52 protein-coding genes (2 of these 52 running past the window's edge) are annotated in these 57,169 nt (G+C 61.7%); 15 read left to right on the plus strand and 37 right to left on the minus strand.

The window, feature by feature from the left end:
- The 12 genes from AC1DUP_RS23270 to AC1DUP_RS23325 all read right to left on the minus strand — a co-directional run.
- Positions 1-1,038, minus strand: the 5' portion of a protein-coding gene (locus AC1DUP_RS23270) for an HlyD family secretion protein (RefSeq protein WP_477834751.1). It extends 189 nt beyond the left edge of the window; only the first 1,038 of its 1,227 coding nucleotides appear in the window; it begins with the start codon at positions 1,036-1,038; the stop codon falls past the left edge of the window.
- Positions 1,039-1,040: 2 nt separating this feature from the next.
- Positions 1,041-1,538, minus strand: coding sequence for a hypothetical protein (locus tag AC1DUP_RS23275; protein WP_113297112.1), 498 nt, complete (start codon positions 1,536-1,538; stop codon positions 1,041-1,043).
- Between the two features lie 342 nt (positions 1,539-1,880).
- Positions 1,881-3,995 (minus strand): catalase, encoded by a 2,115-nt coding sequence (gene katE / locus AC1DUP_RS23280; RefSeq protein WP_477834753.1) that lies wholly within the window; start codon positions 3,993-3,995, stop codon positions 1,881-1,883.
- Between the two features lie 229 nt (positions 3,996-4,224).
- Positions 4,225-5,163 (minus strand): AraC family transcriptional regulator, encoded by a 939-nt coding sequence (locus AC1DUP_RS23285; protein WP_477834853.1) that lies wholly within the window; start codon positions 5,161-5,163, stop codon positions 4,225-4,227.
- A gap of 86 nt (positions 5,164-5,249) precedes the next feature.
- A complete protein-coding gene (locus AC1DUP_RS23290; protein WP_477834755.1) occupies positions 5,250-6,077 on the minus strand; it encodes an oxidoreductase in 828 nt (275 codons plus the stop codon).
- Positions 6,078-6,229: 152 nt separating this feature from the next.
- A complete protein-coding gene (locus tag AC1DUP_RS23295) occupies positions 6,230-7,264 on the minus strand; it encodes an aliphatic sulfonate ABC transporter substrate-binding protein (RefSeq protein WP_477834757.1) in 1,035 nt (344 codons plus the stop codon).
- A gap of 30 nt (positions 7,265-7,294) precedes the next feature.
- Entirely contained in the window at positions 7,295-8,146 is an 852-nt protein-coding gene (locus AC1DUP_RS23300) for an ABC transporter permease (RefSeq protein WP_477834759.1), read from the minus strand.
- 14 nt (positions 8,147-8,160) lie between these two features.
- Positions 8,161-8,997 carry an ABC transporter ATP-binding protein gene (locus tag AC1DUP_RS23305; RefSeq protein ID WP_113015263.1) on the minus strand — a complete coding sequence of 279 codons (837 nt, stop codon included), beginning with the start codon at positions 8,995-8,997 and terminating at the stop codon, positions 8,161-8,163.
- A gap of 13 nt (positions 8,998-9,010) precedes the next feature.
- On the minus strand, positions 9,011-9,337 hold the full coding sequence (locus AC1DUP_RS23310) for a 4Fe-4S dicluster domain-containing protein (RefSeq protein ID WP_037107632.1): 327 nt from the start codon (positions 9,335-9,337) through the stop codon (positions 9,011-9,013).
- Positions 9,334-10,965, minus strand: coding sequence for an FAD-dependent oxidoreductase (locus AC1DUP_RS23315; protein WP_477834761.1), 1,632 nt, complete (start codon positions 10,963-10,965; stop codon positions 9,334-9,336). The genes AC1DUP_RS23310 and AC1DUP_RS23315 overlap by 4 nt, the downstream gene beginning before the upstream one ends.
- 60 nt (positions 10,966-11,025) lie before the next feature.
- Positions 11,026-11,613 (minus strand): thioredoxin family protein, encoded by a 588-nt coding sequence (locus AC1DUP_RS23320; protein WP_113310963.1) that lies wholly within the window; start codon positions 11,611-11,613, stop codon positions 11,026-11,028.
- A 301-nt stretch (positions 11,614-11,914) separates the two neighbouring features.
- The gene (locus tag AC1DUP_RS23325) at positions 11,915-12,715 is read right to left on the minus strand and encodes a GNAT family N-acetyltransferase (RefSeq protein WP_477834764.1); all 801 of its coding nucleotides are present in this window, start codon (positions 12,713-12,715) and stop codon (positions 11,915-11,917) included.
- A 131-nt stretch (positions 12,716-12,846) separates the two neighbouring features.
- On the opposite strand from AC1DUP_RS23325, the gene AC1DUP_RS23330 reads away from it, so the two are divergent.
- The gene (locus tag AC1DUP_RS23330; RefSeq protein WP_477834765.1) at positions 12,847-13,272 is read left to right on the plus strand and encodes a hypothetical protein; all 426 of its coding nucleotides are present in this window, start codon (positions 12,847-12,849) and stop codon (positions 13,270-13,272) included.
- 134 nt (positions 13,273-13,406) lie between these two features.
- Here the strand turns inward: AC1DUP_RS23330 and AC1DUP_RS23335 are convergent, their stop codons facing one another.
- The 3 genes from AC1DUP_RS23335 to AC1DUP_RS23345 form a co-directional block, all read right to left on the minus strand.
- Positions 13,407-13,802, minus strand: a complete 396-nt coding sequence (locus AC1DUP_RS23335) for a hypothetical protein (RefSeq protein WP_477834767.1) — start codon at positions 13,800-13,802, stop codon at positions 13,407-13,409.
- Positions 13,799-14,002: a hypothetical protein gene (locus AC1DUP_RS23340; protein ID WP_113310959.1), complete on the minus strand. Its 204-nt coding sequence runs from the start codon at positions 14,000-14,002 to the stop codon at positions 13,799-13,801. Before AC1DUP_RS23340 ends, AC1DUP_RS23335 begins: the two co-directional genes overlap by 4 nt.
- Before the next feature lie 152 nt (positions 14,003-14,154).
- Positions 14,155-14,406: a hypothetical protein gene (locus AC1DUP_RS23345; RefSeq protein ID WP_113297058.1), complete on the minus strand. Its 252-nt coding sequence runs from the start codon at positions 14,404-14,406 to the stop codon at positions 14,155-14,157.
- A 300-nt stretch (positions 14,407-14,706) separates the two neighbouring features.
- Here AC1DUP_RS23345 and AC1DUP_RS23350 point away from each other — a divergent pair, with 300 nt between their 5' ends.
- Positions 14,707-17,544, plus strand: a complete 2,838-nt coding sequence (locus tag AC1DUP_RS23350; protein ID WP_477834769.1) for a lysozyme family protein — start codon at positions 14,707-14,709, stop codon at positions 17,542-17,544.
- A gap of 3 nt (positions 17,545-17,547) precedes the next feature.
- Positions 17,548-20,850: a hypothetical protein gene (locus AC1DUP_RS23355; protein ID WP_477834771.1), complete on the plus strand. Its 3,303-nt coding sequence runs from the start codon at positions 17,548-17,550 to the stop codon at positions 20,848-20,850.
- Between the two features lie 412 nt (positions 20,851-21,262).
- Here the strand turns inward: AC1DUP_RS23355 and AC1DUP_RS23360 are convergent, their stop codons facing one another.
- Together AC1DUP_RS23360 and AC1DUP_RS23365 are read right to left on the minus strand one after the other, a co-directional pair.
- On the minus strand, positions 21,263-22,267 hold the full coding sequence (locus tag AC1DUP_RS23360) for a carbon-nitrogen hydrolase family protein (protein ID WP_477834773.1): 1,005 nt from the start codon (positions 22,265-22,267) through the stop codon (positions 21,263-21,265).
- 267 nt (positions 22,268-22,534) lie between these two features.
- The gene (locus AC1DUP_RS23365) at positions 22,535-23,404 is read right to left on the minus strand and encodes an aldo/keto reductase family oxidoreductase (protein ID WP_477834775.1); all 870 of its coding nucleotides are present in this window, start codon (positions 23,402-23,404) and stop codon (positions 22,535-22,537) included.
- Positions 23,405-23,521: 117 nt separating this feature from the next.
- Between AC1DUP_RS23365 and AC1DUP_RS23370 the strand changes: the two genes are divergently transcribed.
- Positions 23,522-24,439, plus strand: a complete 918-nt coding sequence (locus tag AC1DUP_RS23370) for a LysR family transcriptional regulator (protein ID WP_113297110.1) — start codon at positions 23,522-23,524, stop codon at positions 24,437-24,439.
- 105 nt (positions 24,440-24,544) lie between these two features.
- The gene (locus AC1DUP_RS23375) at positions 24,545-25,216 is read left to right on the plus strand and encodes a VOC family protein (RefSeq protein WP_477834776.1); all 672 of its coding nucleotides are present in this window, start codon (positions 24,545-24,547) and stop codon (positions 25,214-25,216) included.
- 64 nt (positions 25,217-25,280) lie between these two features.
- Here AC1DUP_RS23375 and AC1DUP_RS23380 read toward each other — a convergent pair whose 3' ends face one another.
- From AC1DUP_RS23380 to AC1DUP_RS23390, 3 genes are all read right to left on the minus strand, one after another.
- Positions 25,281-25,694 carry a hypothetical protein gene (locus AC1DUP_RS23380; RefSeq protein WP_477834778.1) on the minus strand — a complete coding sequence of 138 codons (414 nt, stop codon included), beginning with the start codon at positions 25,692-25,694 and terminating at the stop codon, positions 25,281-25,283.
- Positions 25,691-27,289, minus strand: coding sequence for a hypothetical protein (locus AC1DUP_RS23385; protein WP_477834780.1), 1,599 nt, complete (start codon positions 27,287-27,289; stop codon positions 25,691-25,693). Before AC1DUP_RS23385 ends, AC1DUP_RS23380 begins: the two co-directional genes overlap by 4 nt.
- A gap of 104 nt (positions 27,290-27,393) precedes the next feature.
- Positions 27,394-27,831, minus strand: coding sequence for a GNAT family N-acetyltransferase (locus AC1DUP_RS23390; RefSeq protein WP_477834782.1), 438 nt, complete (start codon positions 27,829-27,831; stop codon positions 27,394-27,396).
- A gap of 189 nt (positions 27,832-28,020) precedes the next feature.
- On the opposite strand from AC1DUP_RS23390, the gene AC1DUP_RS23395 reads away from it, so the two are divergent.
- The 4 genes from AC1DUP_RS23395 (at position 28,021) to AC1DUP_RS23410 (ending at position 35,159) form a co-directional block, all read left to right on the plus strand.
- Positions 28,021-29,676, plus strand: coding sequence for an alpha/beta hydrolase (locus AC1DUP_RS23395; RefSeq protein ID WP_477834784.1), 1,656 nt, complete (start codon positions 28,021-28,023; stop codon positions 29,674-29,676).
- A gap of 280 nt (positions 29,677-29,956) precedes the next feature.
- Entirely contained in the window at positions 29,957-32,284 is a 2,328-nt protein-coding gene (locus AC1DUP_RS23400; protein WP_477834786.1) for a PAS domain-containing protein, read from the plus strand.
- A 15-nt stretch (positions 32,285-32,299) separates the two neighbouring features.
- Positions 32,300-33,886, plus strand: a complete 1,587-nt coding sequence (locus AC1DUP_RS23405) for a CHAT domain-containing protein (protein ID WP_113310943.1) — start codon at positions 32,300-32,302, stop codon at positions 33,884-33,886.
- A gap of 16 nt (positions 33,887-33,902) precedes the next feature.
- On the plus strand, positions 33,903-35,159 hold the full coding sequence (locus AC1DUP_RS23410) for a hypothetical protein (RefSeq protein WP_477834788.1): 1,257 nt from the start codon (positions 33,903-33,905) through the stop codon (positions 35,157-35,159).
- 91 nt (positions 35,160-35,250) lie between these two features.
- Here the strand turns inward: AC1DUP_RS23410 and AC1DUP_RS23415 are convergent, their stop codons facing one another.
- From AC1DUP_RS23415 to AC1DUP_RS23450, 8 genes are all read right to left on the minus strand, one after another.
- Positions 35,251-37,785: a hypothetical protein gene (locus AC1DUP_RS23415; protein WP_477834790.1), complete on the minus strand. Its 2,535-nt coding sequence runs from the start codon at positions 37,783-37,785 to the stop codon at positions 35,251-35,253.
- An 8-nt stretch (positions 37,786-37,793) separates the two neighbouring features.
- On the minus strand, positions 37,794-38,306 hold the full coding sequence (locus tag AC1DUP_RS23420; protein WP_113310940.1) for a virion core protein, T7 gp14 family: 513 nt from the start codon (positions 38,304-38,306) through the stop codon (positions 37,794-37,796).
- Positions 38,299-38,721, minus strand: a complete 423-nt coding sequence (locus tag AC1DUP_RS23425; protein ID WP_477834792.1) for a hypothetical protein — start codon at positions 38,719-38,721, stop codon at positions 38,299-38,301. Before AC1DUP_RS23425 ends, AC1DUP_RS23420 begins: the two co-directional genes overlap by 8 nt.
- Positions 38,722-38,773: 52 nt before the next feature.
- Positions 38,774-40,873 (minus strand): phage tail protein, encoded by a 2,100-nt coding sequence (locus AC1DUP_RS23430; protein ID WP_477834794.1) that lies wholly within the window; start codon positions 40,871-40,873, stop codon positions 38,774-38,776.
- Entirely contained in the window at positions 40,866-41,501 is a 636-nt protein-coding gene (locus AC1DUP_RS23435) for a phage connector family protein (protein ID WP_113310937.1), read from the minus strand. The genes AC1DUP_RS23430 and AC1DUP_RS23435 overlap by 8 nt, the downstream gene beginning before the upstream one ends.
- A gap of 240 nt (positions 41,502-41,741) precedes the next feature.
- The gene (locus tag AC1DUP_RS23440; RefSeq protein WP_477834796.1) at positions 41,742-42,305 is read right to left on the minus strand and encodes a hypothetical protein; all 564 of its coding nucleotides are present in this window, start codon (positions 42,303-42,305) and stop codon (positions 41,742-41,744) included.
- Positions 42,306-42,458: 153 nt separating this feature from the next.
- Positions 42,459-43,256, minus strand: a complete 798-nt coding sequence (locus AC1DUP_RS23445; protein WP_113310935.1) for a methyltransferase domain-containing protein — start codon at positions 43,254-43,256, stop codon at positions 42,459-42,461.
- 297 nt (positions 43,257-43,553) lie between these two features.
- The gene (locus tag AC1DUP_RS23450; protein ID WP_477834798.1) at positions 43,554-44,498 is read right to left on the minus strand and encodes an AEC family transporter; all 945 of its coding nucleotides are present in this window, start codon (positions 44,496-44,498) and stop codon (positions 43,554-43,556) included.
- 124 nt (positions 44,499-44,622) lie between these two features.
- Here AC1DUP_RS23450 and AC1DUP_RS23455 point away from each other — a divergent pair, with 124 nt between their 5' ends.
- Positions 44,623-45,516: a LysR family transcriptional regulator gene (locus AC1DUP_RS23455; protein ID WP_477834800.1), complete on the plus strand. Its 894-nt coding sequence runs from the start codon at positions 44,623-44,625 to the stop codon at positions 45,514-45,516.
- Between the two features lie 285 nt (positions 45,517-45,801).
- Here AC1DUP_RS23455 and AC1DUP_RS23460 read toward each other — a convergent pair whose 3' ends face one another.
- Both AC1DUP_RS23460 and AC1DUP_RS23465 read right to left on the minus strand, forming a co-directional pair.
- Positions 45,802-46,746: a DUF3616 domain-containing protein gene (locus AC1DUP_RS23460; protein WP_477834802.1), complete on the minus strand. Its 945-nt coding sequence runs from the start codon at positions 46,744-46,746 to the stop codon at positions 45,802-45,804.
- Positions 46,747-47,080: 334 nt separating this feature from the next.
- Positions 47,081-49,693, minus strand: a complete 2,613-nt coding sequence (locus tag AC1DUP_RS23465) for an AAA family ATPase (protein WP_477834804.1) — start codon at positions 49,691-49,693, stop codon at positions 47,081-47,083.
- A 152-nt stretch (positions 49,694-49,845) separates the two neighbouring features.
- On the opposite strand from AC1DUP_RS23465, the gene AC1DUP_RS23470 reads away from it, so the two are divergent.
- The gene (locus AC1DUP_RS23470) at positions 49,846-50,121 is read left to right on the plus strand and encodes a DUF4242 domain-containing protein (protein ID WP_113310930.1); all 276 of its coding nucleotides are present in this window, start codon (positions 49,846-49,848) and stop codon (positions 50,119-50,121) included.
- Between the two features lie 374 nt (positions 50,122-50,495).
- Here the strand turns inward: AC1DUP_RS23470 and AC1DUP_RS23475 are convergent, their stop codons facing one another.
- Positions 50,496-50,846, minus strand: coding sequence for a nuclear transport factor 2 family protein (locus AC1DUP_RS23475; RefSeq protein WP_477834806.1), 351 nt, complete (start codon positions 50,844-50,846; stop codon positions 50,496-50,498).
- Positions 50,847-50,970: 124 nt separating this feature from the next.
- Here AC1DUP_RS23475 and AC1DUP_RS23480 point away from each other — a divergent pair, with 124 nt between their 5' ends.
- The gene (locus AC1DUP_RS23480) at positions 50,971-51,927 is read left to right on the plus strand and encodes an AraC family transcriptional regulator (protein ID WP_477834808.1); all 957 of its coding nucleotides are present in this window, start codon (positions 50,971-50,973) and stop codon (positions 51,925-51,927) included.
- Between the two features lie 29 nt (positions 51,928-51,956).
- On the opposite strand, the gene AC1DUP_RS23485 is transcribed toward AC1DUP_RS23480, so the two are convergent.
- The 4 genes from AC1DUP_RS23485 to AC1DUP_RS23500 form a co-directional block, all read right to left on the minus strand.
- Complete coding sequence (locus tag AC1DUP_RS23485) at positions 51,957-52,394, minus strand: hypothetical protein (protein WP_477834810.1); 438 nt, start codon at positions 52,392-52,394, stop codon at positions 51,957-51,959.
- Positions 52,395-52,623: 229 nt separating this feature from the next.
- The gene (locus tag AC1DUP_RS23490; protein WP_113310927.1) at positions 52,624-52,911 is read right to left on the minus strand and encodes a hypothetical protein; all 288 of its coding nucleotides are present in this window, start codon (positions 52,909-52,911) and stop codon (positions 52,624-52,626) included.
- A 149-nt stretch (positions 52,912-53,060) separates the two neighbouring features.
- A complete protein-coding gene (locus AC1DUP_RS23495; protein ID WP_162748591.1) occupies positions 53,061-53,336 on the minus strand; it encodes a BON domain-containing protein in 276 nt (91 codons plus the stop codon).
- Positions 53,336-53,662, minus strand: coding sequence for a hypothetical protein (locus AC1DUP_RS23500; protein WP_113297028.1), 327 nt, complete (start codon positions 53,660-53,662; stop codon positions 53,336-53,338). The genes AC1DUP_RS23495 and AC1DUP_RS23500 overlap by 1 nt, the downstream gene beginning before the upstream one ends.
- A gap of 305 nt (positions 53,663-53,967) precedes the next feature.
- On the opposite strand from AC1DUP_RS23500, the gene AC1DUP_RS23505 reads away from it, so the two are divergent.
- Both AC1DUP_RS23505 and AC1DUP_RS23510 read left to right on the plus strand, forming a co-directional pair.
- A complete protein-coding gene (locus AC1DUP_RS23505; RefSeq protein ID WP_113297027.1) occupies positions 53,968-54,177 on the plus strand; it encodes a cold-shock protein in 210 nt (69 codons plus the stop codon).
- Positions 54,178-54,299: 122 nt separating this feature from the next.
- Complete coding sequence (locus AC1DUP_RS23510; protein ID WP_477834813.1) at positions 54,300-54,470, plus strand: hypothetical protein; 171 nt, start codon at positions 54,300-54,302, stop codon at positions 54,468-54,470.
- A gap of 461 nt (positions 54,471-54,931) precedes the next feature.
- Here the strand turns inward: AC1DUP_RS23510 and AC1DUP_RS23515 are convergent, their stop codons facing one another.
- Positions 54,932-56,014 (minus strand): MerR family transcriptional regulator, encoded by a 1,083-nt coding sequence (locus AC1DUP_RS23515; RefSeq protein ID WP_477834815.1) that lies wholly within the window; start codon positions 56,012-56,014, stop codon positions 54,932-54,934.
- A 441-nt stretch (positions 56,015-56,455) separates the two neighbouring features.
- Between AC1DUP_RS23515 and AC1DUP_RS23520 the strand changes: the two genes are divergently transcribed.
- On the plus strand, positions 56,456-56,887 hold the full coding sequence (locus AC1DUP_RS23520; protein WP_477834817.1) for a GNAT family N-acetyltransferase: 432 nt from the start codon (positions 56,456-56,458) through the stop codon (positions 56,885-56,887).
- Positions 56,888-57,103: 216 nt separating this feature from the next.
- Here AC1DUP_RS23520 and AC1DUP_RS23525 read toward each other — a convergent pair whose 3' ends face one another.
- A protein-coding gene (locus AC1DUP_RS23525) for a hypothetical protein (protein ID WP_162748590.1) crosses the window boundary here: on the minus strand, positions 57,104-57,169 show its final stretch. The gene runs 642 nt beyond the window's last position; only the last 66 of its 708 coding nucleotides appear in the window; the start codon falls outside the window, past its right edge; it ends in the stop codon at positions 57,104-57,106.

Genomic DNA, 57,169 nt, shown 5'->3' on the forward strand with positions numbered 1-57,169 from the left:
CACGCCGTCGAGGCCGCCGGGGAAGAGGGGCTGCAGGAAAACGGTCAGCGTGCCGGGGCTTGACAGTTGCGTGACATCGACGAGCTGGTCGGTGGGGCGCAGCTGGCCGGCGGCGATCACATCCTGCACCTCGGTGACGACGAGCGGGATGATGGCGAAGGGTTTGCCAACGCAAGTGGCTTCGGCCACCATGCCGGGCCTCATGACCTGCGCCTCGATCTGCCCGAAGCCGGCAACCAGCGTGCCGCGGCCGGCTTCTTCGGGCACGAGGATGCCCGCCGGGCGCAGCATGGTGTTCAGCACATCGCCCTTGCGCAGCGTAAACTGCTGGACGGTGCCGTTGATGCCGGCCTTGACGACCGTCTTGTCCAGTTCCACCTGGGCCTGGTTGAGTGCTGCGCCGGCACTGGCCTTCTGCGCCGGCAGGAGCACGTTGAGCTTGGTCTGCAGCGTTTCCTTGTTGGCATAGGCGGCACTGACCATGCCCCGCTGGCTTTCCACGGTATTGGTCAGCCGGTCCACCTCGCGGCGGGCAACCGCATCGTTCTTCAGAAGCTGGGTCTTCATCTGCAACTCGTCGATCGAGACCTGCAGGGCGCCTTCAGCCTGCCGGATCATGCCGTCGGCGCTGGCAAGCTCGCTCTCGGCCACCCTGGTCTGAGCCTCGACTTCGGCAATCTGCTTGTGCGCCACATCAAGGGCGGCCTTCTGGGCGGAATCGTCAAGGCGGAAGAGCGGTGCGCCAGCCGCGACCTTCTGGTTTACGYCGACATAGACCTCATCGACCCGGCCCATGGATTCCGGCAGGATGGTGACGGTGCGGAAGACGGCGGTGACGCTCTTCGTCGAGGGGTGGAAATAGAAGATCATGGTGATCAGCGAGATGGTGAGCAGCAGACAGGCGGAAATGCCCCAGCGCAGTTCGTACCACATGCTGTAGAGGGTGATCTCGCGGCCTATGCGCTTGTCCTGCACATAGCGGCGGTAGAGATAATCCGGGAGGATGGTCAGCATCGAGCACAGCATCAGTTCAAGCATGGTCAGATACCTTCTCCCTGTGCACCGGACTTGATGACCGGCTGGACGATGTGCGGATGCGTGGCGGATGGCGCGGGAGCGATCGGTGCACCGGAAACGGGCGCAGTGGCCGTGGGAGAATTGGCCGGGGGCGACGGGTCTGCTGCAACCGGGGCAGCATGATTTGAGGCTGGCGGAGCAGCCGGGGCAACACCGGCCTCGGGATGGCGGCTTGCGAGCCTCGCAATCGACCGGGCGATCGAATAGAGCGGTGTCGAAAAATCCGGAATTCGGATCATCGCCAGCAGCAGGCCGATGATCCAGTAGAGGTGATTGTGGGTGAAGAGCGAGATCAGTGCCAGCACGGCGACGATCTCCAGCTGCGCCTTGTTGGCCCGGTGCGCGATGCGCTCGGGAACGGCATGGAGCTGGAAGTAGAAATTGCCGATGGCGAGGATCATTACCAGGATCAGCACAATGACGGCGATGAAGAGATAGTCGGTCTGGCCGGGTCCGGTGATGAAGCCGGGTACATGGTCGGTGAGGGCGGTGTGATAGGCCCGCGTCGCTGCGTCATCGGCTGCTGACGCAGATTGCGTGGCCGCCGATGCCGCCGCAACGGTCGCGGTCAGGCGGCGCCCACACTGCCTCATCCTGTTCAATCGGTCTCTCATGCCTGACTTCCCCCCGGATGGCATTTTAGTGTGGGCTGAAGTTTAGGCGCTTTGTATGCAACACGAAAGTACGCAACAGTAATATCGGCGTAAATACATGTAGCTGTCGGCCTTTCGGATAAGGCTTCCGGTTGAGAGGGTTGAAAGCAGGAATTGGTGCCGCGGGGCAGGCCCGCGGCACGGATGCGTTTAGCGGATCTTGACGGAGGGCTCTCGCGCCCAGACCCGCAGTTTTCCAAGTTCAGCGACAAATGCCTCGATGTCCTTGGCCGAGCCGATCTCGACCGTGCCTTCATCGAGATCCTCGATGCCTGCCTTCCGCATGAGCGCCAGGACAGGGGCTGCGTAGCCAATGAACTTGCAATGGGCGAATGCATCGGCGACGAAATCGCGGGCGGTGGATTCCTTGAGGAGGTCGGGCATCGCGTCTTCTGCGGCGAGAACGGCGACCGCATCATAGAGAACGGATGGTCCGCCATCGATCATCTGCTGGGCTTCAAGGAACGAGCCGTCCGACAGGGTCACGCCTCCGATCTTGGGCGCAATGATCTCGACCACGCCCTTTTCCCCGGTAATCGCGCCGGTAATGGCTCCAACGAGAGCCGCGTCCGATCCATCAGTCACCAGCAACCCGAGTTTGCGGCCCTCGAACCGTTTGGGTCCGCGCTCGATGATGCTGAGTGCGGCCGAAGGCTCCAGATCCTGACGGGTCGGCATGGCCGCGTCCGCCGGCTTCGGCATGTCGGCAATGCCGAGCGCTGCTGCCACCTTCGCAGCCAGCGTCTCGTCGATGTTCAGCAGATGCGATACCATCCGCTCGCGGATGACGGGATTTTCGACCTTGCTGAGTTCGAAGGTCAGGGCGGCGGCGATGTGGCGCTGCTCGGGCGGCGTCTGGCTGATATAGAACTGGCGCGCCTGGCTGTAATGGTCGGCAAAGCTTTCGGGACGCAGGCGCACCTTCTGCCCCGTTTCCTCCGACGGGAAGGTGCGGAAGCCCCTGGCCGGCGATTCCCGCGGGCCTTCGCCCGAGGAATTCGGTTCGTAGTTGATCCGGCCGACCGGGTTGCGCATCGCCATGTGCCCGTCCTGCTGGAAATGGTGGAAGGGACACTTCGGTGCATTGATCGGCAGATGGGTGAAGTTCGGTCCGCCAAGGCGCTTCAGCTGCGTATCGAGATAGGAGAAATTGCGTCCCTGGAGCAGCGGGTCATTGCTGAAATCGATGCCGGGCGGGACGTTCTGGGTCATGAAGGCGACCTGTTCGGTTTCCGCGAAAAAGTTGTCCGGCATGCGGTCGAGCACCAGCCGGCCGATCGGCTGGACGGGCAGGATCTCCTCGGGAATGATCTTGGTGGGGTCGAGCACGTCGAAATCGAATTCGTCTGCGAATTTCTGATCGAAAAGCTGCACGCAGAGTTCCCATTCCGGGAAGTTGCCCGATTGGATCGCCTGCCAAAGATCGCGCCGATGGAAATCGGGATCGGCGCCATTGATCTTGACGGCTTCATTCCAGACCACCGACTGCAGCCCGAGCTTGGGCTTCCAGTGGAATTTGACGAAAGTGGATACGTCCTTCTCGTTGACGAAGCGGAAGGTATGCACGCCGAAACCTTCCATGAAGCGGAATGATCGCGGGATCGCGCGGTCGGACATCACCCACATGATCATGTGCATGCTTTCCGGAGTCAGCGAGATGAAGTCCCAGAAATTGTCGTGGGCCGACTGCGCCTGGGGAAAGCCGCGGTCCGGTTCAGGTTTGACCGAATGGATGATATCCGGAAACTTGATGGCATCCTGGATGAAGAAGACCGGAATATTGTTTCCGACCAGATCCCAATTTCCCTCCTGGGTGTAGATCTTTACGGCAAAACCGCGCACGTCGCGCGCGAGATCGAAGGAACCCTTGCTGCCGGCGACAGTGGAGAAGCGCACGAAGGCCGGCGTCTTCTCGCCGGCGCGCTGGAAAAGATCAGCCCTCGTATATTTCGACAGGGGGGCATAAGTCTCAAAGAAACCGTGCGCGCCATAACCGCGGGCATGGACCACCCGCTCCGGAATGCGCTCGTGGTCGAAATGGAATATCTTTTCGCGGAAATGGAAATCCTCGATCAGGGCCGGGCCGCGCGGGCCGACCCTCAGCGTGTTCTGATCGTCTGCAACGGGTGCGCCCTGCGACGTCGTCAAGACGTCGGCGCCATCCTCGGCGATCTGATGGAGCTCGCCGCCGGCCCCCCTGTGAAGGCGCTGATCGTGGATAGTCGCGGTTGCGGATGCAGCTGTTTTTACGGTTTTGGGTGACATGGGTCCCTCCTTGGGTCGATGAGGGAATGCACTCAACTGCTCATTGTTCCTGTCCGGAAACGGTGTCGCCGCTGTATTCGGACCGACGTGAAATCGGGCTCAGGGAGACGCGCGGAATTTCGGCAATCAACAAAGCAGGCTTTCGGGGCCGGCTTTTGGGGCGGGCTTTGTTGGGCGGTTGCTGATATACGCTGAATCGAGAGCATGGGGCGGCGCTGGACAAACCGTTTCAGTGGAGGTCTCTCCATTCTGCCGGGGTAAGCCCTTCCCATGCGCGGAAGGCCCGATAGAACGAACTGGTATCCTGAAAGCCCAGCAGGAATGCTATCTCCTCGATGCCGTTCTGCCCGTCGGACAGCAAACGGCGGCCGAGTTCCCGCCGCGCTTCGTCCAGCAGGCCGCGATAGCTCGTGCCCTGTTCTGTGATGCGGCGCTGCAGGGTCCGCTCGCTCATGCCCATTTCGCGGGCCACATCGGCAATATCGGGTTTGCCACTGGCGATGCGGCGCTTGATCAGGATCTTTACCTGATCGGGGAGCGAGGATCGTGCTTCGATCTCGCCAAGCGATGCAGCAAGAGAGGGATCGAGGATCGCAAGCAGTTCGGGGTTATGTCCTGAGAACGGCAGGTCCAGATCGGCACGATCCAGCACCAGCACGTTCTGCGCGCAGCCGGTACGAACAGGTGCATCAAAGTAGGATCGATGTGCTTCGCTCACCGGCCCGGTTCGGGTCATCTCGACCCGGATGGGCATGAGATGCCGCCCCGTTCCGCGCCGCCCGAGTTCAAGGATCGCCGCAAAGGTCACGTCGGCTGCCGCATCCGGCTCGGCTTCATCGGTATGAAGCCAGCGCACCGCGACGCGGCATTCGCTCACGGTTTCGGCTGCGGTCAGTTCCTCCGGGGTGCAGAGCCGTTTGAACCGCGCCAGCCGATGCAACCCGTCGCGGTAATCCCGCGCGAAAAAGGCCGACATCGTGGCGGGCGGATGCAGCGAGGTATCGGTCTCGACGGTCATGCGCAGGCCGATGGCGGGGTCTTGCGACAGCGTTTCGACCGCACGCCACAGCGCGAAATACTGTGCGGTGGACAGCCATGTCTCCGGCGCGATATGCAGTGTCGCCGGCAACCTTGCCTGACGCAGCAGAGCCGGGGCGGGCAAGCCCATGCGCTCCGCCGCCCGCCAGAAGGCCTGCGGCAGCCTGCATCTGTCGCCCGCATTCCCGGTCATCATTGCATCCTCTACGGCGGCCTTCACATCTGGCTCTTGATCAGCCGGTCGAAGGCGCGGTCGCCCAGCCACTTGCGCACCCAGATCATCATCTTTGCGTATTTGCCCGCTGCATAGCGGGTTTTGGGCCGGGCCGACCGGACGGCATCACCGACGACATCGGCGATGACCTTGGGATCGGTTCCCTGGCCCCGGCCATAGCTCCTGTCGATGGAGGCGGCCACGCTTTGCGCGAGCTTCCCGTAAGGGCCGGTGCCGGACCGTTCCAGGATGCCCCGGGAAGCGGCGTCGCCAAAGCCTGTTTCGATAAGTCCCGGCTCGATCACGACGACGCGGATGCCGAAGGGTTCGAGCTCGAGCCGCAGGCTGTCGGACCAGCCTTCCAGCGCATGCTTGGTGGCGTGATACCAGGCGCCGAGCACCGTATAGATCTTGCCGCCCATCGAGGTGATGTTGACGATGGTGCCTGCGCCGCGCGCCCGCATAGCTGGAAGCAGAAGCTGGGTCAGGCGCGCGGGGCCAAAGACGTTCACCTCGAACTGATAACGCGCCTCATCGAGCGGGATCTCCTCGACAGGGCCGTAGAGACCGAAGCCGGCATTGTTGACCAGCACATCGACGCCACCAGATCTCTCGGTGATGGCCCTGACGGCGGCAACGATGTCCTCGTCCTTCGAAATATCCATCTGCAGCGGGATTGCGCCAAGCTCTGCCAGATCGGCCATCTTCTCGACGTTGCGGGCGGCGACATAGACCAGATAGCCATCAGCGATCAGGCGTCCGGCGATGGTCTTTCCCATGCCGGATGACGCGCCGGTGACCAGGGCCGTGGATTGGGATTTGCTGTTCATGATGCACCTTTTTGCTCTTGCATAGAACGCAAGGTAATCGGCGCATCATGCCAGATCATTTGCAGACGACGCCAGACATATTGCGAAAGGCGCCAATTCTCCCCGCCAACGACTCAGATGGCGAGGAAACGTTTGCGGGTTCTGCCCGGAGATCAGTTCGACTTCTTGGCGTCGACTTCCTTATAGGCGGCGTCGAGGAAGCTGGTGTCGATCCACTTGTCGTAGTCGACGGAGCCCTTGAGCAGCTTGGCGTCGGCCATGAACTGCTCTTCGCTCTTCAGCGAGGCGAGCGCCTCAGGAGTGATCTTCGGGTCCTGGTAGAAGACGTTGTCCTTGTAGGTCTTGCGCACGGACTTTTCCGAGGACTTGGTTTCGTCGACGAAGATCTTGATCGTGTCTTCCGGGTGGGCGTCGGCCCAGCGTGCGGTTTCGATATCGACCTTCAAGAGGCGCTTGACGAGATCAGGGTATTTCTTGACGAATTCGCCATTGGCAGAGATCAGGAAGGGGGCGGACCATTCCGGATGCGAGGAGGCATCGAGGATGACGCGGGCCTCGCCGGTGTCGACGAGCTTGGCGGCGACATCGCCGCTTTCGACGACGGCATCGACATCACCGCGCACCAGCGCCGGGCCTGACGCGTCGAAGGCGAGGTTGAGGGATTCCACGTCGTTGAGCGACAGGCCAGCCGACTTCAGCGCCTTTGCGAAGGTGGAGTGGCGTACGGTGCCGGTGAGATAGGCGACCTTCTTGCCCTTCAGGTCCGCCAGCGACTTGATCGGCGAGTCCGTCTTGACGATGATCGCCGAGCCATTTTCCTTGACGAAGCTGGAGAGGCCGATCGCCTTCACATCCGCACCGGCTGCGGCGACGCGCAGCGCCGGATTGTTGCCGGTGTAGATGAATTCGACAGCACCCGTGGCAAGTGCAGTGGTGGCTTCCGAGCCGCCATTGGTGAAGGCGATGAATTCGACCTTGATGCCATCTTTTTCGAATTCCTTGGCGAGCGAGCCGCTATGGCGCTCGAGGATGAATTTCAGGTGGCCGGGCGCCGTGCTGCCGATGCGGATGACATCGGGCTTGTCTTCGGCAAAGGCCGGCGTGGAGAGCGCGGCACTGCCGAGGGCGAGGGCTGCGAGGCCTGATAGCAGCGTGCGGCGCAGGATGGATGGGTTGAAGCTTGTCATGTGATGTCCCCTTCAGAAACGGTATTGCAATCAGTTGTGAGAGATTTCGGAGCTGCCCTTCCAGGCGGTCGCCCAGCGCTCGAACCAGACGAGCAGGTAGTTCACGAGCAGGCCGATCGCGGTCATGGTGATGATGCCGGCATACATGTCGGCCGTTTCCATCATCAGCTGCGACTGCTGGATCAGGAATCCGAGGCCGGATTTAGCGGCGAGCATTTCGGCGCCGATGACGGCGAAGATCGAGGATTTGACGGCAAGGCGCATGCCCGAGACGATGGAGGGAATGCTGGCCGGCAGGATGACCTTGCGGAACATGTCGAGATCGGACGTGCCCATGGAGCGGGCGGCTTTGAGCAGCAGCGGATCGACGGATTTGACGCCCGAAATCGTGTTGATCAGCAGGAAGAAGATCGAGGAATAGAAGCAGATGGCGATCTTGGAGGCCTCGCCAATGCCGAGCAGCAGGATGAAGACCGGCAGAAGGGCAAATTGCGAGGTGTTGCGCAGCGTCTGCACGAGCAGGTCCGAGACCTTTTCGAAGAGCGTATAGCGGCCCATCAGGAAGCCGAGCGGCACGGCAATGACGACCGCCAGCAGGAAGCCGATGGCGGCGCGCTGCAGGCTGATGCCGATATTGGCCGAGAGCGTGCCGTCGAGCAGCATGGCGTACCAGGCTTCCAGCACTTCGCTCAGCGGCGGGAAGAAGATGCGGTTCAGCCAGCCGAGGCGGGGGGCGATTTCCCAGAGGCCGAAGAAGACGACCATTAGCGGCAGGCCATAGGTGAAGGTGCCGAATTCGAGGCGGCGCTTAGGGCGCGCAGCTTTCTCCCGCGAGGGGAAGAGGCGGGCGCCGAAGGCGGGTTTATCGGTGACGTAGGCCATAAGCTTTCTTCCCTTCAGTGGGCATAGGCGGGCGAAAGCGCCCAGTCTTTCTGCGCCTTGTTCACCTCGTCACGCAGCGCCTCCCAGACGCGGCCGCGATGGGCGTTGAACTCCGCACTTGCTCTGATGTCGCCATCGCGCGGGCGGGGCAGGTCGATCTCGATGATTTCCTTCACCGTGCCGGGGCGGGCGGTCATGACGACGATACGGTCGGCGAGGTAGATCGCCTCGTCGATCGAGTGGGTGACGAAGACGACAGTCGTGTTGATCTTTTCCCAGATGCGCAGGAGTTCGGTCTGCAGGATCTCGCGGGTCTGGGCATCGAGTGCTGCGAAGGGCTCGTCCATCAGCAGGACTTCGGGGTCGGTCGCGAGAGCGCGGGCAATCGCCACGCGCTGCTGCATGCCGCCGGAGAGCTGGTTGGGGAAACGATCCTCGAAGCCGGAGAGGCCGAAGAGGGAGAGGAAGTAGCGGGCCTTCTCCGTGCGCTCGCGCTTGGGAACGCCGTGGACTTCAAGCGCATATTCGATATTGGCAAGAGCGGTGCGCCAGGGAAACAGCGCATATTGCTGGAAGACGTAACCAGTCTTCGGGTCCGGCTTGACGATGTGCTTGCCATCGATCCGGACGATGCCGTCGGAGGCTTCGGTGAGGCCGCCGATGATGTCCAGCAGCACGGATTTGCCGCTGCCGCTCGGGCCGACGAGGGTGATGAATTCGCCTTTGCGGATGGTGAGATCGATACCGTTCAAGACGGTGACGCGGTCCGAAGGGCGGCCATCGATCTGGACTGTCTGGCCGGGCTTCAGCTGGAAGGTCTTGCGGACATCGGTGACGGTGATGCGGTCCATGGGCTTCTCCAATTCAGACTTGCGCGACGCGGATGCGGTGGGTGGGGTCGAGTTGAGATCCGCCCGGTTTGCCGCGCTGCCAGCCGAGCGCGCGGGAATAGCTGCCGAAGAGATTGCGCTCTTCCACTTCCTCTTCGGTGATGGCGAGGGGACCATCGGCGCGCTCGGCGACATAGAGCGCGTCGGTGGGACAGTAGATTTCGCAGAGGAAGCAGGTCTGGCAGTCATCCTGGCGAGCGATGACGGGAACGCCATCGGTCGCGTCGAAGACATTGGCCGGACAGACCTTCACGCAGATATCGCATTCCACGCAGCGGCTTTCGGAGACGACTTCGATCATGATGCGATTTCCTGGCGGCTTTCTGCCTGTGCGCTGACCACGATGTCATCGACGCCGCGCACGGTGATGGAATGGGCGAAGGCCGGGTCATTACCCTTAAAGTCCGAGCGGCGGTGCATGCCGCGGCTTTCCTTGCGGGCGAATGCGGAGGCGAGCGACCAGCGGCCGTGGGCGGCAATGGCGGCTGCTTCCCGCGCCTTCAGCCTGTCGAGGCCGGAGCCGGAAAGGTGGTTTTTAACATCGGCCCAGAGCGTGTCGAGCTTGTCCTGGCTCGCCTGCAGGCGGGTGCCTTCGCGGAAATAGTTTTTCTCCAGCGGCGTGACTTCGGCGCGCACGCTGTCGATGACATCTTTCGGCGTCAGAGAGGATTTCGAAGTGCCGCCGGGGCGCAGACCCGCCTGGCCGAGCGGGCTGGAATTGGCGCGGAAGGCCTTGTCGCCGCGGCGCTTGCTATGCGACGCTGCGCCCTGGCCGGACCACCAGCCGCTGGCGATGGCCCAGGAAGAATTCGGCCCGCCGCCGCCTGATGTGGCGCCCGCGAGTGGTTCGCGGCTTGCGGCATCGCCGGCGACATAGAGGCCCTGCACATCGGTGCCGCAATCGGATGTGGCGATGCGGATGCCGCCGGTGCCGCGCACGGTGCCTTCGGCGCGGAAGGTGACGCGGAACATCTGGGCAAAGGGATCGACCGGCGCGCGGTCATAGGGCACGAAACAGTTCGGCTGGCCGCGGCGCAGCCAGTCCTGCAGGGCGGGTTCGGCCTGATCGAGCACGGCATAGACGGGGGCTTCGATCATGGCTCTCGCGATTTCCTTTTCGCGCTCGCCGATGCCGTTCTGCAGGTGGTTGCCATCGCTATCGAGGATCGGCGTGCCATCCTCGCGGAAGAAGGAGGCCCAGCGGAAGGGCAGGCCCTTGTTCAGCGAGGAGCCATAGGGGGCGAGCGTATATTTGCCGGTAAATTCCATGCCAGAGAGACTGGCGCCGGCTTCCGCCGCCATCAGGTGGCCGTCGCCGGTGAGTGCTGCCGCACCGAGGATGCGCTCATGGAAGGCGCAGCCGCCTGTTGCCAGCACCACGGCGCCGGCATCCACACGCCAGTCGCGGTCGCGCTGGCGGTCGATGCCTGCGGCACCCGTGACGGCTTCGCCATCGAAATAGAGTTCGAGGGCAGGGTGGTGATCCAGCACGGTGATGCCGGCTTTCAGCACCCGGCGGCGCATGAACGCCATGTAGTCAGGCCCGCGCAGATTGGCGATATAGAGCTTGCCATCCTCGTCATCGGGGAAGGGATAGCCCCATTCGGCAAGCTTCAGGAGGTTTTCATAGGCCTGGTCGACGGTGCGCAGCATCCAGCGCTGGTCGGCGAGATTGGCGGTGCGCTGCCAGCGGCGCTCGACGACCTGGGCACGGTTTTCGCCCGGTGGCACCAGCCAGGTGCCGGTGTTGGACGGAGCGGTTGCGCCGCTGGTGCCGAGATAGCCCTTGTCGGCAAGCACGACGCGGGCGCCATTCTGCGCCGCCGACAATGCCGCCCACGCGCCGGCCGGCCCGCCGCCGAGGACCAGCACGTCCGTCTGCAGATGCAACGGGCCGCTGCCCGCCAAGTCTTTACGCTTCAGCGACATCAGGAAATCTCTGGATCATGGGAAAGAGCGCGGCAGAGGGAGTAGCTGCCGCGACTGATATCAGGCAGCGTTGGAGAACCAGGAGGGTTCGTTGCCCGCGGTCCACTTGATGTTGCAGCCGATCGATGCGGTCTGTTCGGCTGCGGGCCTGGCGCCGGCGAGAACCGCGTCTGCGGCGGCGCGCAGATCCTTGCCGGTGACGGACTTGCCATTGCCCGGGCGGGCATCATCGAACTGGCCGTGATAGGCGAGCTTGCGCGCGCCATCGAAGAGGAAAAGATCAGGTGTGCAGGCCGCGCCATAGGCTTTCGCCACCGCCTGCGCCTCGTCTTTCAGATAGGGGAAGGTGTAGCCGATCGCTTCGGCTTCCTGGCCGACGGCCGCAAGGCTTTCTTCCGGGTGTGCTTCCGAATCGTTGCTGTTGATGGCGATGACGCGCAGGCCCCTGGCTTCGTATTCCCTGGCGAAAGCGGCCAGATCATTGCGGATCAGCTGCACGAAGGGGCAACGGTTGGAGATGAAGGCGACGAGCAGCGCCGGTGTGCCGTCAAAATCGGAGAGCTTGTGAAGCACACCCTTGGCGTCAGGCAGAATGAAGTCTGCAGCACGGGTGCCGAGCTCGATGGGATTGGAAGCGGTCTTGGGCACGGATATCCTCCTGATGCGTGAAAGAGATATAATCTATAAATTCTATGAAGTTTAAACCCGAAGGCATTTGCTTCGATGGGGCTTTAGCGAAATAGGTTTTCGTTGATGGGATGGATCGTGGAAAAATCTTGGGAGTGTGGCGGAGGAGAGGATGGAAGGAGGACTCGGTAGTCTTGGCAGGCAGAAAGAGGAGAGGCTGCGGCCCGGAGCCCCCTCATCCGACCCTTCGGGCCTCCTGACCAGGGTCGAGCCACGTGGCACAAGGGTTCTATCCGCGGATCTTCAGTCTCAGCTCCAGCAGTCAGACCTTCAAATCATCCTCCAGCCTATGCCGCATCCAGACATTCGGCTCTTCATAAAGCCCGAGCTCGCTCTCACAATCCGCAATCAGCGGCGTCAGACCGCCCTCCAGATGGTACGGCCCGGAAACGGGAAAGCGCAGACCGCTCCATTCGCTCCATTGCGACAGCGGCGCCTCGACCCGCATCGAGTTCGGAGCGATTTTCACGAGGCGGGCGCCGAGCTGCCAATGCTTGCGCACCCAGGGATCGAAGGGCGCGCCTGCCGGGGTCGTCCAGGCGATGTAGTTCTCGAAGGATGTCAGGGGATAGGCGGCCTTCTTCGTGGGGCGCACGGGGGCGACGAGGGCCTGAAAGCCGTAATGTCTGGCATCCGCCTTCATGTTGGCGATCAGCCGTTCGGCGAGATCCGAACCGCGCATGGCGGGCGAGACGACGATGGCGAGGGCTGAGAGCGCATTGGGTTTTTGACCCGACGTAAGCGCCTCTATGCCACCGGCGAGAACGGCATCCCATCCGGCATCGGGCAGGGAGGCGTCGTCTTCAGGTTCGGGCCACAGGAAGGGGATGCTGTTCGATGTAGCAACAACCTGCTCGTTTCCCTGGCTGTCCCTGCCGAGGGCCAGGAACTGATGGCGGCGCAGGCCATCAGAGAACAGGCTGTTCCAGTATCTGATGACAGTAGCGTCGCCGCCGATGAACTTCGGCCAGACGGCTGCACCGAGTTCGTCGAACGCGGGGATGAGATCGGGCCGTTCCTCGGCGGAGACAAGGGTGATCTCGTTACAGGTTTCTTCCGTCATGCCTGAATTTCCCGAATCCGTCGCTGCGAGCCCGCGCAGTCGGCCCTAACAGCTCGTCATACGCAACCTTTTGTTTATGTGCCGAACGTAGGGTCGGCCCAGGATATGAATTCCCGTGGAGGGTGAGGCAAATGGGGTATGATCTTCATATTACCCGCAAAGAGAACTGGTTTGACCCGAGCCCGGGCGTTTCGCTTGAGGACTGGCTTGCCTATGTGGAGGGCGACCCCGAGCTGCGGCACGATGGTTTTGCCGAAGCTGCCTTGAATGGTGGCAAGGTTCTCCGCGTCGTACAGAAAGGCCTCTGCGTCTGGATAGCCTATTCCGGCGGAGAGCGTGGAAACGATCTGTGCTGGCTTGCCTGGAGCGGGAGCGATAACATCGACGCCAAGAACCCCGATCCGGAAATTCGCCGCAAGATGTGGTCGATCGCCGAACACCTCGGCGCCAGAGTGCAAGGAGACGACGGGGAGTTCTATGGCCCGGATGGCGAACCCATAGCGGCCATCGCACCGGCTTCATCAACTGCAAAGCATCCGTGGTGGCGCTTCTGGTAGCAGAAGGCTGGCATCAAGAGAGCGCCTGGCTCCGGCCGAAGGCGTTTCGCAAGGTCACCGGAGGAATTCGGCCCCCAACCCGTCGCTCTCTTGATGGGGTGATGATGGCAGGCAATGGTTGAGCTGGTGTCCTGCTATCTCTTCAAACGCCGCGCGAGCAGCGCTCCGGCATCGCCGACGACGATCGCCGGGATCAGCACCAGCGCCATGTCATTGATGCGCGGCGGCACGTCGACGACGACGAGATTGAGGCCGAACCACGGATTAAGGAGCTGCACCATGTAGATCGCCGCCCACCAGAGCCCGAAAGGGATGACGATGAGCAGGCGGCCGAGGCGGGTGGCGCTCCAGCGGTCGGCGGCTTCCGCGACCGCGATATCGCGGGCAGCCTCGATGCTCTTGATTGCTTCTTCCGCGGCAAGCTTCTGCTGATCGGTCTCGGCCGAGAGTTTTGCCTGATAGGCTGATAGCAGCGGGCCGGTGAATTTCTCGATGATGCCGCCGAGCAGCAGGTCGCTCAGCCACTTCATTTCGCCCATCCGCAGCGATGCGCCAGATAATACCAGCCTTCGGCAATGGCGGCGATGAGCACGCCGGAGGCGACCTGAAGGGCCATTGCGACATCGGGATCACGCGAGATCATTTCGCCGAGATCGGGGGCGATCAGCCCACGGGTGACGAGGATGGCGGCGAGGTAACGCAGGAGAATGCGGATGAAGACGAGGGTCATGTCTGCTGCCCTAATGATGGTGGATGGCGGCAGGATGGTTTGGGAAGGGTTGTCGGGGTGAACTCAGAGAATTTGAATCAGGGAAATGCTCCATCTCTTTGTTTTTCCGCAATTCCGTGCACAAAACCGCTACGCACTTTTGCTGGAATTGCTTAGAGAAAGCGGGCGAGCGCGCCGGAGGCGATCGCCTTGATCAACAGCCCGGCGAGCGGCGTCAGCACGATGGCGACGACCGCCCAGAAAGCCTTGCCGATGCGGTTTGCGAGCTTTTCGACGCTGCCTTCGATGCGCAGCAGGGCAGCGTTGATATGCGGCTGCTGCGCTTCCAGCGAGACGACGCGCTCCTTCAAATCGTTGATCCTGCCGTGGAGTTTATCGAGCTCGTTGCGGGTGGTCTCATCCATGATGCCATTCCTCGTTTGGCGTCATGGATAGGGTGCGAACGGTTGACTGCGAAAATCGCGGTTGACGGCGCGCGCTGGCCGAATCGGTCGGGGCCGGCATTCACCCAGCGGGCAATTACCTGACATCCAAAGATCTGACCTTTCCAGAAGGAGTGGAGAAGTCCTCCTGCCTTCAGTCTATGCAGCCAGGAGTTCTCGGGCTTCGATGAGACCTGGCTTTCTCCGGTCGTCTGTCTCGGACTCAACCTTTCCTGCCGATGTTCGTTGTGATCAGCAATACGACGAAGAAAGGCCGCGGATTTGGTCAAGGTTCCCCTCTATCAAGAAAATCAGGACCGCGTTGCACTGCGGCCCGAATATACCGAAACGCTCGTTGGCGGTGCGACGGCCGATGCCTTCGGCTTGGCGATCGGCAAAGGGCTGCAGTCCGTTGCTGGTGGCATGGATGTCGCGGCCGAAGCGGTGCAGCGTGTGCAGCAGATGCGCGATGAGGCTGTCGTCAGCGATGGCGCCAATCAATGGCTGCAGGCGAAAGACAAGCTGCTTTACGACCCCGATACCGGCTATGCCAACACACAAGGGCGGCAGGCGGTCGAAGGGTTCGACGCCTACCAGAAGAGCGTCAAGGGCCTGAAGCGCGATATCGTCGGGAAGATGTCGCCGGCGCAAACGGGCCTCTTCAACAAGCAGGTTGCGGCCTACGAAACCGACGCGCTGCGCTCCGGCATGATCAAGAAAGCCGACGAGACGAAGAAGTGGCTGCTGCAGGAACACACGGCAGCGGCGGAAAATTTCTCGCGCCAGGCAATCCAGACGCCCGACGATGAGACCAGGTGGAATGGCTTCGTCGGCCGCGGCCTGCAGGAGCTCGATGCTCGCGGCGCCAAGGAAGGCTGGGGCGAGGAGCGCCGGCTGCTGGAGCGGGCGACCTATCTCAGCAACGTGCGCCTGCAATCTGCCCTGCGCATTGCCGAGAGCGACACGGTCAGGGCCGCGAAATATGCGACCGATCACGGTGCCGATATCACGCCGCAGGATCACATGGTCCTGCTCGACAGGCTGAAACCCGGCCTGAAGAAGGCCGCTAGCGCCGATGCGGCGCATGTCAACGCCTCCAATCCGGCACCGGGGCAGTTTGCGGCCCGAGGCCTGAGCCATGATCAATATGCGCTGCTGTCAGTCATTTCAGGCACGGAATCGCCGGCCTACGACATGATGAACGGCGGCCAGCGCATCCGGGATTATGCCGCCCATCCCGGCCTCATCGGCGCCGGCGGCACGACGACGGCGACCGGACGCTACCAGTTCGTCAAGGGAACCTGGGAGCGGGCCGCAACGGCGCTGGGGCTGACGGATTTTTCGCCGGCCTCGCAGGACCGCGCCGCCGCCTGGCTGGCCCAGGCCGATTACCGCACGAATACCGGCCGCGATCTGGCGCGCGATATCCAGGACGGCAATTATGCTGCCATCCGCGCCGGCCTGAAGACGACCTGGGAAGGCTTGCTGAAGATTTCCGATACGGAATTTTCCAAGCGCATGGGGGCGGCAAGGTCGGCACCTCTAGCTGTTTCTGCGGCGGCGGGGGCTGCTGCGGGCGCCTTCACCACGACGGCCAACCCCGAAGCAACTATGCCGCAAGCCGCCGGGCCGCAATTCTCGCAGGCGATGGAAAGCGTCCTGAGCGGCCTGCCGCCGGCCTATGCCGATGAGATCCGCCAGAGTGCCGCCGATGGCGCGCGGGCCGCCGCACTGCAGCAGGCATCGCGGGAGAAAGCCGCCCAGGTGGCGCAGGCCGAGGCTTACCGCCAGCGCATCGACAATGGCGATACGTCGCTGACGACGCGCGATATCCATGCCGATACCCTCATCGATGTCGGCGACAAGGTTATGCTAATCAACACCCTTGACGAGAAGAACCGGGAAGCGCTCGAAACGCGCACCAATGTCGAGGCGTTCCATGCTGGCAAGCTCGTCATCGCTCCCTATAGCGAAAACGGCCGCAAGGCCAACGATGACGTCTGGGAGGCGATTTCATTGCCCGCCGCGCCTGCGCAGCTCGAGCCGCTGCTGCTCAACCAGATCCGCCAGACCGGCGCGGTGCCGACTGCGGTCGGCAGCAGCTTGCGTATGGCTCTCGCGAACCGCGATCTCGATGGCACGGTTGACGCGCTCGATCTTGCCAGCCGGATTTCGATCGCCTCTCCCGGCGCACTCGGCTGGATGACGGGCGGGGCCGAACTTGCCGACGACGTGGCCCTCTATTCGCATTACGTCGATGATGTGGGCCTGACGCCCGCCATTGCCGCCCGGCGCATCATCGATCGCAAAGACCGCGACAAGGTGCGCCAGCGCTCGGCGCTGATGGACACGAAACAGATGAAAGATGCGATCGACCGTCTTGCGACAGAAGGAAAGGTGAGCGGCATCTATGACGAAGGCTGGTTCAGCTTTGCGCCGAGCCTCGGGAGYAATCCGCGACAGTCGGCTGCGATCGTCAGCGACTACAAGGACATTCTGACGGAAAGCATTTTCGACGCCGGCGGCGATATCGATGCGGGTACGACGCTTGCGAATGATCGTATCAAGCGCCGTTACGGCACGTCGGAATTCACGATGGACGGGCCAAAAGTCGTCACCCATTTGCCGCCGGAAAAGACCTATCCGGCCGACTGGGACGGTTCCCACGGCTATATCGGGGAGCAGTTGAACAAGGCTCTTGCCGACGATGGCATCACACATGACGAGGCCTTCCTCGAGGCGGACCAGGACACGGAAAACGACATAGCCGCCGGCATCGCGCCTCATTACCAGATCTACTACAGGGACAAGGACGGCGTTTTGCAGCACTACCGCAAACCGTTCTTTGCGACCCCGCCGACCCCCGAGGAGATTGCAGCCGCCAGGAAAGCAGCGCTCGTCAAAAAGCACGCCGAGCAGGAGGCTGAGCGTCTGGAGAATTTGCAGCACACCGAATTCGGGCGCGACCGCGAAAAGGTCCTCGCCTGGCAGCTTTCCTTGCCGCAGTCGATGATGGACCCACGGTTGCTGCCTCCCAAACCCGCGCCGTCATCCCCCGATCCTGCGCCAACATTCCGCAATCTGCCCGGCGTGCTGCCAAAAACGAAAAGAAAGAATTGATCCATGCCATTCGATGAAAGCCGGGCGAGCCCCGAGACACCCCTGGAATCCGATTATCTCCTCCAGCAGCAGGTGGGCGCGCCGGCTCCCGCCCCACGTCCCGATGTCATTACGACGGCCTTCACGACGGCCTTCGCAGCATTGCGAAAGAGCAATCTTATTGGCTCGACCGTCACGTCGAACAAGCTCTACGAAAAGGCGACGGGAGGCTATTACGATATCGACCATGATTTTCGCCCCTTCGATCCGGAGAACCTGAAAGGCTACGAAGAATACGGCGATCATTTCCTCGATGTCTTCAACAAGAAGGCGATGGATGCGGTGAAGGCGGATATCGATCAGGAGAACAGGGACCGCGAGGTTCTGGAGCGGGCCGGACTGTTCGGGCAGGCCATGAATCTCGCGGCGGCCTTCCTCGATGTGACCTCTCTTATTCCGGCCACCGCGCCGGTGAAGGTCGGCAAGGGCTATTCCATCATCCGATCCGCGCTGCGCGCAGGGGCCGCCGGCGCCGCCTCCAAGGCCGCGCAGGAGGCGGGCTTGCACGCCAGCCAGGAATTGCGCACGGTCGACGAGTCGTTGAAGCACATCGGTGGCTCGGCACTTTTTAGGAGCGTGATGGGCGGCCGCCGCGCCTTTCTCATGACGCGCCTTGAACACGCCGCCGCCGCGCGCGCCTTCGACGCCGCCAAAGCGCCGGGATTCGATGCCGGCACGAACACGCTTCATGCAGAAATGATGGGCTTTTCCGTTCCGTCGTCCGCCGATGACGCAGGCACGCGGCCGGAAACATCCGCCGATCTCTCCATTGCCAGGCCCGCGGCGTCAGACGTTGCCAGAGACACGGCAAAGCTCAATCCGCTCCTGCGCACGCTGCACAGCCCTTCCGCCTCCGCGCGCCAGATCGGTTCGCAGATGATGGAAAACCCCGTCTACCTGACGAAGACTATGGCGGGCGAGGGCGATATCGCCGCCGGGACGACCATGCACGAATTCACCCGCGGGCCCGTTTCGCAGGCCGTCGCGGCCCAGCGCGCCGCCTATACGAAAGCGCGCAAGGCGGGGCTGTCGCTGACCGAAAAGCAGTTTTATCAAGAGGTCGGGCGCACCATGCGCCGCGGCGACAAAAGCGACATCGAAGGCGTCGCGCAAGCCGCGGGCGCCTGGCGCTCCTATGTCATCGAGCCCCTGAAGAAGCGGGCGATCGATAGCGGTCTGCTGCCAAAAGACGTCAATGCCGCCACCGCCGAATCCTATTTCTCGCGCCTATGGAATCCTCAGGCGATCGAAGCCGACAAGCAGGAATTCAAGACCATCCTGCGCGCCTATTTGGACGGGCAGGTTTCCGTCGCAATGGCGCGCGAGGCGGCCGGAAAGGAAAAGACGCTTTCGAGCCTGGAAAGCGAAAAAGCCGATCTAGAATCCGGCATGGTCGGGCGCATGGCTGGTCACGGGGCCGGCCTTGCCGATCTCGCCGGCGGCATCATCAGGCATCTGCCCGACGAAGCGCTCGAGCAGTTCGAGGCGGGCTTCCAATACGTCGCCGGCAGCATCGCCCGCGACATGGATGCCGCCGACCCCGATCGCGGCCTTGTCAGCGATCTCGCCAGGATCGGCAAGGTCGATAGCCGGATTGCCGACCATGCCTCGCACGGCACGTTCGAATTCTTGGACGATGCCGACCGGGCCGATTATGTCGAAGGCATCGTCGATGATATCCACGACAGGCTGACCGGCCGGGCGGCCGATGGCTTCCAGCCGGAGAATTTCACCCTTGCCGCAAGCGGCCCGCTGAAGGAACGCAGCTTCGAAATTCCCGACGCGCTCGTCGAAAAGTTTCTCGAAGACGACGCCGATCTCATCGGCCGTCGCTATGCCCGCGTCATGGCCGCTGATATCGACCTTGCCGAGCGTTTCGGATCGCCTGACATGAAAGAGGCCTTCGAGCTGGTGCGGTTGGATTATGCCGAACTGCGCGCCGGGGCGGGCGACGATCCGGCTGCGCTGAAGCGTCTCGATCTGCAAGAGCGCGCCGATATGGCCGACCTGCAGGCGGCGCGCGAGATGTTGCGCGGCAATGGGCATCCGGAAATCCGAGACACGAACTGGGTGCGTATCCTGGCCGGCGCCGGTACCTTCAATTACATGCGGGCGATGGGCGGGTTGCAGATCGGCGCGGTTGCCGATGCCGTGCGCCCGGCAATGGTGCATGGCATCTCTGCCCATATCAGGGACGGAATCGGACCGATGCTGCGCGGAGTGCAGGCGGCCGGGCTCGGCGGGACGGAAGCCGCGCTTGCCGGCGCCATCGGCGAGAAAATCCTCGCATCCTGCATGGCCTCGCTTGCCGGAATCACCGATCCCTATGCTGACGGCCGTGTGTTCGAACGCTTCCTCGGCAACATGACCGCCGGCGTCCCGCTCATGAGCGGCCTCACGCATTGGGACGATTTTCAAAAGACGCTCGCTTCGCGCCTCATCCAGAACCGCATTCTGGCAAACGCCGAGAAGGCCGCGCAAAGCGGCTTTGCCTCCCTGCCGGCCGAAGAGCGCGCCTATATGGACGCCCTCGGCATCGGCAAGCAGGGCGCCGAAGACCTCGGCCGGTTGTTCGCCAGCCACGGTGAAACGCTCGATGGCGTCAGGGTCGCCAACACGCAAGGCTGGGGCGACGATGCGAAAGCCGCAACCACCCGCCGCGCCTTCCGCGCCGCGATTAACAAGGACGCCGATTCCATCCTCGTCACCAAGGGTGCGGACAACGTGCCGCTCTTTGCATCGACGCCTCTCGGCCATGCCCTCCTGCGGTTCAGATCCCTTACTATCGCCGCCAATCAACGCGTGCTGATCCGCGGCCTGCCGGAAGACAAGACCCGCCTCGTCGGCGGTATCGTCGGCCTGACGACGATTGGCGCTTTCCTCTACGCTCTGAAGCAGTTGGAAACGGGCGGCGAGCTTCCCGACGATCCCGGCACCTGGGCAATGGAAGGGCTCGACCGCTCCGGCATCTTCGCTGTCGGCTTCGAAATCAACAACGCGCTCGAAAAAATGGGTGTCCCTGGCGTCTATGCCGGCGCATTGACGCTCTTCCCTGACGCCAGCCAGAAAGCGCCGGCGAGCCACTCCGCCGCCGGCGGCCTAGGACTCGCCAATGCGAAGGGCGCGGTCACAGGCAATGCGCCCGGCATGACGGAAGGCGACATTGCCACGGCCCACCGGCTGATGCCGTTCGCGAGCCTGCCTTACTGGCGGTGGTTGATTGACGGGATGCTGGTACCGGAAGCGAAACGGGCAGTGCGCGACTGATGCTGCGAATGGTCTGGTCGGTCGGCCAAGCCGACCGGATCAGTTCCGCTACGAACCTGCCGCTGTTGGATGCCATTACCGGCTCTGAAAGCTTGCATGTCGACTGCATGCTTGCGCTCACGTCGCTTTTTGCGCCAATGCGCCCAAACCAGCTCGATGAGCGTCTCGCACAGCGCTCGCGCCGCGTATAAAGCGAGTTCGTTCAGAAAGCACTCCAAGACGTCACCCCCAATGGTCGGGTCTGTGTGTTTCGACAACTATTTGGGGAAAAGATTGTGGCAGTACTAGGTCTGACTTTAGTTGACAGGGATATTTAGGATTAGGATTTACCGTGGCCGAAAATCGTATTAAATACAATATGTTAGGTGATTTAAAGCTGGCGGACTGAGTGTCCGCCAGTCTGTTTGTGGCTTCAGAAGGCTTCGCGGCTGTCGCTTCTCGGATCCCCCTCGATCTGGTGCAGCCGGTAGAGATCGCCGCGGGCGGTGCGCCGCCAGGGGCGGGCGGGGTTGGCTGGATTGGTGGCAATGTCGGCAAAGGCGATGCCGGGCGTGCCGTCCGCTGGGCAGAGGGCTGCCCATTGGCCATTGGGGGCGGCGATGCCGCAGGGGGCGATCGCGCTTTGCGGCGCGTGGGCGGCGTAGCTCACCCAATAGGTGTTGCTTGCGGCAAGGCCCAGCACTTCGGCGGCAAAGGGAGGTGCCGCGGCGGGTGTTTCTCCCGATGTGGAGAAGAGTACGCAATCCACATCGAGCCTCTCATATTCGATGAAGATCTCCGGATAATGCGACTCCATGCCGGCGGCGCAGCCGAAGCGGATGCCGTCCACGACAAACGTGACGGGCATCTTGCCCGGCGAATACATGAAGGAAATCTTCGTGTGGGAGAGCAGGCGCTCGTCATAACGCGTCACCAGTTCGCCGCTCTCGGAGATTACATAGAGGCTGTTGTGCGGCCGGTGGGGCGGGGTAAGCCTGTGGGGTGCGCCGAAGACCGTCCATAGCTTCAGCTCCCTTGCAAGTTTTCTCATTTCCTCCAGTTCCTCGCGCAGAACCTCCCATTGGTAGCGGCTCCAATCGGCAGCGCCGATTTCTGCCGGGCCGATTTCGGAGAGGATGCGCTTGTGGGGAAAGCAGATCGTCCCCTCCGGGAAGTGAAGAAGCCGGGCGCCGGCCTCGCTCGCCTGGCGCATCAGGTGGCGCATTTCTGCACCATTTGCACGGAATGCTTCGGCATCGCGCGGGTCGAGGCAGACCGAGGTCTGGGCGACTGCCAGCCGCAGGGATTTGCCGGCGGGCTCATCCGGTTGCGGCTCTGTTTTCGGTTTGCTGATATGGCTGAGAGCAGAGGTGTAGGATTCGCCGGTTTTCGCGGCGCGGGCGCGTACCCTGCGTTTGAGATTTCCGTTATGGGTCATTGTAGGCCTTTCCGTCACGGACGCATGTTCCCCGGCCACCACGCCCGAGCGATCGGACCTAGGTTAGCGAACCCGAGACGGAAGTCCCTTTGCCTCCGCTTGAGAGATCCTGCCGGGGAGGATCGCTGGAGGTTGGGCGCAGGCCACGCCTGAGCCAGAAGATGTCGATGCCGGCGCGATTCGTCAATCTGTGGAGGGGCTGTAAGGCGGCGTCGGAGCGCGGCGGCGATCCGCCGCGCTCCGTTTGCCTCACGTTGAATAGGCGTCTTACGCTGCGGCAATACCATCGAGTTCGGCCATCACGTCGGGCTGCAAGTCGATGTCTGCGACAGCGAGGTTCTCTCTGAGATGCCCGCGCGAGGAGGTGCCGGGGATCAGCAGGATGTTGGGCGCACGCTTGAGGAGCCAGGCAAGCGCCACCTGCAGTGGCGTGGCGTTGAGGCGGGTTGCGACCTCAGAGAGCGTCGAAGATTGCAGCGGCGAGAAGCCGCCGAGCGGGAAGAAGGGTACGTAGGCGGTTCCCTCAGCGGCAAGCTTGTCGATCAGCGCATCGTCGCTGCGGTTGGCAAGATTGTACTGGTTCTGGACTCCAACGATCCCGGTGATCCTGCGGCCGTCATCCACCTGTTTTGCGGTGACATTCGACAGGCCGATATGCTTGATCAGGCCCTGTTGCTGCAATTCGGCCAGAACCGTGAGCGGCGCTTCCAGCGAGCCTTCGGCCGGGCCGTGTACATCGAACATGGCGCGCAGGTTCACCACCTCGATGACATCGAGGCCGAGGTTTTTCAGGTTGCTGTGGATAGCCGCGGTCAGCTCTTCCTTCGATAACGCGGGGTTCCAGGAGGCGTCGGCCCCGCGCAGCGCGCCGACCTTGGTGACGATGACGAGATCGTCCTTGTAGGGATGCAGCGCTTCCCTGATGATCTGGTTGGTGACGTGCGGGCCATAAAAATCGCTGGTGTCGATATGGTTGACGCCGCTTTCCACCGCTTCGCGCAGAACGGCGATGGCTTCGTCACGATCCCGCGGCGGCCCGAAGACGCCCTTGCCGGCAAGCTGCATGGCGCCATAGCCGAGCCGCTTCACCGTGCGGTCGCCGAGTTTGAAGCTTCCCGATTTTTCGACAGTAGACATGAATTCTGGATCTCCGTTTGAAGGCGAAGAGGAGATAGGCCTGGATCATTGGTTGGACAATTGGCTATAATCCGGACGGGCTGTCCTGCGTGGAGGACAATGAGTGAGATCTGGAATATGAAACAAGGTGGGCCTGAAATCAGCGATGTCAGCGCTTTTCTCGCCGTCGCAAGATCCGGCGGTTTCCGCGAGGCGGAGCGGGCAGGCCATATGAGCTCATCGGCGCTCAGCGATGCGGTGCGGCGGCTGGAAGCGGAACTCGGCGTGCGATTGCTCAACCGCACGACACGCAGCGTGGTGCCGACGGAGGCCGGCCGTGGGCTGATGGAACGGCTCGGCCCCGCCTTCAGCGAGATTGATGCGGCGCTCGACTTCGTGAAGGATTTTCGCGATCGGCCGGCCGGCACGCTGAAGCTCAATGTGCCCGTCAGCGCGGCAAGGCTGGTGCTGCCCGATATCGTGCCGGCTTTCCTGAAAGCCTATCCGGATATTCGGCTGGAGATCGTCACCGAGGAGAATTTCGTCGATATCATCGCCGCCGGCTGCGATGCCGGCATCCGCTATGACGAGCGGCTGGAGCAGGACATGATCGCCGTGCCGATCGGCCCGCGCATCCAGCGTTTTGCCGGGGGTGCGTCAGCTGCCTATCTCGCCGCACATGGGCGACCTGAGCATCCGCGCGATCTGCTCGAGCATGCCTGCATCCGTGGGCGTTTTGCCGGCCGCGCCATTCCGGTCTGGGAATTCGAGCGCGACGGCGAGATCGTCAGGGTCGATCCGCCGAGCCCGCTGATCGTCCAGAACGGCGGCGGTACGGATCTCGCCGTCGATGCGGCGGTGGCCGGAACCGGCATCGTCTTCACCTTCGAGGACTGGCTCAGGCCCTATTTCGAAAGCGGCGCGCTGGAGCCGGTGCTGGAGCCCTGGTGGGAAAGCTTTTCCGGCCCCTTCCTCTATTATCCCGGCCGCCGGCTGGTGCCCGCTCCACTGCGCGCTTTCATCGATTTCATCAAGGCGATGCCGCGGGAAGGGTGAGCAGAGATCACCGGCCCGCAACGTGGTAGAGTGGGTGCGGGCGATGCATTCGCCGTATCGCCATCATCAACAACACCATCGTAATGACGATGGAGGGGGAAGATCATGAGCAGCGCAAGCAACATGACCGGCAACGGCACGAGCGAGATGAAGCTGGAGATCATTGTCGTGCCCGTTTCGGATGTCGACCGGGCCAAGGCATTTTACGGCGGGCTCGGCTGGCGCCTCGATGCCGATTATTCCTCAGGTGACAATTACCGGGTGATCCAGTTCACTCCGCCGGGCTCGAACGCATCCGTCATCTTCGGGAAAAACGTGACGCCGGCGGCACCCGGCTCCGCACAGGGCCTCTATCTCATCGTCTCCGATATCGAGGCGATCAGAAAAGAGCTGCGCGAGCGCGGCGTCGAGGTCAGCGAGGCCTTTCATCCCGAGGGTGAGGTCTATAGCGGGCCCGACGTGCCCTATCTCTTCGGCCGGCGCCGGGTCAGCGGCGTCGATCCGGATCGCGGCAGCTACCGCTCCTTCGCTTCCTTCAACGACCCTGACGGCAATGGCTGGCTTTTCCAGGAAATCACCGCCCGGCTAGCCGGCCGCATCACTTCGGACCTTGCCGCCTTCGGTACGGCGAAAGACCTCGCCGCGGGATTGCGCCGGGCTGCCGAAGCGCATGGCGAGCACGAAAAGCGCAATGGCGGAAAGCACGACGAGAACTGGCCGGACTGGTATGCGGAATACATGATGGCCGAGCAGACAGGCAAGCCGTTGCCGCAATGAGACGATTGCCGAGCGGCGCCGGCCGGATGGGCCGGTCCCGCTCGCCATTTTACGAGAGCCGATGTCACACAGGCTCGATCTGGGCCGCCCACTTCCAAAGATCATCCATCTGGTTCGGCGGAATGCCCATGGCCACCGCGAGCAGATCGATACGGGGGTCTTTACGGGAATAGTCCTGCGCGTCTTCGATCATGATGCGCACGGTTTCCTTATCTTTGACCGACATCCCTGCCATGCCATTGACCGCCGAGAGAACATCGGCCTTGAAAATCGGCGGTTCGAGTTCGAGCGCTGCGAGCCAGAGCTGCCATTTCCTGAGGGAAGGGAAGCGATCTTCTGAGCCCGTCGGATCGCGAAGGTATTTCGCAATCGCGGGCTCCTGGTCGTCATGAGGGACGAGGATCATATCAGGCTGATCGCGGGTGAGTATTTCAAGGATAGTTCCGGCACTGTCGTAGCGAACATACACAGTTGTCATGCGAATAACCTCTTGCAGGTGTAATCATGCCAGCCGCACACGAAAAAGGAGGCGGAACAGGCCGTGCTTGTCACCGCGGCGTACCTCCAGAGCTGACCGTCGGCGTTGCTTCGCACCTTGCCTGCCGCCGCGCTCTGGTCGGGGTAGTCGTTGCCGGAGCGTGACCGGCACCGCACCTGATGGGCGGTACTTGTGGTGTAGTTGGCGGCGGCAGCACCTGAGACGATCCCGATGCAGTCCTGTCCCGTGCTCGCCACGACAGTGTCAATCAGCACCCAAACATCTACACTCAGCCCGACAGGGATATTGCTCGGTATCGCCAGGCCCTGCACATTGGCGTTGGCGGTGAACCACGTATAGGTGTCGGTGTTGACCTCATTGCCGGTCTGCCAGAACGGAACAATGTTTCCCGATGCGTTGGTGATGATGAGGCCCACGCGGCTCCCAGACAGGCATTCCCACCCGACCGGCTTCGTGACGCCCGCCTCTGAGGCCGACAGGGACATCACGAAATCCGTCGTGCCATCTGATGTCTTCTTAACGGCATAGAGAAAATACGTCTTTGATGGCTGCACAGCCCCTGTGTCGAGCAGCTGAACAAGCGTTTTTGCCGTGGCAACGGTGGTCTGTTGCTTCCTGCCGCCAAACCAGCCAACGCCTGGGCCGATGGTGACAGAGGTAACACCGACATAAGCGGGAATGAATCCTGTAAAGAAATCAAGACCGGTGGAAACACAGACGTATTTGACAACACTACTTGCCAGAACCTTCTTCAGGCCCCAGCCTGCTGCACTGTCCGCGATGGCGAATTCATCGGCATCGACGATGTCGGTCTTTGCAGTCGCACCGTGCACCCAGCCGGCCAGGGTATTGGCGACGTCATTGTAGATCGCCAGCGTCTTGCGATACCAATGAAAGGCGGAAAACAGTCCGCCCGAACCTGGAACCACAACATCTTCCGGATTTGTTGCATAGGCGGCCGCGAGGCCGGCACTGGCATTTGCGCTCGTCGCCGACTGAGCGGCTTCAGCGGCTTTCTGCTGGGCGGTCTGCGTCAGGCCGGCAACAGCAGGAATCTCATCAGCAATATCAGCCACGGTCTCCAGATACTGCGAGACAGCGGCAACGGCTTCCAGCGCGTCGCCTTTGCCGCTGAGCGCCAGAACGTCTGCAATGAGCTGGTCGATCGTCGCTGAATCGAATGACGGGGGAATAGTGACTGCGCGGGCCGCTCTTTCCTTGAGTTGCTGGAGCCTCATCACGACAAGGTCAAGCGCCTGCTCTACGGTCTCCGCATAATAGGCGCCCTGGTTTTCCAGGTCGGTTTCCTGGGTGAAGGGCACGTCCAGCAGCAGCGTTATCCTGCTGCCGTCGGCCGGAGCGGGTACGATGACCGCGCTTCCGCCGCCGTCATTGCCAGTGCCGGTCACGGTGTAATCGGCGTCGAGCACCAGAATTGAATCCGTGCCCGAGACATCCGTCCGGATCACCTGCAGATGCTGGGGTTCGAGGATCTTGAACTTGTATTCGAAATCCGTGGTGACACCGTCCCCGGTATAGGGGCCGGATCGATTTATCTCGCTCGAAATGGTCATGGGATCGCGCCTCTGGTTTTCCAGACCATAGGCGCAGGAAGGTTGTCGGCCTGACCTGACCAAGATTCATGAGAGAGGCGATCGATCCTTGCGACCTGCGGCTGCTACGCCGAGGCGGCAGACAGCAGCTTGTGGAAGAACATCCGCCGGTGCCCGCTCGGATAGTCATCGATCGCGCCGAAGAGGGTGTAGCCCTGTTTCTCGTAGAAGCCGGGTGCCTGGAAGCTGAAGGTGTCGAGCCAGATGCCGTTGCAGCTCTGCTTTTTCGTCCATTCTTCAGCCTGCCGCAGCAGGCTTGCGCCCAGTCCGCGGCCGCGCAACCTTTCCGGCACGAAGAGCAGCTCGACGAAGAGCCAATCATAGTAGAATTTCGCCCAGAGCCCGCCTGCGACCTGGCCGGTCTCGTCCGAGAGCGCGATCGCGCGCGGCCTGTACCTGTCATCCCGGGTCTTCGCCTCGTTGAAGGCAAGCAGCGGATTGAGGATTGCGAGGTGATCGGCTTCCGTCGGCTCGGCGATGATGCGGGTGGTGATGGCGGTCATTTTTCGGCTCGCATTCGGGTCGGGAAAGGCGTGGCTTAACGGGGCGGGTTTTTGTGATGCGGTTTTCGGCCTTCGGGGTATCAGGCGAATATTGCAGCCTATCATGCGATCACGCGCATCGCTTCTGGATTGTATGCGAGTGTTGTCATACAACAGGGAATGCAGCGTTCGGCGTGTTGGAAGGTGTTCATGCGACATTCCACGATAGCTTCTGTCAGGCCCCTTTCATGGCCCGGTCTTTTCTTCGCGCTGGTCGGCCTGTGTCTGTCGCTGACGCCGAGCCTGATGCCGCGGTCGTGGTTCGTGCAAGGCGCGCTGTCGGGCACGTGTGCGGCGGCCGGATATTGTTGTGGCGCCTTCCTGCAATGGCTCTGGATCTATCTCGAGATTCCCTCGTTCCGGCTTATCACCGGGCGGTTGGCCCGGTCCGTGGCCGTGATAGCAGGCGTCTTGATTGCTGCGTTTTTCGTGTGGCAGTCGTCATCCTGGCAGAATTCCGTCCGGGCGTTGATGCAGCTTGCTCCCAACGCCACGATCGAACCCTTCCTGCTGGTCCTTACCGCGGCATTCGTCTTCATCCTGCTGGTCGCGATCGGCCGGCTTTTCAGACGAATGGTTCTTGCCAGTTATGCCCGCACCAGCCGTTTCATTCCAAGGCGGATCGCCGCCGTTGCCGGAACCCTGCTGTCGATCCTCGTGTTCTGGGCCATTGCCGAAGGTCTGCTGTTCCATGTTGCGCTGCGCCTCGTCGATTCATCCTTTCAGGAGGCCGACGCGCTGATCGATGACGATACGCCGATGCCTGGCGATCAAGGCAAGACGGGAAGCGCGGCATCGCTCGTCAACTGGGAAGAGCTCGGGCGGCAGGGGCGCCATTTCGTCACATCGGGGCCGACACGGGACCAGATCGGCACCTTCCTGCAGTCTCCCGCAAAGGAGCCCATCAGGGTCTATGTCGGCTTGAACAGCGCAGATAGCCCGGAGGCGCGGGCAAGCCTGGCGCTGGCGGAACTCAAGCGCCAGGGCGCGTTCGAGCGGGCCTTCCTGATCGTCGTCGTGCCGACGGGAACCGGCTGGGTCGATCCCGAGGCCATGGATACGGTCGAATATCTCCTACGCGGCGATGTGGCTGAGGTCGCGATGCAATATTCCTATCTCAGCAGCTGGCTCTCATTGATGGTCGAGCCTGAATACGGGTCCGATGCGGCAAGAGCACTTTTCAACGAAATCTATGCCTATTGGCGGACACTGCCGCGCGATCATCGCCCGAAACTCTATCTGCACGGACTGAGCCTCGGGGCACTGAATTCCCAATCGTCCGTCAATCTGTACGACGTGTTTGCCGATCCGTTCCAGGGCGCTTTGTGGAGCGGGCCGCCCTTTGCGAGTTCCACATGGGCTCATGTTACGGCAAACCGGAACCCCGGATCGCCGGCCTGGCTGCCGCAATTCCGCGATGGCAGCATGATCCGCTTTGCCAATCAGCAGACGACCGCCGATCGTCCGGACGCTGCCTGGGGGCCGGTCCGCATCGTTTTCCTGCAATATGCCAGCGATCCCGTCACCTTTTTCGACTGGCGCGCGCTTTATCGGGAGCCGGACTGGATGAAGGGGGAGAGAGGTCCTGATGTCTCGCCGTATTTCCGGTGGTTTCCGATCGTAACCACTCTGCAACTCGGCTTCGACGCCATGATCGCCACCACGTCGCCCATGGGCTATGGCCATGTCTATGCGCCGCAGCATTACATCGATGCCTGGGTCGCGGTGACGGACCCGGCCGGATGGTCGCCCGAGGAGATTGAGCGGTTGAAGGTGCATTTCGAGAGGGTGTCTGTTGCAAAGTGAATGAAACGGACGAGGGCATTCATCGCCGAAGCCGAAATATTAAAAATGTATTATTCAGGTGAAATTCCGAGTTATACTTTTGATAGACTACGAAATTGTGATCATGTGTTCTGGATCACATGTTACCGAGCGGTATTTATTCCTTGTCAGTCATCAGTTGACCTGACTACCATCATTTGGAGTTTCGAATAAATAAACAGGCTATTCTTCTTCCTGCAGTTGTGATAGAAATTTTAGCTCGCTGATGTAGTTCCTGTGAATAGTATTGGCGGGCTAACCCATGTCAAAGTCTTCCAGCGACAATATAACGGCGCCGGGGTCGAATGAACTTGTATCGGCCSTTTCGCAAGCTGCATCCGGAACAGGCGATTGGGACATTCTTGCCCATGACGTCGCCGGCATGCTCGCAACACCAAAGCTTGATTGGGAAAGTCTGAGCCTGGCCAAGGAGCATGTTCATTCTCAGTTGCCGGATTCCGCCACCATGCTGGAGGCATTCGTCAGCAAGAGCGCCGACGAAGCCGGTCGGAATGCGTCGGTTGAGATGTTCGATGCCTGCTGCGCCGCCGGCGGCGATCCCGTGCAAATGCTGCGCGAGGTGCGCAGGATCCTGCGTAGCTATCTCGCCTTCGACGTCTTCACCTATATCGAATCCTATACGAGCCCCAGGAAAGACATGACCCTGATCCGCGGTCGATTTGCCATGGATGGCGATGCCGAGTTTCCGTGGCCGGCCCGCTGGATGGAAATCCCCACGATCCTGATGGACAGGACGGAGGGGGCCAATATCTCGATTTCCAGTCTCGAGGATTATTACGAGAAAAATCCCGAAGCCAGGGCGCTGCAGGAAAATCCGGTTTCCCAGGAATATAGCAAGCGGGGCATCGAAAGTTACGTCTCTGCCATGCGCATGGACGGCGGCCGCGTTGCGGCCTCGCTGACGCTTGGGCGCCGTGCGAAAACGGAGCCTGGACCTTTCGGGGACACGGAACAGAAATATTTGAACAGTTTTCGCCTGGAACTCGTCCTGCGGCTGATAGGCGAGGCTTTCGAGCGGCGCACGGTGACCCGGGCAAGGGCAATCTCGGCGCTGTTCACACCCCGCGCCCTGCCGCGCCCCCTGGCGAATGACTGCGTGCGCATGATCGGCGAAGGGTTCGAGCTCGAATATGTGGGCCTGTTTCGCGTCAATCGCGCCCGCGGACAATTCGAGATCGTCGCGCAATATGACACGGAGAAGTCCCTGAAGGTCGAGGACGGATTTGTCCAGAAGCTGGATCAGGGAATGCTTGGCCATGTGCTGAGCGAGGGAAAAGCCCTGTACGCGCGCGATGTCCGCACTAAGCCGCCGCCGTTCGGTTATAAGCAAGCTGCGGAGGCTGCTGCATCGGCCATGTGCCTGCCGCTTCGATTGATGAGGGAAACATCCGTCGAGATCGAATGGATACTCGATCTGGAGTCGACGCAGCTCGACGCCTTCCCGCCGCCGGAGCAGGAGGCGCTGAAACATCTCGTTGAGGAAATCGAACGCGCGCTGCAGCTCTGGTTCGAGGCACGGCTCGGTTCCGTGTTGCTGGACCTTGTCGACCAGGGCGTCGTTGTCCTGGGCGAAGGTACGCGCATCGAGCGCGCAAACAAGGCGGCGCGCAGATTGCTGGGTCTCATGAGAGATGTTCCGCTGCCGCTGCCGGAGGCGGACCGGTACGCTCATCTGGAGGCCTATGGAGCCGATCGGGCCAGCCAGGAAGCAATTGCTTCCGGATCTATCCCCGCGTCGGGCGAGCATCTGCGCCTTATCGGGCCTGACGGCATCGAGCGTCCGGCGATGGCCGGGGCGTCCTATCATGACGACGCATTCCATCGGCACGTATGGCTTCTGGGTGATGTCGAAAATGCTGCATGGGTCGGCTCCCTCAAATATATGGAGATGGCGGTGCAGACTGTCATGGGACAGGCGCATGGCAACCTGATGCTTGCAGCAGCCCTCTTGAAACGGTCACTCGCCGGCATGGATGCCGCCGGGCCGGCCTACTTGTCGGTGGAGCAGGCGCTGCGCTGCCTCACGATGGCGAAGATTCCATATGAAAGAGTGGCAAGCGTCTATGACGTCATCTCACAGCCGAGACGGCGCACGAGCGAACTGGATCTGACAGCAGAACTCCTCCGGTTCCGTGACGCACTGCCTGCCAACGAAGCCGCTACGCTGACCCTTGATGTGCCCGACGGTCCGCTGCTGGTCGGCGGCGATCCGGAGCGGCTTTCCTTCGCTCTTCGCTCGCTGCTGGGATATCCCTTGTCCATCAGCAGTGCGGACAATCTGTTGCGAGCCCGACTGACCGCCAATGGCGCCGTTGCCGAGATCGAAGTCGTCCTCCAGCACGCGATCGCAAGCATGGCGACAATTGAAAGCGAAGTTGACGAGGTGGATGGAGGCGATGGCGGCCGGGACCAGATCGCCTATGCGGAGTCCAGGGCACACGCATTGTCAGGGCACGGTCTGGGTGTGATCCGGGTCGTGGTCGAAGCGCATAACGGAGAAATTCAACAGGGCATTGGTTCCAACGGGGAATGGCGGGTGATTGTGCGCCTGCCGATCAGCCCGACCTGAATCGAGGATAAGCCGATGACATGCCTACTGGTCGTTTCGCCCGACAAGAGCTGGAATCAAGCCCTTGATATCGAATTGAGCTCGATTGAGATCAGCACCGTTGGTGCAGAGACGGGAAATGACGCGGTCGTAGCGGTGGCAAGCAAGAAGGGAGCGTTCGACGGCATTCTCATCGGCGCCATGCCTGTGCATGGAGAGAGTGCCGAGCGTGCGGCGCTCGATGCCGTGGACATCATGAGCGCTGTGCGCCAGAGCGACGGGCACATTCCCATTCTGTTATGGGCCCCGCATCCCTATGATTCACTTGCGCGAATTGCCAGCCGCTACGAAACAACGGCCATCATCTCGCAGGACACGGCCGACAGGATCGGCGAGACGCTGACGCGCCTCAGGGAGTCGCGCAGGAAATACCGGTCCGTCCCGACGGCCACCGCGCCGAGCGGGACGGTCGAACTCGAAATCGGCGCGACGAGCATCCGTGTCGTGGTTGCTGCAAGCGGCAAGGGCACCATCATGGAGATGACGCGCGCCTGGACCGGGCGCAACAAGCTGACGCAGCTGAACCAGAAATTCTCGACATGGGAACTGCGGCGCCGGGCCGGCACAGCGCCGGCCCGCTATGTCGACGACTGGGATCTGATTTTCAAGGAAACCGGCGAGGACCTGTCGGACGAGCTCGCCTATTCGGCCGAAGAAATCCGCAAGGGGATCGTCGAGTGCCTGAACTATGTCGGTACGCTGGACAATATTCATGTCCGCTTCAGCCTTCTGACCGACGCGGCAAATCCCTCCCATCCCTTTGTCTACGTTCCGTTCGAGCTGCTCTACGATCAGCCCAAGGAGAATTTCGTCCGGTTTCTTTCTCCGGTAGCGCGCCGCATCTGCCTGCAGAAGGAATCGTTGATCGCCACACCTCTGGCCAGCGCGCAGTCTTTTTCCGGCCCCGTCCTGTTCGTGAAGTCGGATGCGCATGGGGTGCAGGAACTGCCGGGCGTGAAGTTCGGCGGCAGGCCACAGTTGGTGCTGCCCAAGCTTGCAGCGCTCGACGCGGAATTCGAAGGCATAAGGACCGCCCGGGAAGAGGCCGAGCTGCCGCATCCGGAGCTGCTTTTGCTGCAGGCCGGTCCGCTGGATGCATTGACGCAGCTGCGGGAAAAGATGGCCGCGCCGCTGCAGGATGCGCCGTGGCAGATCCTGCATTTTGCCGGGCACAGCGTTCGTGCCGACGATGGCACCGTCTTCCTGGTTTTGCCCGGATCCGCGCCGGGCAAACTGGCGATGCTCGAGATCGGCGCGTTTGCGCGCTGGGCGAGAGAATCCCAGCTGCGGCTCGTCGTGCTGTCATCGTGCCAGAGCAGTTCGCCCGATGCGGTCTTCAGGCTGGCGCAGGCCGGTATCCCGGCCGTGATCGGGTTCCGCTGGGAAGTGGACGATCAGGAGGCCTCCTACTTTACCCAATGCCTCCATCAGGAGCTCGCCAAGAACATCGCGATGGCGCGCGCCTTTCACCATGCTGTCAGCCTGACCCGGACGAATTATCCGAGGAGCCCAACCTTTGCGTCCCCCATGCTGCTCGCCCAGAATGAGGAGTGGACCGTATGATCCCAAGGAGGAGACCGTGTCGTTAACGACTCTGCTCGGCTTCAAGCAATCCATCGACAAGATCCGCTCGGCGCCCAGCCAGCCGCGTCTGGTCGAATGGTTCGAGAATGATCGCGTCACGCATGACGATCTGCCTGCACGGGTCGACGGCCGGGCGTTCGAGCCGGGCGGGTGCTATTTCGCGCTTCGGCTGGCGGGCCTGCATCTCACGGACTCGCGGCGTTATGCGCAAAAGGTGCTGCCGCTCTGCGTCTGCCTTGCGGAGTTCAACCGCGGCGGCAAGCGGGAGACGGTGCCTTTCTCGCTCGGGCCTGACACGATCAGGCAAAAACTGCAGTTGACGCAGCCGGATGCCGGTGACGAGGACAAACCCCAGTCGGGCTGGGTCGAGCTTCGCGATATCGAAATCATTCCGCCGACGCCGGTTTCCCAGGCCAATGTGGAAGCCTTTATCGGCGTCTATGCCGTTCCGGGCGACGATATTGCAAAGACGCTCTTGAATGTGATGGGAACCATCAGCCAGGCTTTCGGCGGGGCGCTGTCGCCGGCGCTGGCGGTGGCCGAAAAAGTTTATGACGGATTTACCTCCCTGCTGGGCGTGAAGGAGGTCACGCCGGCGGTCGAGGCGCTGCATGGAAACCTGCTGCGCAACAGCGGCTATCTCCTCGTGTCAAACGCACCGGAGGATACGCCCCTCAAGGGCAAGCTCTTCGTTTCGAAGGGAAGGCTTCGCCATGGCGCGGATCCGGTTTCCAGGCTGGTCACGGAGTTCGACTATTGCCTGGTCAGCGTGCAGAGGCTCGATTCACTGGTGGAAACCACGGGCACGGCGCCGGATCTGTTCGGTTCTCTCTGGCAGGAGGTGATCGAGGGTTTCGGCGGCGATCCGAGCGCTGCGGCCAATGCCTTCAAGAAATTGCAGCGCGCCGTCTACGGATCGGCGCAGCTGATCCCGCGGGATCGCGACGCGCTCATTGCGGGCTATCTGGTGGAATATCAAAAGGCGGCGCAGGTCTTCGGCGTCGAGGTAGCGACGGCGGGTGCATCGCGCGGCGGCGAACTGGACAGTGTGATGAGCGCGGTCGCAGAGTTTCCGACGATCTATGAGGCTCTCGTCGGTGGCGACGGCCAGGACCTCAATGAAAAACAGAAAGACGAGCTGAGATCGGGATCAACCGTCTGGAAGCGTGCTTCCGAATTATTTCCGTCGCTCGCGGAGCAGCCGACAGGGCACGTGTCCGATCGGATCGTCCAGGCTGTCCTGGCGAGTTAGCCTGACCTCATCGGCCAGAGAGGTTCAATCAAGGCCCCGGCTGAGCAGCTGCCGGGCACCGCCCAGCAGCCGCATATCCTCATATCGTACATTAACGATTGAGAATAAATGCTTCATATCCATCCTCAATCTGCTTGCGTGTCGGCCTCGGCTTGCCCGGCTTCGTCAGATCCGCCTCGATCGCCATCCTGAGATCCCGCGGAATATCCTCGTACTGCACCGCAATATCGAAACTGGCGTCGTTGGCGCGGCTGTTGGCTTCGAAGATGTAGCCTGAGGTCTCGCTTGCCGGCAGCCCGCGGCCGTGGCTGGGCATGCTGATGACGATCGGCAGGAGCAGGCGGTTGATCATTTTCTGGACGTCGCTTTGCTGCGGGTTCTGGCCGTTGTTGATCGTTTTGAACTCGTCCATCTGGTCCACCAGCATGGTCTGGAACAGGGCAGCGCGGCGGGGGGCTTCACTCGATGAGAGGAAGCCGGCGTTGTTCAGGAGGCCGAGACCTTCGAGCTGCGGGCGGGCGAGTTCGAAGGCGGTGGTGAGGTCGAGGCTTTCGAGGCGTGCCTTGCGCTGGTTGGTTGCAGCCATCTGTTGCCAGCCGGTGACCTTTTCCCAGTCCTTGTCGGAGAGTTTTGCGCGATACTGGAAGGCGTCGATCTGCGCGAAGGCGGCGGGGTCGTTGGCGAACTGCATCTGCAGATCGTAGAGGGTGTGAAGATCGGTGGTCGGCTGGCCGTAGGCGCGGACTTTTTCCTTGTAGTCGAGAAGCGTCGACATGCCTGTGGGGCCAATGGCCTGGCGGATGTGGACCGGCAGTGCCCTCGGGTCGAAGTTGGGGTCGGCGATCACCTGGTTGTTGGCCCATTCCTGCATCTGTACGCGGTTCGCGTCCACCGCCTTTTTCTGCGAGATGCAATAGGATTCCAGCTGCGCGGCAGTGGCGGCGCGCAGGCTGGGATCGGTGATCCCGTTCAGGCCCTCGTCGATCGCTGCAAGGCCGTCGGGGTTGTAGTTCGGCAGGTTCATCGTCTTCTCGTCGACGATGCCGGATGTGCGGAAGCCGATGACCTGATTTGCAGCATGGGCGGTCAGCGCGGTTTCGCCCGCACGTCTGGGATCGGGGCCGAGCACGAGAATATTGCCGTCGGCATCGTAGCCACGGAAGAAGCCGATATGGCCCTTGTCTTCGTTGTTGTTGTTGTTGCTGTTGCGAGTGCCGCTCGTGGTGCCGGCCTGCTGTGCCGTGCCGAGGACGACGAGGTCGCCCGGGCGGGGCGTTTCGGTCGGCAGGCCGAAGCGCAAGAAGGCTTTGGATGCGAGCGTCGCGGCTTCGATGGCGGTGCCGGCAGGGGCTGCTGCGCGCAGAACGCGTGTGGCAAGCGTAGCCAGCCAAGGCTTGAGCGAGGGATCTACCGAGGGGCCGGCGGCGTTTTTCAYGAAACCTGCGAGTGCCACGTCGTCCTTCGCCTTGCCGGGGAAGGCGAGCGTGCCTGCGACGGTGCGGAAATCTTCGGGGCCACTCGGCTGGCGGGAAGGGGCCGGAGGGGCAGCGGTCTGAGCGCCGGTGGTCTGCGAGGCCGTGTTCTGTGAGACTGCGGTTTGAGATGCTGTCGTCGGCGAATTGGCCGGACGGGTGCCCGCGGTGCTGTCGCCGGCGTCCTTTACCTCGAGGCTGCCGGCCTGTCGGCCACTGGATTTTGTGCCTGCGCCGGCGGGCTGGCGGTTATCTGTCTCGCCGTCGGCCGCCTGGGGCTCGGCCTGCGCCGAACCGGGCGAAGCGCCTGTGTCCGGCGCGCCGGTATAGGTCGGGGGAAGGCCGGCGATGATGTCGGCGGCGTTGCGCTTGCCCTTCTCGTTGGTGACGGCAGGTTCCAGTGATTTCAGCAGTTCGGTCTGGTCGGCGGGCAGCAGGCCGGGGGCCGTTCTGGCATATTGCTCGGCCTTGATGGGGCTTTCGTTCGCCATTCGCAGCACGACTTTCTTCGTCGTGTCGGAGACATATTGCGCGCTCTCCCGGGCGAGCTTTTCCTTGCTCCAGCCCTGCATGCGGCCCTGATGCTCGATCTCGGTGATGCCTTTGTGAATGGCGGCGGTGACCTTGGCCGGGTCGTTATAGACGGCGACGGCATCCTCGGCCGAGGACTTGATGCTCTTTTGGGATGTCTCGGCAAACCAGGCCTTGCGCTGGTCGAATGTGTGGCGGATCGTGCTGTCCAGCAGGGTGCTCATGCTGCTGCGGGTGGCCTCCTCATAGGCGCGCGCCGCACCGGGCCTCAGGCCCTTGCCAAATTCGGCGCGTTTCTGCTCGGCGAGCTTTTCGAAGGCGGCGCGGCCCTCAACGGCGGCGCGGCCGGTCAGCGTCAGGAAGCCGTTCTTGCCATGAAGCGCCTCGCGCTGCCAGTCGCCCAATTTCGTTTGGCGATCCTTGGCGGCGTTGGCATTGTCCAGCTCTTCGACCGTCACGACGGCATCGGCCAGCGTGCCGAGGCCGGTGGCGGCATTCTGCATGCCGCGGCCGATGGCGGCGCCGAAGGCCTCGGCATCAGCCTTGACCGTGAAGCCCTCGGTATATTCCGGGCGAAGTGCTACGTGCTGCTGCGTATCCTGATAGGTTGGAACGGTCGGCATTCATCACCTCACTTGAAATAGCCGAGGGCCTGGCCCTGCGTATAAACCTTGCCCGAGCCGCCGAGGATCGTTCCTACGGCATCGAGGTAGCCACCCTTGACGGCGGCATCGGCGCGCATGCGGTCGAGCTTGGCGCTCGCCAGCTGGTTGGTGCCCTGCATCCTGTAGCCATAGGCTTCGCGATAGGCATTGGTGCGCACGTTCAACGCATCGATCTCGCCCATTTTAGCCGTGTCGACGATCGTATCGAGCGGTGAGCCGAAGGTGAGGTCGACGCCGTTTGCGGCCATCGCCGCGCGCTGGCGGCCTTCGAGTTGCGAGGTCTGCAGGCGCTTCTGTTGCTCTTCCTGCTTGCCGCGTTCGATCGCGTCCTTTGCCTGCTTGTCGGCAATCTGGGCATTCATTTCGGCGACCTGGGCGTTGTATTTGTTCGCCTCGCTGGTCGCCTTTGCCTGCTGCACCTGACCGGCTGCGCCGAGAAGCGTCGAGCCCAATGTCAGTGCAAGACCAAGATCACACATCGGTCTCTCCCATTTCAAAGAGTTGGCCCATTTCGAAGAGCCGGAATGGATGCCCGTTGATCTCCACAGGCTCGAAAAGCCGGAAGCCCAGCCATTCGAGCCAGCGCAGGGAGACCGTGTTGCGCGCATCCACGAAGTTTCTGATCACGGCATAACGGCTCAACAGTTGAGCAGGCCAATCACGTGAGATCCGAAGAAAGGCACGGAAGTTTTCCTCCACCGCATCCGTGCCGAGCAGCCAGGGCGCGCCGATGCCGGTGAGGATGTTGATATCGCCGACACCCCACATCACCTCGGGCCGGCCATCGAAAAACGCGGTCCAGGCGAGCGACGAGTGGCGGTAGGAGAAGGAGAGCGCCGAGATCGGCGAGCGGCCCGAGGCGGCGAAGACTTCGTCGCGGTCGGCGGCCCGCATTCGCGCAGCAATCTCTCTGATATGGTCGGGCCTCGCCGGCATGATCGCGATCTCAGCGGCCAAGGGTGACATCCGGCATGATGGAGAGGATCGTCATCGGCAGCGGGTCGAACTGTTTCACCCACATGGCGCCGCTGGTGTTCCAGTCCCAATAGGGGGTGATGGTGAGATCGCCGGTATAGAGGCTGATCGCCTCGTTCCAGTTTTCGTTGCGGCGCTGCTTGTATTCCACCAGCACATTGCTGTCGCGTTCGCCATCCTGCGGCCCGGTGAAGATGCCGCGGGTGTTTTCCACCCGGAAGGTCACTTCGGAGACGGATTTGGTGCGGCCCTGCACGGTGCCGAGGCCCTGCACCTGGCCGACATCGAGATCGAGCGTTTCGATGGCCGCCGTCACCGGCAGGCCGATATGGATTTTCGAAGCGGCGTTCTGCAGCCGCACGCTGCCACCGCTGACGGTCAGATTGCGCACCACATTGCCGTCGGCAAGCGCCACGACGGCTTGACCCTCGAGATGACCAAGTCCGGTGATGGTCGCGGCGGGCGGACCCTGATAAGTCAGTCCGCAATCGACGAAGAAGGCATCCTCGACAGCGTCGAAGGCGCGGCTGTGCAGCCGCTCGATATAGCGTTTCCGGGTGCCATTGACCGTGCGGCGCACGATGAAATAGGGCACATCCTCGCCATTCTCCTCGATGACGGTCACATCCTCGAAGAAGGCGTCATTGCCGGGGCCGCTTTCATGGCGGGTCCAGGCCCAGACATCCTGCTCCTTCATGTAGGTGAGCGACACCAGTGCGCCGTCGTCGAGCACGACCCAGACCACGGAGTCGGGCGCCTGCGCATAATCCCAGGCTGATATCTCGCGGCCCTTGAAAAGGTGGCGGGCAAGGATGGTCAGGTCCTTCCCGACATAGCTGTCCTGCGTATAGTCATAGGAGAAATCGCGCACCACGCCGCCAAGGCGCTGGGCAAAGAGCACAGTATTGCCGACGACGATCGGCTGCACCTTGGCGGCGCCACGATAGCCCTGGTTATCGAGCTTGATGGCGGAGGGCGAAATCGCATCCGCGGTCGAGCCGCCGGTGACGATCCATTCGGAACCCGATGTCAGCAGCAGCAGGCCGCGCACCGAGATCATCGAGCGGATCTCGTTCACCTGCCGGGCGCGGATGCGGAAGGTCACGGCATCGCTTGCCTTGGCGGGCGAGGAGACGCTGAAATTTTCGTAATTGGCGGATTGGCTGAGYCAGACGGCCTGCGGATCGCTGGAGGTCGAGGCGAAGGCGAGCCGCTGCTCGATGAAGGTCACACAGCGCGGATAATTGCCCGCCGCATTGAAGGGGTTGCGGCCGGTTTGCGGCGTGTCTGAGAGGTCGGGCGTGATGTTCTCGTCATCGAAGGTGAGGCCGGTCGTGCCGCCGACATAGCCGAAGATGCCGTTATCATCGCGATAGACGATGTAGCGCGCCGCGCCCGTGACGGCGGCCCAGGCGACACGGTTGATGCCGCCCTGGATGGCGAGGTCGTTGACGGTGGCGCCGGCATTGGAGGGCAGGCTTTCCTCGCCGCTGTCGGCGACGGAAGAAATGCAGTAGCGGTATGTGGTTGCCACATAGCCGGGCTTGCCTGATGTATCACCGGGCTTGGTGACCGAAGGCGTGCCCGCCGGCGGATTGATCAGCGGCTTGAACAGGACCGTCGTCAGCGTCCAGTTATTGTCGGCCAGCCGCCCGAGCTTTCGCACGGGGTGATTGACGTGGCAGAGATAGAGCACATCGGCTTCCTGCACGAAGACCAGATCCTGCACGTCCGCTGCCGTATAGGCGGTCACGACCTCGTAGGGAGCGGCGCCGGTCAGCACCAGCCCGCCATCGCGGAAGATGCGGATATATTGGTGGCCGAATTCCAGGATATAGGTCTGCTCGGTATTGAACTGGAAGCGGATCAGCCGGGCCTGTTTCGTGCTGTCCTTGATCTCGTGGATGAATTGCAGCCCGGCCCGGTTCGACACGCCGCCATGCGGGTGCACGAAGACATTCAGCGCCGTGCGCAAGCCGCTTTGATACTTGGTGAGATCGACGCGGGCGCCAAGTGCCGGCGAAAGCTCGCCTGCGGTGAAGGAGGGCTGGTAAGCGCGAAAATCAGCCATGGGCGCGCACCGCAATCAGTTCGCTGACGAAATTCTCGCTCGTGTGCCTCACCTGATTGGCCTCGGCCTGTTCGGCGGCGGCCCGCGTGCTCTGGGCAATCGCCATCGCATCGGCGCGAATTTTCGGATCGCGCGTCAGCGGCATGGCAAGCCGCACGGCCAGATGCCAGGAGAGCGCTTCGACGAAGAGCGGCGAATATTTCGTCGGGTCGGTCAGGCGGCAGGTATAGCGCAGGAGCACCGGCGAGAGATCGCAATAGAGCCTGTCGCCTTCGAGCGCGTAAGGGTACTGCAGCTCGCGCCCGGCCTCGTCGAGATCGGGGTTCAGCGCTTCGGGCGTCGCGGCGGCATCGGTGGAATAACGCGGCCGGATCCAGCGGATCTGCAGGCAATCGGCCGGCCGCGCATAGGAATGGCGCCAGACCCCCGGCTTGTCATTCTCCAGTTCGCCCAGCGACAGCGTCTTGCCGGCGGCCTGCCAGGAAAAGGACTGCAGCAGCACATCGCGCGTCTGCGCATAGAACTGATTGCAGGCGCGCGCTTCGGCGCTCTTTTCGGTGAGATCGTTGATATTGTCCTTGCCGATATTGGAAAGGGCGAGATTGCAGATAGAGACGACAGTAGCCATGAACCAACCTCTTGAGTTGGGCTAGGGCTAGCGTGGGGATGGTTGTTGGGGTGAAGTGGCGCTACACCTTCACCGTGACGACGCGAACAGAAGAGCCCGCCCCAAAGCCGCCGGCGTGGGGAACTTAACGTGCCGCGACCGTTTTCCACATCCTTGACCTATCGGGAGAGCGAGACGGTGCCACAACTTTGTCCCTCCCAGAATCGTTTCGCCCAAACGGCATTGGCTGGCTCCCACCTATCAGGAGTCGCCAATCATACTGCAGGTGTACTTGCTGTAGGTGCCATAGTCGGTGATCCAGCCGTTGTCTTCGAAATACCGGTTCTGGCCAGGTCCGGAAATGACCGTCACATCCTTGCCGGTACGCTGCAGGATATTGTCATGCACCGTCTTTGCCGTTTCCGGAAAGGAGAAGCTGTAATAGAAATCCGACATGCAGCCGCCGCCGGCATTCAGGGCGTAGATCGGCAGGCTGAACTGGTTGAACCGGCTTCCGAAATATTCCCCGACCGTGTTGACCACCACCGCTGGTCCTTCGTTCGAGATGCAGGTCGCCGATATCCTGCTTTCCATGGCCTTCAGGCTTTGCCTGGTCGCGTCGGGCAGGGCGAGGTTGTTGATGAGCATTTCCTTGTCGTCGGCATTGTAGGAAAGTCCGCCCTCGGCAAAGGCGCAATTGACAGGGTCGGGAAAGAGTGTTTCCGCCCATTTGTCTACGGCAATTCTTGACGTCGGAAGAAGAACAGTCGTCGAGAAAAGCATTGCAACTGACATGCCGTGAAAATTGAAAAGCAATGACAACATCTATATTCGCCCCTAACCCCACATGCAGGTTGCATGGCAGGCGCGAATTTTCAACATGGATTTTCCTGCAAAATCTCGGCAACTGATTTCCGCTGCGATGGTGCTCCAAACTTGTCGGGTGGCTGACCTGGCAATGAAGGAGAGACAAGCCACTCACCCCGCATTGCGGCTCACAAACAACCCCGTCTCCTTACCCACCTCCAGTACACCGCCGCCCGTGCGAAACGCCTCCGAGATCGCCGCCCGAAAAGCCGCAAGCTCTTCCTCGCTCGCCCTGTCCCCCGGCGGATAGGATGTCAGCGCCAGGAACACATCCTCCGGCTCCGTTATCCGCATATGGGCCGGGTGCTCGGTCATCGTCACATTGCCGAACTGCGCCTGCATCAGCCGTCCCGCCGTCTCATAGCCGAAGGCGGCACCCGCGGGGTCGTAGGGCGGGCTGCCGAACACCGTCGTCAGCTCGTACATGCCCCGCATGTTGTTGGCACCATTGGTGGTCACTGCAAGGTGACCGCCCGGTTTCAGCACGCGGTGCATTTCGGCAATCGCCTGCGCCTGATCGGCGACGTGGTAGAGCATGTGCATGGCGACGACGGTGTCGAACGTCCCGTCGTCGAAGGGCAGGGCGGTGGCGTCGGCCTGCTTTCCGGTGACTTCCGCGAAGGCGAGCGAGCGGCAGCGATCGAGTCCTTCCTGCAGCATGCCGGGGGAGAGATCGGCAAGCGTGAGATGCAGATCGTCGGGCAGTTCGGTTGCCACGGAAGCCCAGAACCAGGCGGGGCCGCAGCCGATATCCAGCACCTGATCGCCTGACTTGAGGGGAAGCTGTCTTGCCACCCAGGGAAACCAGCCGGTTTCGGCGATCGTATATTCGCGGTTCAGGCGCCCGCGCGCGGCAAGCTTGCGGCTGTCGCTATATTGCTCGTTATTGCCTGTGGTGATGGATGACATGGCTGGCCCTGCTTCCCTCAATGTCAGATGGAATGAATCCGGCGGCTGATCCTGCATCTTTGCCGCGAGTGGGGCAATTGCGATATCTGGCCTTTGACGGGCGGGCGGTTGCCGCGCTCAACCGCACCTGCTACCTCACCCCTCAGCCATCGCCGGCCTCGAAGGAGAAACAGTGAAGAACCCCATCTTTCTCGTCATCGCGAGCCTCTTCATTCTGGTGGCGATCGCCGGCCTTGCGATCAGCTCGGCGCGGCTGATCGGCCTGTTCGGCTGAGCAGTGACAGGGAGCGGCTGCGTCTAGACCTTCCCCGCAAGCGCCAGATAGGCCGAGATCGTCAACACCGAAAGCACCGTCGAGGCGAGCACGACGCGGCCGGTGAGGCTTGCTTCGCGGCCGTAGAATTCCGCCAGCATGAACGGGCCGGTGCCGGTCGGCAGCGCTGCGAGCAGCACGGCGGTATGGGTGGCGGCCGGCGGCAGGTTGAGCAGCGGTGCGGCGATCAGCCAGGTGACGACGGGCTGGGCGACCAGCTTCAGGCCGACGAGAATGCTCGCAGTCGTCGCCCGGGCGCTTGCTTCGCCGGCCCTGTTGCCGGCCAGAAACAGGCCGAGCGCGATCAGCGCGCAGGGTGAGGCTGCCCCGCCCAGAAGCTTCAGGAAGGCATCCATGGGAGCGGGGAGCGAGACACCCGAGAGCATGACCAGCGCGCCGAGGGCGGGGGCGACGAGTAGCGGGTTTTTCGCCAGCGACCGGGCGGTCTTGATGGCGATATCGCGCCGCCGGGTTTCGGATTGCAGGCCGCCTTCGATGAGGATGATGGCGACGGCGAAGAGCACGCAGACGGTGAGGATGGTCGAGATCAGCGTCGGCGCCATGCCGGTGTCGCCGACGAGCGACAGGACGAGCGGAAATCCGATGAAGCCGGTATTGGCATAACTCGCGTTCAGCCCGTCGATCGCGGCATCGGCGAGATGCCGGCCCTTGGCGACGCGCCAGCAGAGTGTGGCGCCGAAGATGACGGCGCAGCCTGATGTAAACGCGATAATGAAGCCCGGCTGCCAGATCTCGGCGGGTTTGGCATTGGCCATGATGTCGAAGAGCAGAGCGGGCAAGGCGAGGTAGACGACCAGTCGGTTCACTTCCCGCGTGGCATGTTCGCCGAGCGCCCCGGTCTTGCGGGCGATCCAGCCGGCAAGGATGAGGGCAAAGATCGGCAGGACAATCGAAAGGTTCGTCAGCATTTAAGGTAACTCGGCGAAATTCTTGGCTGGGGCGATCGTTGCCTCGCGTGATCATTGCCTAACGTCCCGGATCAAGATAATCCAATGTCATCTTGAGCACTGATTGATACTTCTGGGGTATCGAATGGACACTCGCCACATGCGCATTTTCGTGGCGCTGGCCGAAACGCTGCATTTCGGCCATGCGGCCGCACGTATGAATATGAGCCAGCCGCCCTTCAGCCGGCAGATATCGGCGATCGAAAAGACGCTCGGTGTGACGCTCTTCGAGCGCAATTCGCGCAATGTGGCGCTGACGCCCGCCGGCCAGCATTTCCTTGCCGATTGCCGTGCCGTGCTCGAAGGTTTCGATGCCGCCTGCCGGGATGTGCAACTGGTCGCCAGCGGCATGAAGGGCGAGCTGAAACTCGGCTTCATGATGCATGCCGCCCATAGCGTCATCCCGGCGCTGGTGCGGCTCTACTCAGAGGCGCGGCCGGATGTGCGGCTGATCCTCGAAGAGCGCATACCCACCGATATCGAGGACATGCTGGCCGAAGGGAAACTCGATGCCGCCGTCACCTTCGGCGGTGGTGCCGCGCCGCATCTGAGAACATTGCTGCTTGCCCGCGACCGGCTGTGCCTGATCGCACCGTCAGGCCATCGGCTGGCCGAGGCCGATAGCATCGGCCCGCAGTCGCTGTCGGGCGAAAAGCTGATCGCCGCGCCGGCAGCCGTGGCGCCGACGCTGCGTTCGGCAATTTCCCTCTACTGCGCCGGTGGCGGCGTCATCCCGCATTACGCCTTCGAGCCGCGCCTGCAGCACACGATCATCCGGCTGGTGCAGGAGGGACTCGGCGTGGCGCTGATCCCACAATCGCTTTGCGGTGACCTTGTGGAGGGGGTGGTGTCGAGAGCGCTCGACGCTGCGCCGGAATTCGATGTCGTGCTCTGCGCCTCACGGGCTGCCAGGAACCCGGCCGTGCCGCAACTGTTCGAGGTGGCGGCTGGCGCGGGCGGGCGTCGAGGAGAGGGATGATGTTTTCGGCAGGGGTGCCCTTCCGATGTTTCGGGATATTGGGCCCCTGCGATTGAAGGACCCGCCCCAAACCCCTCCCCATACAGGGGAGGGGCCCAACCTGCCGCGCCGCTCCTGCGCTCTTCACCGTTTCAGGATAGGCGAGGCGGTGCCGCCCCTGGTGTCTCCCCTTGTGGGAAGGGTTGGGGCGGTGTTTTTGACTCCACGTGTCCTCGTAAACCGGCTTGATGAGCGGAAAAGGTTCTGGCCGCCGCCTCGCCCCTCGATTTCGCGTTGCCGAAGCGCTCAGAATTTCACGTCGACGGCGGGAAAGAAGGCGTCCTTGGGCGGATCCTTGTCGGCGCATTCCGCGCCATTGACCAGCGCACCGCCGCTATCGCTCAGGATTTCGCCCTCGTGATCGCTCCAGACCACGATTGCCTCCGGCGTCATTCCCGAGAAATCAGCGTCGGGACCGGGCGTCACCTTGCCTTCGGCATTTCCATCCCACCAGAAAAGTTTTGGCGCAGGTTTGCCGCCATCGGGCTCGGAGCCTGCCAGGACGAGATATCGGCTGCCGACCCGCGCAATGTCGCGCACGCCACGGCCGGTCGTTCCCGCTCCATCGGAAAGGTCCATCGTGACGACACGGGTAATTTGCGCAGATCCCACGTCGCCAGGTCCCAGCTTGACCAGCTGCAGTGGATTGGCGAGCTCGAGCAGGATGGCGCGGTCATCGGGCACCGGCCCCCGCAAGCCGATCAGAAGATGCCCGTCGGGCGTTGCTGCCAGACCTTCGATGTTGACGCGGGTTTTCAAACTGTCTTCGCTGCTGCCGAGCGCCTTGGCCATGTCCGCACGAAGATTGCGATAGACCTCGCCCGAGTTGGACAATGTCCCATCGGCCGACACGCTGGTGGCAAATAATTCCTTGCGCTTTTTCTTGTCTTCCCCGCTGCTGTTCAGCGAATGGGATGTGAGCCAGAATATGGTGTCGCCGATACGGGCGCTGCCTTCAATGTCCGTCACGTCATCGACCGCGAACTTGGAGACCGGTTCCGGCTTTCCCTGCTGATAGATCATGATTGCGGAGAAATCGTCGCTTGCGACCGCTACATGCGACGCATCGACCAAGGCTGCGGCCGAGGCCTCGCAGATGCCACGATAGGTGTGGTTTCCTGCATTGGCCGCCAGCGGGCCGGCGAGCGAAGAAAGTACGGCCAAAAGGATCACGCGGCTGCTATTGCTCATGCGACAAGCCCCCCGTCTCGACGCCTAGCCTCCCGGTTAGGTGGCAAGTCGGAAAATAAACTCTCTCGGAAGGTGCATGTCAAGATAATATTTAATAATTAATCACGGATCGACTGTTGTGGTTGCTGCAAAATTCAGTTCTGCCTTTTCAATTATAGACCGGTTTGATTTTCATAAATAACATTCATCTTAACGAGTTCTGTTCTGCATGCGTCACGATCAGACTAGCTTTGCATGGCCCGCCAATTTTCAAGATGAAGTATATTTATTCTTGAGAACATTGTGGAAGCTTCCTCTGAAGTGCCGGTGCGGGCAGGTGGCCGGAACGCGTGACCTATTGCAGCAACCCCAGCTTCCGCCCTTCGGCCGCCGCCTGGCCCCTGGATTTCGCGTTCAGTTTGGCGAGGATCGAGGAGATGTGGTGATCGATGGTTTTGGCCGAGACGAACAGGCGCGCGCCGATTTCGGCATTCGAGCGGCCCTCGTCGATCAGCCGCAACACGTCCATTTCCCTTGTCGTGAGGCCGGCGGCGTTGGCCTGGGTGCTCGCCCTCGGGCCGCGGGTCGCAAGCCGACCGTTGCGCTTGCGGATCATGTCCTTCACATGGGCAACCACGGCGGTGGCGTTGAGTGCTTCCAGTAACGTCAGGGCACGGTAGAGCGCATCATTGTCGCCGTCGAGCAGGGCAAGTGCTGCGAGATAGGGCGCGCGGCGGTCTGTCCAGATATCGGCGGCTTCCTGCCATCTGCCCTTGAGCATGGCAATCACGGCAGCGTCGCCCTCCATAGTGTCAGGCGCAAGGCCGGTAACGCCCAGAATATGCGCCCAGAAGCCGATCATCGAACCTGCCGCATCGTCGCTGCAGAGTGCGGCGGCCTGTCGAAGGCCGGCGAGTGCCTCGTCCCGGTCGCAGAGGCCGAGCCAGGCGCGCTCGGCCATCAGCGCGGCATAGGCCGACAGACGCTGGAATTCGAAGGTGTTTTCGAGGAATTTCGTCATTTCCTGCAGCAGCTCGTCCGTTGTTTCGCCGCGCCGCGTTCTGAGTGTCGCCAGCGCCACGAGCGAGGGATAGCGGGAAAGGGCCGGCGCATTCTGGTTGTCGACGACGGCCTGCGCCGCCGCTCCTGCCTCCTCCCAGCGGCCGAGGAAGGTCAGCAGTTCGGCCAGCTCGCCGCGCATATAGTCGCGCCAGGTATCGAGATCGTGCTCGATGCAATAGGCAATGCCGCGCGTCAGCACATCTTCGGCCGCAGCCGTGGCATGGAGCTGGATTTCCACCCAGGCGCGGTTGGTGAAGGCGCGCGCCGCATGTTCCTGGAAGCCGTGGTCGAGGGCGATTGCCAGTGCCTCTTCCAGCGTCTGCCGGGCGCGATCGGGCTCGCGCCAGCAGATGGCGGTGCCGACATTGTTCAACGCGTGGCAGAGCACCTCGGGCCTGGCAATATCGTCCGACGTCACCAGCGCGATGGCGCGCTCGCCGTAAAGCATCGCCGTCTCGGCATCGCCCGCCAGCATGCCGAGCTGCGAGAGGTTGGAATAGGCCATGGCAAGCTCGGCAGGCGCTGCTGCCTCTTCCAGCGCTTCGACGGCCTCGCGCCCGAAGGCATCGGCGCCCTTGCGATCTCCGGCGAGATAGCTCAGCCGCGACAGCCAGCGCAGGTTGTCGCCGATATGCCTGATATCCCCCAGGGTCCGGTAGAGCGCCAGCGCGCTGGTCTGCGCCGCAATAGCCCGTTCCATCTGGCCGATCAGGTGGCATTCGAAGGCATAACCCTCATAGAGGCAGGCGCGCTCGGCATCGCTGAGGGCGCCTGCATGGGCGAGCGCCAGTTCGTAGTGGCGCACGGCCTGACGGTGGGCTCCGAGCCTTCCGGCCTCGCTTGCCGCCTTCGGCGCAAGTTCCGAGATCGCGGCTGCGTCCTGCGCCTCGTTGGCATGGTGGACCATGCGCGCCACGGACGCATCGCCGCTCTGCCGGAAATAGGCGAGCGCCTTTTCATTCAGCGCGCGGCGGCGAAGCGGCGGCAGCGATTGCTCGATCGCCTGACGTGCAATCTCATGACGGAACATGAAGAGGCCGCCTGCCGGCACCAGAAGCCCGCAGGCCGTACAGGCCTCCAGTGCCGATCGCGCAGAGGTGCCGCAGATCGCCTCGATCAGTTCGGGGGCAAAGGCATCGGGCGAGGTGGAGGCTGCCCAGAGCGCCTCTCTGTGGGCCTCGTCAAGTATATCGGCACGCGCCAGCACGGCATCGCGGATCGTTGTGGGCAGGTGGTCGCGGCTGAGAGGCGGCAGGCAATCGCTGCCCGCGCAATCCACGAGTTCACTGACGAAATAGGCGTTGCCGCCGGTGGCGGAAAAGATCGCTTCGCCATCGAGCCCCTTTGGATCCGCAAGCTCCAGCACGGCGGCTTTCGACAGCGGCGGCACGGCGATGCGCAGCCAATGGGCCGGCGGGATGTCGGCCAGCAGCCGCCGCAGCCGCGTCTGGCCGGGCGTGTCGTCGTTTCTCGCCGTCAGGACTGACAGCAGACAAGTGTTGCGGATACGCCGGCCGATATAGCGGATCAAGTTCAGCGTGGCGTCATCGGCCCAGTGAATATCCTCGATGACGAGTAATGTCGGCTGGCGCTCTGCCGTCAGCAGGTCGAGCACTTCCGAGAAGAGGGAAATCCAGTTGCCGCCCGAAACCCTCGTCAGAGTCCAGCGCGCTTCCCGCGCAATATCCCGCCAGGGGCCGAGCGGCTCGGCTGTGCCGAAATTCTCGCAGGCGCCGGAAAGAACGCGCGTGCCCTCGGGAACGGCACGGGCGAAGGCTGCGGCGAGAGAGGACTTGCCGGCACCGGCTTCCCCTTCGAGGAGGACGACCCTGCCATGGCCGTCGGCGGCATCGCGCAACAACGACTGCAAATGATCGAGATTGGGGGCGCGCTCGATTAGCCGCATGGCGGATTATTGCCAGCATCGCTGCCGGCTGGAAATAGCAGCGTGTCAAAATAGGGCAGGGAGGCGCAGAAAATGGGGAGATATCCCGATGCGGCGCTCTGTCGCGCGGCATAGCGTCCGTCCCGTCACTACCACGCGAACAGGAGGTCGCCATGCCGAAATATCTCATCGAGCGGAACGTTCCCGGTGCAGCCAAGCTCACACCCGAGCAGCTGAAGGAGATTTCCGCCACGTCCAACAAGGTCGTTGCCGGCCTCGACCGCCCCTATAACTGGATCACCAGCTATGTCGCCGGCGACAAGATCTATTGCGTGCACGAGGCCGACAGCGCCGAAACCGTCTACCGCCACGCCCGCGAAGGCGGCTTCCCGGCTGATCTCGTCACCGAGATCGCCTCCGAGATCGGCCCCCAGACCGCACGCGCCTGATCACCCGCGCCGGTCGTTTTGCGAGGGGCAGCGGCCGGCGCTTACCTCGTTCCCTCCTCGGGTTCGGCTCGGGGAGGGGATGGGGGAGGAAGGGAGCACAACCCGCTAGAGCATTTCCGTTTTTCTTCGAATCACGAAAATACTCTATCTCTTTGTTTTCACGCAATTTCGTACGCAAAACCGCTACTCACTTTTGCTGGAATTGCTCTAAAGACCCTGTTGATGACGAAGATTTCGGTGTGATGTCCCAGCTGCCACCAATGGCAGCTATCGGGCCCTTTGCAGACCTTCCTGGATCGCCGACGCAAATGGCGATGAGGCTTGCCAACCTGAAACAAAAAGGTTGCGTCAGTCCGGCGACCCCATCTCAATCTTCAAAAGAAGCCTGCCATATAGACGAACCTTCCGTCACTGTCTGCGCGCACGAAATTATACCCGGTAGCCACCTTCGTTCCGTCCTTCTTATGCATCGACCAGATCGCCATGAGTTCGCCATGGTGGACGAAGAGCTTGTCCATATTGAAATACGTTCCTGGCATCTTTTGCTGAAAACCGTCGATATGCGCAATCAGCCCAGCGCGGGTCTTGCCTTCTCCGCCGGGGTTCGTAAACACCAGATCATCGGCAACGCTCAGCTTGAGAAGCCGCTCGCGTTCTTCGTCAGCCATTGGAGCATATGCAGCTAGATATGCGTGCCAATGTTGTTCGAGCATTTGCGTGGTCATAATAGATTCCTTCGTCGTTCAATCTCTCGTTCACCGCGTTGACGCGGCATGGATCACATTTGTAACGTGCCAATTTTACACGGTCGATAATTCAGACCCCGGAAGAGTTTACCTATAGTACAAAATGGACCCGTTTCTTGAACTGATAGGGCTGCTACGACCTCGCGCCACCTTATTGGGCGGCGGTCTTGATGCCTTTGGACGATGGAGCCTTTCCTTTCGCAAACGCGACGATCTTCTGTTCTGCTGGGTCGAGCGCGGCGAGTTCCAATTGATACGCCCTGACGACGCGCCCGTTCACATCAGGCAGGGAGACTTTTTCCTGATCCGGACCTTCACCCCGTTCACGATGACATCGGACCCATCCCTCCATCCTATCGACAGCGAAACGGCGGTGGCGACTGCGGGGAGCAAGCGGCTGAAGCTAGGGGAAGGCGCGGACAGACCTGTGACGTTGCACGCGGGCAAGTTTGTGTTCGACACAGTCAATGAGGACCTCCTTGCCGGCCTGCTTCCAACCTTCGTCCACATAGAAGGGGAGGATAAATCCCTGGATCGAGTGCGAGTGCTTCTGACGATGAACGAGAACGAGGCGCGACAACCGGGTCCCGCCAGCGAATTCATCGTCACGCGGCTGGTTGAACTCATTCTGGTCGAAATACTGCGGGCGAAACCGCTGCATGTGGACGAAGACCAGGCTGGCCTTCTTGCTGGACTGAGCGATCCGATCACGATGCAGGCGCTGTCGGCGATACATAGGGACGTTGCCTACGGCTGGACCGTCGCCGGACTGGCGAAGCTATGCGGTGTATCGAGGTCTACGTTTGCCACCCGGTTTCGCCAGGTCGTGGGAACTGGACCGATCGAGTATCTGATGCATTGGCGGATGGCGCTTGCCAAGGATCAACTGGCCCGCGGAGCACGTGGGATCGGCGAGATCGGATTGGTTATCGGCTTCCAGTCTTCGAGTGCGTTCAGCACTGCCTTCACGCGGGAGGTGGGATGTTCGCCCAAGCGTTTCATCGGTGTTGCGGCGAAACTCGGCCCTAAGCGGTCATTCGTCGGAAGACCGTACGAGTGAAGATTCGTAAAGCAAATGTGAGGTTGTTTTTAAATTAGTCCGAAGAACGCGATTAACACTTTGCTTTGTTCTGCGTTAAACATCAGGTCGACATCTACATACCGGTACCCCGCTTCCCCTTGATCCGTTGAATAGGTGTAGGTAGTTGCAACATCAAATCGTTGTCCAACTTTGAGGTTCCAAACGCGTTCATGACTGGTTACCGCAGAATGCTCGATAGAAGCGAGATAAGGTCGAGCTGAGATAAGCCGCTTTGCATCTGTTGGGTTGATATCAAAGGCGCAAACGGTGACCGTATCCTGCATTAGCGCAGAACGACATTCGACACTTTCCACTGACTTCGGAAGCGTGTCGACGTTAAGTAACGCGGAAGCGATTTTGCTTGGTCTTGAGACGTAAAAGACCACACATGTTACGGCGACTAAGACGATAGTCGCGTAACCCCCCATTTTCCAACGAGTCTTCAAGTCCCTACCTTCTCCCGATTTAAATCTGGCAGAAAGCATTTCAAATCATCTTGGACTTTGCAATGTCGTCGATAGCGGGGAGTCGAATTCACTGTCGCCATCAATGACCGCAATTGGCGCGAAGCGGACGTCGGTGGCATCTGCGACATAATTCCGGAAGATTTCGGTGGGCGCCCTCGCCGAAGCAACCGCCGTTGCGCTCCGCGCTGACGGCCCGGCGGCGCCAATGTCAGCAGGAACCCGTACGGGCAGATGCCGTGGCGCCGGGAGATCTGGATTGCAGGCGGGAGAGCAGGCGCAGCGCTGCGGAGACGGCGAACCTGGCGGACGCCGGATCGGCGGCGGAGATCTGTTGGCGGCAGGTCTTCAGCCGTCCCGAAACCTCGCCGATTTCGGCATGCAGCGAAGTATTGCCGGCAGCCGCCGCGTCGGATGAGGCCGTGTCAAGATGGACGACCAGCAGCTCGATGACGGCGAGGCGTTCTTCCTGCGGCATGGATTCGAATTCTATCGGCATGTCACAACCTTATGGAGGGCCTTCTCCAGAGGCGCTATCCAGAGAAAAGATGTGCGAGCCGGCGACGAACACTCACCCCGTGACATCGCCGATATCAGGCAATTACGGTTGCGACCCTGCGGGGGCAGTCCAGGCAAGGCCAAGTCAGGTCAGAGCGAACAGGACAGCTCGTTGAGAACGTGCCTCACGCCGTCGACGCCCCGCGCCACATCGGCCGCCCGGTCGATCTCAGCGTAGAGCGGCACCCATCCTGCGAGGGTGACGTCACCATCCTGCGCGGATACGAAAATATAGGTCGCGTCTATACCGCCTGCGCGGTGAAGGGATGCCGACACCTCGGATTCCAGATCGGCCGCATTGGCCGGTCTCGAATGCACGAGATGCAGATGCCGTTCCCGCACGGGCGTATCTGTTCTCTTGCGCATCATACTGCCGTCGCGATGCCTGCCTGCGGCAGGCCCTGAATGGCAAAGCGGCCCTTCACATAGGGATCGGCCGCGCCGGAATAATCGCCGGCGTTCTGAAGCGCTGCCATGAGGATCGTTTCATGGCGGATGCCGCTTTTCAACAGCGAAAGGATCTGTGCTGCAGCGTGCACGAACAGCTTCGGTTCGACTGCCTGGTCATATCCGGCTCGATCGAGCACGCGGGTCAGCAGGTTCATATCGTCGCTATCAAGGACGATTTCGCTCGGTGAAGACACCAAGACTGGGGACGCCAAGACTGGATGCGGCGGGATCGCGGAAGACATTCAGTCCTCCTTTCGGTCGGGGCCAGGGTGTGAACGCCCTTAACCAACAGCGCCCGTGAAAATGCTGCTGACAGGGCCAAGATGCGCCCTTTTTACTGCTGCTACAATAGTCGACAAAATTAATAAAAATAAAATATACCTTGTTCTGAACACAAACACTCCCTATGTTCAGGCTATCGAATTTGCTTCGTCAGCTTCGTTTCTGCGTAAGATGCGCATTGGCTAATCTTTCCTCTCAAGCTCGACCATTTATCACCTGCACGTCGCGGGGATGGTAATTCTTTTGCGATTGAAAGGAAATCGTTATGAATACTGGTATTGTAAAGTTCTTTAACTCGGCCAAGGGCTTTGGTTTCATCTCGCCGACAGACGGCTCGCCGGATGTGTTCGTTCACATTTCGGCTATCGAGCAGTCCGGCATGTCCGACCTGCGCGAAGGCCAGTCGGTGACGTTCGAACTGGTGCGCGACGCCCGGAGCGGCAAGAACGCAGCGCAGAACCTCGCTTCTGCATAACAATCGGCTCGCACCCCCGCTTTGACCACGGATGTACTGGCACTGCGGACATGCGAACCCTGGAAAGGTCGGGCCAGTCCCGGCCTTTTTGTTTTCAAGCCGGCTTGTTCAGGAGAAAAACAATGACGAAAACAGATGCTACGATGCTTCTCAGACGTGCCATGCGCCAGGTGGCAAACACCAGCGGCGGCGGACACTTGGGCGGCACCAATTTCGGTCAGGCGCTTGACGCAAAGACATCTTCCGCCAGCGGCAAGAGCGACAAGGCTCGCAGGCCGCCACGCGGCAAATAACAGCTTGGCGGGTGAAAACCCGTCCAGTCGAAGGCGCTCAATCATACGAGGTGATTGGGCGCTTTTTTTATGGGTGTTTTTTGGACGAGGTCATCCCGTCTCTCACCCTTGCCACGGCGCCAATGTCACGGGCTCGCTCGTCACCGGCCTGCTCAGCACGAAAGGGTGGGACGGGTCAGGGCCTTCATCAATGGCTGCCTCCGTCGTGCCTGCATCGGAGCGGTGGCGGATGCAGAGCGGGTGCAAATCGAGGAGCAGGCGTGAGGCCGCAGTCGGAAGCGTATGTCGACTGTCGTTCGTAAATAAAGAACCCGCCCCAAACGCCTCCCCACAAGGGGGAGGAACTTAATTTGACGCGCCCGTATTCCGTATCTTCGACGCTTGGGGGAGGAGTTGAGGCGTTGCCCGAGGTTAGTCCCTCGCCGTTGCGGGAAGGGGTTTTCAGGCGAGAGCGGCACCCGTCACATCATCGGTCGAATGAAGATGCCGCCGAATTTTCCGTCTGCAGCCAGCGCGAAACTCCATTCCAGATGGCCGTTGTCGAAGCTCACGTCGTAGACATCCCAGCCTTCCGCGGTGACGCCCTTGAAGGATATGTCCTTGAGCGACCCCATGCGATCGAGATCGGCCTTGATCATCGCAGCTTGTTCGCGTGCGAGGGCGGCGAGCGGCGGGCTCATCCGCTCATAGTCGGGTTCGCCGCGCTGGTGCTGTTCGATGACCTGCTCCAGCAGCGCCTTGCTGTTTTCCACCGGCTGCTTGTCGCGGATGCGCGCTGCAATCGCCTCTTCCAGATCGGTCGCGGCGCGTTCATCGATGCGGGATGCTGCCTGTTCATAGCCGTTCTGGTGCAGCACGAGGCCGGTGACAGTGTCGCTTTCGTTGCGGGTAAAGGTGATCTGCGCCTGCACCGCCCTGTAGAAGAAGCGGTCGACATCTTCAGCGAAGATCTCGAGTTCCGGCTGGCCGGTCAGCCGCGTGAAGATCCGCCCGTCGCGCAGGCTTACCGCATAGGCCGACGAACCCAGATGGTAGTGTCCGGCATAGTCGGCGTAGAGCGCCGGGTCGATCTTCTGTTCGGTGCGCGGCCGTGCCTGCTCGTAGCGGCGCCAGGCGATGGCATCGGCTGAGGTATCGGTCATGTTGGTATCCTTTGCGAGCTTCAGCAGTTCATCGATCGACAGAATGTCGCCTGCGGCCATCTTTGCCCGCAGTGCGTCGACGATGGCGAGGCTGCGCTGCGTGCGGGTCAACTGGTCCTGCAAGGCGAGGTTCTGCATGGCGAGCACGTGGTCGAGATCGGTCGCGTGGCCGGCGAGCAGCCGGGCGATGTCCTGCAGGCTGAGCCCCAGCCGCTTCAGCGCCAGGATCTCGTTCAGCCGCGCAATTTCCCTGGCGCCATAGAGCCGCCAGTTCTTTCCCGTGCGCGGCGGCCGGATGAGGCCGGTCTGCTCGTAGAGTCTCAGCGCACGCACCGTCATGCCGATGCGCGCGGCGCATTGCGCCGCCGTCAGCAAGTTCTGTTTTCCTGTTTCGGCGTCCATCAGGCCTCCCGCGATGTCTCGGAACCCTTCTAAGCTATGACGCTGGGTTCGGCTCAAGAGGTTTTTCGCGGGTTTTTTCGGTTTCGGCTTGATGTCTGCCAGAGGGTACTGGGATGCCGCTGGAAGCGGGTCAACAGCATCGGTCCGAAAATCTTCGGAAAAACCTGAATGCACAGTCTCAAGACGCGCGGCGCTCTGGCGCGTCGGAAATTGAAGCGGACAATATCGCGGGCGCCAGCGGCCAGGTTTCCTTCGGAGAGGTTGCCGGAAGTGTTGCGGGCCGGGCAAGGCTCAGGTGATCGTGACGAGAAAATATCGGTTCACGGGTCGCTGACCGATGTTGGCCAGAGGAGTCTGTTGTAGGACAGGGTGGGATAAGTACGCTACGGCAAATCCATGCGTAAATGAGGTTGCGATCAAAATGGCTGAGGCAAGCGGGCGATGAAAATGCAGCTGCTGCAGGTGCAGGACAAAAACCAGTGGCAGGTGTATCACGCAATCAGACGTCACGTTCTCTTCGAACTGCGTGGCCAGGCTGACTATGATGAGGGTCACCCGGACGAGCATCGGGAAAATCATCTTCCTCTGCTGTTCATCTACGACGATGTCCCCGTTGGCACTGTCAGGCTGGATATCGGGCTCGTGGGTGCCGACCCCGGAACCGTGCGCCTCGTCGCAATCATTCCACAGTATCAGCGGCAGGGAATTGGCAGAGCCATGATGCACGCGCTTGAACGTCTCGCCGCCGACAAAGGCATCACGCGGTTGGAAGTTCACGCCGCACCGGATGCGGTGGCCTTCTACGAAAAGCTTGGTTGGCTGCTCGTCGATGCGGACAGAGCCGTTCCGCTCCTTACGAAGCAGATTTCCTGAAGCGACATCTGCGCCGGAGCCGACCTTCGCAAAGCAAGGCGAAAGAGATTCGAGTCGTGTATCGGTGGCACCACCCGAATGGACGCACGGCGCTCTGGCGCGCGTCGGCGCGGCGAACGGGAATTGCAAGGGGAAAGAGATTATCCTGCCCATGGGAAAACCCACGACAGGTGCAATCGATCCGCCGGGTATGCAGCCCGGCGGATCGAGTGGCCGTTAATTCCCTGTCGAGGTCGGGGCGGAGTAGGACAGGGATTCACGGATCTGGTCGATTTTGCCGTC

Source organism: Rhizobium sp. 01L419, from assembly GCF_056400025.1.

Coding starts and splice junctions, on each gene's coding strand:
- AC1DUP_RS23295 (WP_477834757.1), bottom strand. CDS start 7,264: ATGACAAGCTTCAACCCATCCATCCTGCGCCGCACGCTGCTATCAGGC.
- AC1DUP_RS23360 (WP_477834773.1), bottom strand. CDS start 22,267: ATGACCCATAACGGAAATCTCAAACGCAGGGTACGCGCCCGCGCCGCG.
- AC1DUP_RS23455 (WP_477834800.1), top strand. CDS start 44,623: ATGGACACTCGCCACATGCGCATTTTCGTGGCGCTGGCCGAAACGCTG.
- AC1DUP_RS23480 (WP_477834808.1), top strand. CDS start 50,971: ATGGACCCGTTTCTTGAACTGATAGGGCTGCTACGACCTCGCGCCACC.
- AC1DUP_RS23520 (WP_477834817.1), top strand. CDS start 56,456: ATGAAAATGCAGCTGCTGCAGGTGCAGGACAAAAACCAGTGGCAGGTG.
- AC1DUP_RS23405 (WP_113310943.1), top strand. CDS start 32,300: ATGACATGCCTACTGGTCGTTTCGCCCGACAAGAGCTGGAATCAAGCC.
- AC1DUP_RS23290 (WP_477834755.1), bottom strand. CDS start 6,077: ATGAACAGCAAATCCCAATCCACGGCCCTGGTCACCGGCGCGTCATCC.
- AC1DUP_RS23435 (WP_113310937.1), bottom strand. CDS start 41,501: ATGGCTACTGTCGTCTCTATCTGCAATCTCGCCCTTTCCAATATCGGC.
- AC1DUP_RS23450 (WP_477834798.1), bottom strand. CDS start 44,498: ATGCTGACGAACCTTTCGATTGTCCTGCCGATCTTTGCCCTCATCCTT.
- AC1DUP_RS23495 (WP_162748591.1), bottom strand. CDS start 53,336: ATGCGCAAGAGAACAGATACGCCCGTGCGGGAACGGCATCTGCATCTC.
- AC1DUP_RS23300 (WP_477834759.1), bottom strand. CDS start 8,146: ATGGCCTACGTCACCGATAAACCCGCCTTCGGCGCCCGCCTCTTCCCC.
- AC1DUP_RS23330 (WP_477834765.1), top strand. CDS start 12,847: ATGGGGTATGATCTTCATATTACCCGCAAAGAGAACTGGTTTGACCCG.
- AC1DUP_RS23370 (WP_113297110.1), top strand. CDS start 23,522: ATGAAACAAGGTGGGCCTGAAATCAGCGATGTCAGCGCTTTTCTCGCC.
- AC1DUP_RS23420 (WP_113310940.1), bottom strand. CDS start 38,306: ATGTGTGATCTTGGTCTTGCACTGACATTGGGCTCGACGCTTCTCGGC.
- AC1DUP_RS23445 (WP_113310935.1), bottom strand. CDS start 43,256: ATGTCATCCATCACCACAGGCAATAACGAGCAATATAGCGACAGCCGC.
- AC1DUP_RS23460 (WP_477834802.1), bottom strand. CDS start 46,746: ATGAGCAATAGCAGCCGCGTGATCCTTTTGGCCGTACTTTCTTCGCTC.
- AC1DUP_RS23385 (WP_477834780.1), bottom strand. CDS start 27,289: ATGACCATTTCGAGCGAGATAAATCGATCCGGCCCCTATACCGGGGAC.
- AC1DUP_RS23310 (WP_037107632.1), bottom strand. CDS start 9,337: ATGATCGAAGTCGTCTCCGAAAGCCGCTGCGTGGAATGCGATATCTGC.
- AC1DUP_RS23475 (WP_477834806.1), bottom strand. CDS start 50,846: ATGACCACGCAAATGCTCGAACAACATTGGCACGCATATCTAGCTGCA.
- AC1DUP_RS23315 (WP_477834761.1), bottom strand. CDS start 10,965: ATGTCGCTGAAGCGTAAAGACTTGGCGGGCAGCGGCCCGTTGCATCTG.
- AC1DUP_RS23390 (WP_477834782.1), bottom strand. CDS start 27,831: ATGACCGCCATCACCACCCGCATCATCGCCGAGCCGACGGAAGCCGAT.
- AC1DUP_RS23465 (WP_477834804.1), bottom strand. CDS start 49,693: ATGCGGCTAATCGAGCGCGCCCCCAATCTCGATCATTTGCAGTCGTTG.
- AC1DUP_RS23345 (WP_113297058.1), bottom strand. CDS start 14,406: ATGGATGAGACCACCCGCAACGAGCTCGATAAACTCCACGGCAGGATC.
- AC1DUP_RS23425 (WP_477834792.1), bottom strand. CDS start 38,721: ATGCGGGCCGCCGACCGCGACGAAGTCTTCGCCGCCTCGGGCCGCTCG.
- AC1DUP_RS23490 (WP_113310927.1), bottom strand. CDS start 52,911: ATGCCGATAGAATTCGAATCCATGCCGCAGGAAGAACGCCTCGCCGTC.
- AC1DUP_RS23510 (WP_477834813.1), top strand. CDS start 54,300: ATGACGAAAACAGATGCTACGATGCTTCTCAGACGTGCCATGCGCCAG.
- AC1DUP_RS23380 (WP_477834778.1), bottom strand. CDS start 25,694: ATGACAACTGTGTATGTTCGCTACGACAGTGCCGGAACTATCCTTGAA.
- katE (WP_477834753.1), bottom strand. CDS start 3,995: ATGTCACCCAAAACCGTAAAAACAGCTGCATCCGCAACCGCGACTATC.
- AC1DUP_RS23285 (WP_477834853.1), bottom strand. CDS start 5,163: ATGGGCTTGCCCGCCCCGGCTCTGCTGCGTCAGGCAAGGTTGCCGGCG.
- AC1DUP_RS23440 (WP_477834796.1), bottom strand. CDS start 42,305: ATGTTGTCATTGCTTTTCAATTTTCACGGCATGTCAGTTGCAATGCTT.
- AC1DUP_RS23395 (WP_477834784.1), top strand. CDS start 28,021: ATGCGACATTCCACGATAGCTTCTGTCAGGCCCCTTTCATGGCCCGGT.
- AC1DUP_RS23365 (WP_477834775.1), bottom strand. CDS start 23,404: ATGTCTACTGTCGAAAAATCGGGAAGCTTCAAACTCGGCGACCGCACG.
- AC1DUP_RS23325 (WP_477834764.1), bottom strand. CDS start 12,715: ATGACGGAAGAAACCTGTAACGAGATCACCCTTGTCTCCGCCGAGGAA.
- AC1DUP_RS23515 (WP_477834815.1), bottom strand. CDS start 56,014: ATGGACGCCGAAACAGGAAAACAGAACTTGCTGACGGCGGCGCAATGC.
- AC1DUP_RS23340 (WP_113310959.1), bottom strand. CDS start 14,002: ATGACCCTCGTCTTCATCCGCATTCTCCTGCGTTACCTCGCCGCCATC.
- AC1DUP_RS23305 (WP_113015263.1), bottom strand. CDS start 8,997: ATGGACCGCATCACCGTCACCGATGTCCGCAAGACCTTCCAGCTGAAG.
- AC1DUP_RS23375 (WP_477834776.1), top strand. CDS start 24,545: ATGAGCAGCGCAAGCAACATGACCGGCAACGGCACGAGCGAGATGAAG.
- AC1DUP_RS23335 (WP_477834767.1), bottom strand. CDS start 13,802: ATGAAGTGGCTGAGCGACCTGCTGCTCGGCGGCATCATCGAGAAATTC.
- AC1DUP_RS23470 (WP_113310930.1), top strand. CDS start 49,846: ATGCCGAAATATCTCATCGAGCGGAACGTTCCCGGTGCAGCCAAGCTC.
- AC1DUP_RS23500 (WP_113297028.1), bottom strand. CDS start 53,662: ATGTCTTCCGCGATCCCGCCGCATCCAGTCTTGGCGTCCCCAGTCTTG.
- AC1DUP_RS23355 (WP_477834771.1), top strand. CDS start 17,548: ATGCCATTCGATGAAAGCCGGGCGAGCCCCGAGACACCCCTGGAATCC.
- AC1DUP_RS23505 (WP_113297027.1), top strand. CDS start 53,968: ATGAATACTGGTATTGTAAAGTTCTTTAACTCGGCCAAGGGCTTTGGT.